We start from the raw sequence: 56,595 nt of genomic DNA, 5'->3' as shown, positions 1-56,595 counted from the left end.
TTTGGCCAACGCGGTGTCGACCTGGTCGGCCAGCCACAACAGCGCCAGTTCCCGTAACGCGGTCAGGTTTCCGCGCCGGAAGTAGTTGGACAGCGCCGCATCGATGCGATCCGGTGCATACACGTTGCCATGAGATAACCTGCGGCGTAACGCCTCTGGCGTGATGTCGATGAGCTCGACCTGAGCCGCCTGTCGGACAACCGAGTCCGGAACCGTCTCTTTTTGCTCTATGCCGGTGATTTGGGCGACGACGTCGTTCAGGCTTTCCAGGTGTTGAACGTTGACCGTTGAGATCACTGTGATCCCGGCGTCGAGCAGTTCTTCGACGTCTTGCCAGCGCTTGGCGTTCTTGCTGCCCGGTGTATTGGTATGTGCGAGCTCGTCGACGAGGACGACTTGCGGGCGGCGCGCCAAAACAGCCGGCACGTCTAGTTCGGCGAAGCTGCCGCCGCGATAGTCAATGTAAATCGGCGGGATGAGCTCGATGCCCTCAAGCAGCTCAGCGGTTTTCGACCGGCCGTGGGTTTCCACCACGCCGGCCACCACATCGGTGCCGCGCTCCAGCCGCCGATGTGCCTCGCCAAGCATCGAGTACGTCTTGCCCACGCCCGGAGCCGCACCGAGATAGATGCGTAGTTCCCCGCGTTTGGGATGGTGGTCGCCGACGCTGACGTCGCTCACGTCAACCATCATCCCCCTTCGGCGCTAACTCGTGACCGGATACCGGTGGTCGAGTTGCAGATTTAGTTGCAGCACATTGACGCACGGTTCACCGAAGAATCCGAGTCCGCGGCCGCTGCTGTTCTGTGCGACGACGTGGCGTATCTGATCTGGGCTGACGTGGCGCACCTTGGCCACCCGCGCCACCTGGATGTCGGCATAGGCGGGTGAGATGTTCGGGTCCAGCCCGCTGCCGCTGGCCGTTACCGCGTCGGCCGGCACCGCCGGGTCGCCGGGTGCGGCGCCGCGGATCGGCACGATCTGCCCGATCGTGTAGTCCTCGCCATACTTTGCGCATTCGACCCGCACGCCGTCGTAGCGGGTGAGGAACGGCGTGGTCGTCGATCCGCACGGCTCGTTGACGCTGACTACCCGGGTCGGGCGGATGACGTTGCCGCGCGCGTCGCGCGGGCCGATCACCGACAGCACCGCACCCACACCACCGCCGGTGCAGAACGGTCGCGACCCATCGATGCCCTCCAGCTTGCCGACGGCGGCGCTGCGCGAGCACACGGTAGTCAACAGGCTCGGTTTGAACCCGGCATCCGATGCCGACTTGCCGACCGCTAGTTGCGATGGATCGGCGGGCTTGTCGACGATGCTCTCCGGGCCGAGGTTGCTGCCACCCGACGAGGTGGGGTCATACCCGTTGCCGGCCGCCGAGGGGCGGCTCTGAAAGTACTGCGGGAGCGCGTTGCCGTCCTTGTCGGTGAACGCCTGGCCGATCAGTCGGCTGCCCACCGGCCTCCCGTCGGCCGCCAGAATCGACCCTTCGGCCTGGTCGCGCAATCCGGGAAAGTGTGCGACCACCCAGATGAACAGGGGATAGCCCAGGCCGGTGATCACGGTCAGCACCAGCAGCGTGCGCAGCGCGGCCCAATGCAGACGAACGAAATTCGAGAAAGACATATCACGATATCCCTGGGATGAATCCAACGATCAGATCGATCAACTTGATTCCGGCGAACGGGGTGGCGATACCGCCGAGACCGTAGATATAAAGATTGCGGCTCAGCAGTTTTGACGCGCTACTCGGCGTGTACCGCACGCCGCGCAGCGACAACGGGATCAGCAGGACGATGATGATCGCGTTGAAGATGACCGCGGACAGGATCGCCGACTGCGGGCTGTGCAGCCGCATCACGTTGAGCAGGTCCAGCCCTGGGAAGAGCGCGACGAACATCGCCGGGATGATCGCGAAGTACTTGGCGATGTCATTGGCGATCGAGAAGGTGGTCAGGGCGCCGCGGGTGATCAACAACTGCTTGCCTATCTCCACGATCTCGATGAGTTTGGTGGGATCGGAGTCCAGGTCCACCATGTTGCCGGCCTCTTTGGCCGCCGACGTACCGGTGTTCATCGCCACACCCACGTCGGCTTGTGCCAGGGCGGGAGCGTCGTTGGTGCCGTCGCCCGTCATCGCGACCAGCCTGCCGCCTTCCTGTTCGCGTTTGATCAGGTCGAGCTTGTCCTCGGGTGTGGCCTCGGCCAGAAAGTCATCGACGCCGGCTTCGTCGGCAATCGCTTTGGCGGTCAACGGATTATCTCCGGTGATCATCACCGTTCGGATGCCCATCCGCCGCATCTCGTCGAACCGGTCACGCATGCCCTGCTTGACGACGTCCTTGAGATGGATGACACCGAGCACTCGTGCTTGTCTGTCGGCCATGCCGGCACCGCTTTCCCCGACGACCAGCGGAGTACCGCCCCCGGCCGAGATGCCGTCGACGACCTCGCCGAGTTGTTTTGGCACCGTACCCCCCTGCGCGCGTACCCATTCCGCCACCGAATTCGCGGCACCCTTGCGTAACAGGTGACTGTCGAGGTCGACACCCGACATCCGGGTGGCGGCCGAGAATGTCACCCATCGGGCCTGGGCGAGTTCACCGGGCGTGCGTGCACGCAACCCGAAGTGTCGCTTGGCGAACACGACAACCGAACGGCCCTCCGGTGTTTCGTCGGCAAGGCTGGACAACTGCGCGGCGTCGGCGAGCTGTTCGGCGGAGACCCCATCGAGCGGGATGAAGGCCGCAGCCTGCCGGTTGCCCAGGGTGATGGTGCCGGTCTTGTCCAGCAGCAGGGTGTTCACATCGCCGGCGGCCTCCACCGCCCGCCCGGACATGGCAAGTACGTTTCGCTGCACCAGCCGGTCCATGCCGGCAATGCCGATGGCGGACAGCAGCGCACCGATCGTCGTCGGAATCAGGCAGACCAGGAGTGAGACCATCACGATCCCGGTGACACCATTTGCGTTGAGAGCCTGGCTATCCGGGGCTCCCGGATTGTTGACCTTGGAGTAGATCGCCAGTGGCTGCAAGGTCGCGACGGCGAACACGAAGATGATCGTCAACGCCGCCAACAGGATGTTCAGCGCGATCTCGTTGGGAGTTTTCTGCCTGTTAGCGCCCTCGACCAACGCAATCATCCGGTCGATGAAGCTTTCTCCTGGCTTCTGGGTGACTTTCACGACGATGCGGTCGCTCAGCACCGTGGTACCGCCGGTCACCGCCGAGCGGTCACCACCGGACTCGCGGATCACCGGCGCCGATTCACCCGTGATCGCCGATTCATCCACCGAGGCAATACCTTCCACGACATCGCCATCAGCCGGGATGACCTGACCGGCCTCGACCACAACGATGTCGCCCTGCTGCAGCTGTGGCGCGGCGACCGCTTCCTCGACCGCGGTGGCTCCTGGTGCCCAGTCTTTGAGTCGCCGGGCCATAGTTTGGGTCTTGGCCCGACGCAGCGTTTCGGCCTGGGCCTTGCCCCGGCCTTCGGCCACCGCCTCGGCCAGGTTGGCGAACAGCACGGTCAGCCACAGCCAGAGCACCGTCAGCCAGGCGAACCACGTCGGGTTGATGAACGCCAGCACGGTGCTCCAGGCGGCGCCGATTTCGACGATGAACATCACCGGGTTCCGCCACAGGGTGCGCGGGTCGAGTTTGCGCAGCGCATCCGGTGTCGATTTCCACAGCATTGTCGGGTCGAGCAGGCCGCCCCGCACCCGCTTTCTGCTTGCGGGAGTCGCCGTTCGGGTCAACTCGGCCGGGTCGATGGCGGTCGCGGTCATCAGTGGATTCCTTCGGCGAGAGGCCCGAGCGCGAGCATGGGCAGGAATGTGAGGGCGACGACAATCAACGTGACACCGGCGACCATCCCGACGAATTGCGGCCGGTGAGTAGGCAGGGTGCCCGTCGACTCCGGTGTGCTGCCCTGCCTGGCCAGCGCACCGGCCAGCGCCAGCACGAGCACGATGGGCAGGAATCTGCCGAAGGCCGTCGCCAACGCGAGGGCCGTGTTCCACCAATCGGTGTTGGCACTGAGTCCGGCGAACGCCGACCCGTTGTTGTTGGTCGCGGAGGTGAAGGCGTAGAGCACCTCGGAAAGTCCGTGCGGTCCGCCGTTGAGCATGCCGGCCCGCTCGCCTGGCAGCGCCATCGCGATCGCGGTACCGGTCAAAACGATCAACGGCGTCACCAGGAAATAACTTGCGGCAAGCTTGATTTCGCGTGGGGTGATCTTCTTTCCGAGGTACTCGGGGGTACGCCCGACCATCAGCCCGGCGACGAAGACGGTGATCACCGCCAGGATGAGGATGCCGTACAGGCCAGAACCTGTCCCGCCGGGCGCGACCTCGCCCAGCTGCATGTTGAACATCGCGATCATGCCACCCAGGCTGGTCAGCGAGTCATGGGTGGAGTCGACGGCGCCGGTGGAGGTGAGCGTCGTCGCGGCGGCGAACACCCCCGAATCGGTGACACCGAAGCGTTGCTCGACTCCCTCCATGGTCGCGCCGATCGACGTCGGGACCGTGCCGTGGTGCTGCACCTGGAACCACAGCATGAACGTCGTGCCGGTGGTGTAGAGCGTCGCCATGACGGCCGCAATCGCGAAGCCCTGCTTGGTGTTACCCACCATCTGCCCGAAGGTTCGCGGCAGCGAGAAGCCGATCACCAAGATCAGGAAGATTTCCAGCCAGTTGGTCCAGGCGGTCGGATTTTCAAACGGGTGCGCGGAGTTCGCGTTGTAGAAGCCGCCGCCGTTGGTGCCAAGTTCCTTGACGACCTCCTGGCTGGCCACCGGCCCGCCGGTGATGGTCTGCCGCGTGCCGTTGACCGCGGTGACGACCTGGTCGTGCAGGTGAAAGTTTTGGATCGCCCCGCCGGCCACCAGCAGGATCGCGCCGATGATGGCGATGGGCAACAGGATTCGCAGCGTTCCGCGCGTCAGGTCCACCCAAAAGTTTCCGAGCTCCCCGGTGCGTCTGCGGGCGAACCCGCGCACCAGCGCCACCGCCACCGCCATACCCACTGAGGCCGACGCGAAGTTCTGCACCGCCAGTCCTGCCATCTGTACGAGATGGCCCTGGGTCGTTTCACCGGAATACGCCTGCCAGTTGGTGTTGGTGACGAAGCTGACCGCGGTGTTCCAGGCCAACGACGGCGTCATCTTTGTGGCCGGGTCGTGCAGGTGCAACGGCAACTTGTCCTGAACGAGTTGGAAGACGAACAGGAACAGGATGCTGACCGACGAGAACGCCAACACGCTGCGGGCATATGCCCCCCAGGTCTGCTCCGAGCCGGCGTCGACCCCGATCAGTCGATAGATCACCCGCTCGGCATGGAGGTCCTTTTCGGACGTATACACGCGAAACATGTAGTCCCCGAAGGGAATGTGCACGACTACCACGGCCGCGACGAGAACGACAAAGAATCCGATCCCGGCTGTTGTCGTGCTCACTTAGAACCTCTCGGGGAACAGCAGGGCGCCTGCGAGGTAGAGCGCAATGAGGATGCAAAGCACCAGGCCGACCGCGTTCTGATAGTTCACAGCCGTTCGACCAACTTCTGAGCCAGGCCGAGTGTGGCGAACATCGCCACGGTCAGCACGAGATACACCACGACGCCCATCATTTCTCCGTCCCGTGCCGATCACGTGCATACAAAAGGGGAACTCGACGAGGCAGCCACAGCGCGGTCTCGCCAGCCAGATCAGCTCGAAATTAGCTCCGGTGTCATCCGCCGGCGCGTCCGGTTGACGATTTCCTAACGGGCGCGCGGTGCACATTTACGGGTTCTTAACGCGCGCCCCGAGAGCCGAGTCGGCCGCGTCTCACGGCCGGGTCAGGAGATTGCAGCGGCTCAATGACCCGCAGCGGCCCACACATGGGTGCCGGCGCGCTAGTGTGATGGTTCGTCGGCGACGGAACTACTGATCAATGGCAGCCGCACCCGGAAAACCGTGCTGCTCTCGTCGGATTCGGCAGTGACCGAACCATGGTGAGCCTTAACGATCGAACTGACGATGGCTAGTCCCAGGCCATTGCCGGTGCCGTTGGATCTGGACTTGTCGGCCCGGACGAACCGCTCGAACAACTTCGGGAGCAGCTCCGGGTCGATCCCCGGGCCGTCGTCGGTGACGGTCAATTCCGCGCACGGCGCCTCGGGACCGGTGTGGCGGCAGGTGATTTCGGTCGTCACCGTAACCCCCGGCGGGGTGTGCACGTGGGCATTGCTGAGCAGATTGCTGACCAGCTGATGTAGCCGGGCGTGATCGCCGCGCACCCATACGGGCTCACTGGGCAGCTCTTTGACCCAGCGGTGCGTCGAGGCCGCCACCGTCGCGTCGTTGACGGCATTGCTGACCACCTCGGCCAGGTCGACGTCCTCGGACTGCAGGTCTTGACCTTCACCCAGACGGGAAAGCAGCAGCAACTCGTCGACGAGCAACGCCATCCGCCGGGCTTCGGACTCGATTCTGGCGAGTGCATATTCGGTGGTCGGCGGCAGCGCCGAACTGTCCTGACGGGTGAGTTCGGCGTAGCCCTGAATGGCGGCCAGCGGTGTGCGCAACTCATGGCTGGCATCGGTGATGAATTGGCGCATCCGCATGTCCGAGTCAACCCGGTGCGCCAGCGCGCCATCGACGTTGTCCAGCAAGCGGTTCAACGTGTGGCCGACGATCCCCACCTCGTTTTGCGGATTGGTGTCCTGCGGTGGTACCCGGACGCTGATCCGGTGGTCGTCGCCGGTTAGCGGCATGGCCGCGACACCGGCGGCGATGGCCGCGAGCCGGCGCAGCGGACGAAGCGTGTAGCCGACCACCCACACCGTGAGCCCGGCGGTGAGCAGCAATGCCGCCGCGGTGAGCGCGATGGTGGTGAGCTGCTTACGGGCGATGATGCGGTCGGCGAGTTTCTGCGACACCCCGACCACGAGGACGTCGGAGCCGTCGACGGTGCTGTCGATACGGTAAGGCCCCAGCTTGCCGAGTGATTCGGTGCGTGGCGAACCGTCACGCCACGATTGCGATTGAAGGTCGCGGACGACGTCGGGTGGCGCGGGTTTCGGTTCGTCCTCGGAGAAGACCGCCGACCCGATCACGGTGCCGTTGTGCAGCACGGCGATCAGGTTTCCCGGCGTCTGCCCGGTGAACTCCAGCATCGCCTGTTCGATGGGCGGGGTGCCGGGATGCGGCGAAACATGTTCGCCCTTCCGGTATTTGGTGTACTGGTGGCTCAACGCGTCCAGGGACTGTGCGACGGCGGCATCGCTCATGATGTTGACGTAGCCGCGCAAGCTCAGCACCGAGACGATGCCGACGGTCACCAGCACAACGCTGACCACGGCCAGCACGCCTAAGAGCAGTTGGCGCCGTAGCGAATGGGGGAACCACCGGGGGAAATTCCCGGATGTGCTGTCCGGGTCTGGGGTCATTCCGCCGGCCGCAGCATGTACCCCACACCGCGGACGGTATGAATCATCGGTTCCCGCCCGGAGTCGATCTTCTTCCTCAAGTACGAGATGTAGAGATCGACGATGCTGGTGCGGCCGGCGAAGTCGTAATTCCAGACACGGTCCAGGATCTCGGTGCGGCTCAGGGCGCGGCGGGGATTGCGCATGAGGAAGCGCAACAATTCGAATTCGGTAGAGGACAGCGATATCGGATCGCCGTCACGGGTGACTTCCCGGCTGGCGCTGTCGACCTTGAGGTCGCCGACTTTGAGCGTCTCGGAGGTCGGCGCGGGTTGCTGGCCGGAGCGGCGCAGCAAGCCGCGCAGCCGGGCGACCAGTTCTTCGAGGCTGAACGGCTTGGTCATGTAATCGTCGGCGCCCGCGGTCAGACCGGTGACCCGGTCCATCACCGAGTCGCGCGCGGTGAGGAAGAGCGTGGGGGTGTAAGCGTCGGATTGCCGGACGCGTTCCAGGATTCGCAACCCGTCCACATCGGGAAGCATGATGTCGAGGACGAGGACGTCGGGACTGACCCGGTCGAACTTGGCCATGGCCTCGCGCCCGTTGTGGGCGATGTCGACGACCCAACCCTCGTAATGCAGCGCCATTTTTACCAGGTTGGTCAACGCCGGCTCGTCGTCGACCAGCAAAACCCGGATGGGTGACCCGTCGGGACGGTGGATCCTGGGCAGCTGGCCCAGGATGGCTTGGCGTGGACGCTGCGTGCTTGAGTACCCCGACATTGCGGTCATGTTCCTACATTCTGGCAAGCCACACACCCGACTGTCACGGAGTTCATAGAATTCTCAAATGTAGTTTATGCCGTGGGGTCCGCTCGAACTGAAAACGGCGTGCCAAAAATGCTGGGATGCAGAGTCGTTGCTGTGGCGGCCGGGCAGTGGTCGGCGTCGCCGAACACAGCGCGAAACTAAGTTTCAGGTGAAAACGGGGCCGCACATCGAATGGTGTGCGGCCCCGTCTCAAGACGTTTTAGGCCCAGGAGGACCCAACGGCGCTGTCGGTGCTGGCCATGTTGCTGCCCGCGGACTGGACCTTCTGTCCGTGCGCGTTGGCCTGCTCGTAGATGACCTGAAAGTTACGACCCAACTGGGTGATGAACTCCTGGCATGCCACCGAACCCGCACCGCCCCAGAAGTCGCCGGCAGCAAGCACATCACGAATGATGGCCTGGTGCTCAGCCTCCAAGGACGCGGCCTGGGCGCGGATCAAGGCACCGTGGGCGTCTACGTCGCCGAACTGGTAATTGATGCTCATTTGCGTATCTCCTTAAAACTGTTGGGCCACAGCCGGTTCGGCTGTTAGCTGCCGAGGATTTGCTGCGAGGCCTGCTCTTGCTGCTCGTAGTTGTTCGCGTCGCGAATCAGCCCATCGCGCACTCCGTGGAGCATGTTGACGATGTTGCGGAAGGCCTGGTTGACCTGACCCATGGTGTCGTACGAGGTGGCCTGCGCCTGACCGCTCCAGCCCGCGCCGGCGATGTTCATCGAGGACGCCCACATCTTGCGAGCCTCGTCCTCGACGGTCTGGGCGTGCACCTCGAAACGGCCCGCCATCGCCCGCATCTCGTGCGGGTCGGTCATAAAACGTGTTGCCATGTCGGCTGTCTCCTATCGTGAAGCTTCAGTTCGCGGAAGTCTTTACCAGTTGTACTTAATGCCGTGGTGGCCGCGTTGTAAATAGATTACGGCGCCCCGGTTAAATGCTTCGCCTCAAACCGGTGACATCTACCCCCTTCTTGCCATATCAGCGGTCTTCTCTTTAGACGACGACCTGTTTGGGCATGACGATCGGCTTGAAGCCGTATCGCGGTCCGGTGCCGTAGGCGCCAGCGCCCTTTGCCGCCGCCGCCATTCCGGGCATGCCGGGCATCGCGCTGACCGACTCCGCCTCGGCCGCCGCCGTCCACCCCGAGCCTGCGAGGGGAGCGGTGGAGGAAGCCGCCGACGCCGGCGCGGCCGCACTCCAGCTGGCCGGAACCGACAGTCCGCCGACCGCGGAGGCCTCGCCGACGGCCGCCGAGGCCCCCGCGCCCGACACCGAGCCCACCATCGTGCCCGGCGTAATCGCGGCCGCACCCGCGGCGGGTGCAACGGAGTCGGTGAGGGCGAAGGGGATCGCCGGCACGGTCCCCAGGGTGTGCCCGAGTGATACGGCCGTCGGGATGGCGGTGCAAACCCACCATGCACTCGTGTTGACCGCGCCGTTGATGGCGTTGAAGACGGACGGCGTGCCGAGCAAGCCGTCAAACGACTGCAAAAGGTTCGCCCCGGTGGCCGGAATATCCGGGGTCGTGTAGCCGGGGATGCTCAATGCGTCCGAGAGGGGACTGGCGGCCAACGCCTGCAGCGTGCCGCCCGTCGAGTCAGCGGCAAGGGCGGTGCTATCCGCCGCCGAAGCGGCCGCCGGATTGGTGGTCGAGGTCAGTGGCGTGACGGGTGTAAGGACCCCGGCCGCCGCGGAGGCGGCTTGGTACGCGCCCATCGCGGTGGCGTCTTGGACCCACATCGCTTCGTACTCGGCTTCCAACGCAGCCACTTGCGGAAGCGTGAAGGGCAGCCCGGCGAGGGCAGCATAAAACGCGGCTCTGTTGGCATAGACCAGCGCCGGGTTCACCACGCCCATGTACGCCGCCTCGAAGGCGGCGGCCGACGCCGTGGCCTGTGCGCTCGCCTGCTCGAGCGTCGCCGCCGTCTCGGTCAGGTAGGTGATGATCGGCTGGGCCGCGGCCGCCGCCGCCGCCGACCCCCCGCCTGTCCAGCTCTCTGTGGTCAGCAACGAGATGATCGACTCCCACTGCGTCGCCGTGGAACTCACCTCGGCGGCCAGGTTGGCGTACGCCGCCGCGGCGGCCATGAGCGGTGCCGCGCCCGGACCGGCGTACACGAGCGTCGAGGTTATCTCCGGTGGCATGGCGGCAAAATCAAAAACCATTGTCTTCTCGCTCCCTGTATCCGTTCGAATTTCGCTTCGCGTTAACCGAGCTCGCTGCTCAGACGGTCGCCGCTTTCGGCATGACGATCGGCTTGACGCCGTAGCGCGGCGCGCCGAAGCCGGCGCTGTTGCGCGCGGCCGCGCCCACTCCGGGCATCCCGGGGATGATCGTCCCCGCGCCGGCCTGCGGCGCCGCGGCAGTCCAGCCCACCGTCTCCAGCGGCGCCGCGCTCGTGCCGACGACCGGGGTCGCTGAGCCGGCCCAGGTCGGTGGCACCGACAGCTTGCCGACCATGGTTGCCTGTCCTGCTGCGGCCATCGGTGCGCCCAGGCCAGCCATGCCGCCACCGGCCATCGGCGCCATCGGCGCCGTCGCGTCGGCGAGACCCGCCGCGTCGGCGGCCGAACCGGCGGCGTCGGCGACGGAGGTGTCAAGCAGACCGCCGCCGCCCAAGCCGAGCAGGGCGGAGCCAGCGGACGCCCAGTTCCCTCCACCGATGTTGAAGATGTTGCCCAAGTTGCTGGACAGGCCGAACGGCCCACCGAGTCCGGCGCTGTAGTTGCCGGTACCGCCGAGCAGCCACTGGAGGATGTCTAGGGGGTTGGAGCCGGGGGTCGCAGCGGCATTCGAAACGCCGGCAAGGTTGGAGGCGTTGGACAGCGTGGCCTGGGCTGCGTTGATGGCTTCGGTGTCCCCGTAGCTGCCGGAGCTGATGCCGAGGGTTTGCGCGTAATTTTGCAGAAGGGTCTGCGCCTCCGCCGCGATCGTTTGGTACTGGGTGCCGTACGCCGAGAAGATTGCCGCTTGCTGGATCGACACCGGGTCAGCGGCGGCGGGAGCGATGACGGTGGTCGCCGCCGCGGCGCCCGCGTTCTGCGCGGCCAGGTTGGCGTTGATGCCCGAGAGCAGCCCCTCGGCAGCGAGCATCTCTTCGGTTTGTGTTGTCAGAAAAGCCACGGTTGCTCCTAAAGTTGGAACGAGCCGACCCCCATGTGTTGGTCGACCTGTGTGTTTGCGTAACGGCCCCTGTGCGTTGGCGTAACACTAACGACCCACGCGTTCACGTTCCCGGCGGAAAGGGCCAGGTTGACGGCCGTTTACGGCTTTTTAACGATGGAGTCGGCAGTTTTAACACGGTCCTGCCGGACGACATAACGGCGTCATCTGTCATCGCGCGGAAACCCGTGGTTAAGCCGCGCGGGCGCGGATCGTAGCCGACACTGATCGCGAATGCATCTTGCGATTTCGGGCTATTTCCAGCGGGATGCGATGTCTCGGTTTCGGCGGCGGCGCGCTAGCATTCGCCGCCGGGCCCCCATAGCCCAATTGGCAGAGGCAGCGGACTTAAAATCCGCCCAGTGTCGGTTCGAGTCCGACTGGGGGCACGGTATTAACGTGTGGGCGAGAGCGCATGTCGGCCACCATTCGAGCGGCCAACTCACGGCTTTCGGACTCGCCCTGACAGCAGCGTGATAGCGGGTCGGTGTGACGGCGGCGTCGCCAGCAACGCAGGAGGTCAGCCGTCCTAGTGAAATGGCTGAAGCGAAGCGCGACTAGTCACTCGCCCCGCCTTGTTGCAAGAAGTTCAGCGTATATCCCTGGTAGGTCAGTTCCTTGGGGTCAAGTCCGATGATCTCGAGAAATGGGTACCACTCCCGAGAGTCGACGAACCAGTCCCAGCGTTTGATGTGGCCATCCTGGTTGGTCCAGACGTAATCCCACTCATGCAATTCGAGCACCGTGCCGTTGGGTAGTGTGCCCGCATAGGTGTCACGCACGGCGAAGCCCCAGTCGGCAGCGGTGCAGTCGAAGGGAGTCACGATCCGGAAGTCGGGGACGTGCTTCCACCACATACGAAACTCGGGAGTAAGCATGTCGCCGTCGGGCGCGTACTTGGTCATAGCGGCCGCGAGTTCCTCAGTAAAGAGGTCCGCCATCGGTTGCGCAACGCCTCCGTTGAACAAGGGACACATCATCACTGCGTCCGGCGCGTAAATCCACTCATCTCCATAGGTGATGTGGTTGGTTTCGGGCGCTTTCGCGTAGGCCTCCCACTTGGCGTATGCCATCCTGCGGTGTAGAGCCTCTCGATCCTGCGCCATCGTGGTCACCTTCCGAGTCGTCGAATTGCTGTCGCAGCCTCAGCGTAAACGCTGCTTGTCTTTTCCGAGAACGTTAATTCTCAAATCAGGAGGCTGGCACCAGGTGCTTGCTGACTTCCAGCGCGCGAGTCCTGCCGCTGCTGGGTCACTGCTGGCCAGCAATATCTCTAATATCGCCGAGCCACCTGTGGGGCGAGGTTCCTAGATTCTCGGACGTCGTCAATCGCGAGCCGCTTCCGCCGTGCCCGTTAGGCATCCGCTTACTACCTCATAGCGGTCTATCACAGCGCACGCCGCTCTCGGTCGTGCGAAAAAAGAACACCAAGCGTTGGTCGGCAGTAGGCTTCGCGCATGCCGTTGAAAGACGGTGAGGTTTTCGCCGGTTTTGTTATTCAGCGATTCCTCGGCGCTGGTGGAATGGGCGAGGTTTACCTAGTTCAGCATCCCCGGCTGCCCCGCCTCGAAGCGTTGAAGGTCTTGGCGCCCGCGCTGACGGCCAGCGCGGAGTACCGTCACCGGTTCAACCGCGAGGCCGAGTTGGCCTCGACCTTGTGGCATTCGAACATCGTCGGTATTCACGATCGCGGTGAATTCAACGGCCAATTGTGGATTTCGATGGATTATGTCGACGGCACCGACGCCGACCGGCTCGTCGAGGAGCATTATCCGACGGGCATGCCGATGCTCGAGGCGCTCGAGATCGTCACCGCTGTCGCGGACGCACTAGACGTCGCCCATCAGCGCGGCCTTCTGCACCGCGACGTCAAACCGGCCAACATCATGCTGGCAAAAGCGCAGGGGGCCCACCGGCGGATACTGTTGGCCGACTTCGGTATTGCCCGTCAAGCTGATGAGGTCAGCGGCTTCACGGGCGCGAATATGACGGTCGGCTCCGTCGGCTACGCGGCGCCCGAACAGCTGCTGGGCGAACCGATCGATGGGCGAAGCGATCAATACGGCTTGGCGGCCACGGCTTTTCGCCTATTGACCGGCACGATGCCATTTCGGGATTCCAACCCCGCTGTCGTGATCAGCAAGCAACTGACCACACCGGCTCCGGTGCTCTCCGAGCGCCGTCCTGATCTTGCGAACCTGGATCGCGTGCTGTCGGTCGCGCTGGCTAAAGACCCCGATAAGCGATACCCGCACTGCCTCGATTTCGCCGAGGCGTTGAGCCGAGCCAGCCGCCGACCTCACCCGCGTGGGAGCGCCGGACCCGCTGACGCCCTCCGGCCCATGAGCGCGTCGCCGGCCCCGGCTCCATCCGGGGCCCCGGCCGACGTGACCGAGGCCCTTAATCTTCCGGCGACGGGTTCGCGTGCGCGATCGGCCGTGGCAGCACCTACGGCGGCTGCCACCCAGCCGATGATCGTGCCGTCCACATCGAGTTCTCTCAGAGCCCCAACCCATCCGATCATGAGCGTCGGGATCTCGCCGCCTACCGCGGTCGTGCCCGAGCCACCCGACGCCACCGACCTCCTCAGTGATGCGCCGCTTATCGACGAAGCCCCCGAAGCGCCACTAGGTGATGTGCAAGACAGCGGCGGTCCCGCGGTGGCCCAGTCGGTCTCGGCCGACCGGGACACAGAACCGGGCAGTGCGCACGGGGCGGCGATCGACGTTCATGAGCAGCATTCGACTCCGCCAGGGGCACCTGCCGGGCGGCGTGGAAACCTGTTGAAACATCCCCAATGGGCCGAACCTTCCGCCGCTCGGGACGACTGGGACATCGTGCTGACAGCGTTGGGAAATCTAACCACTCCCCAGCAACACAAAGCACTGGTGGAGGAGATGACGGCGCTGCATCAGGCGGGGCAGTGGGATGCCGTCGTTGCCGCGGCGCGGGAGCTCGCTCGAATCGACGCGGACGACTGCGACCCGGGCGGCATCGTCTCCGATGCGCGGGCCAAGATCCGCGAAGCCGAACTCGCCGACCGGTATGCCCAGGCACTCGACCACCTAGATCACGAACAGTGGCAACAAGCCGCCGGACTGTTAGCCGCGATCGAGCAGGAGCAGCAGGGCTACCGTGCCGCCGCCGCGCTCCTCGAGACGGCGGAGCAGAAATTGCGCGACACAGCAGAAGTCACTCGAGTTGCCCAACGAGCTACCCCACCAGCGCGGCCAATACCTCAGACGACTACCACCACGTCGGCGAGAACGGCCACACCGCCGGATTTCGTGGCCGTCCGAAGACGCTGGCGAACGCGCCGCCGCTTTCTCGCCGCCGTTTCCATCGCGGTCTTTGGCCTGGCCCTCGTTGGCGGCCTGATCATTTGGGCCGGAATTCAAAGCTCGAAGTCGTCGAATAGGTCGACAGCGACCTCGACATCAACTTCCCCGGCAAAGACTTCGGCTCCCCGGGTGTTCGCGCAGGCGTCGGGCCCCAACGAGACGATCGGGGACTACATCAAGAGAAACAACGTCCAGGAGACGACCGTCACCCACGGCACACCCGGCGCGCCGAAGATCGACCTCCCAGTACCCGCGGGGTGGACGCGGATTCCCGAAGACGTTGAGGCCCCGTACGGCGGGATCGTCTTCAACACGCCGACCGATCCCAAGGACCCGCCCAAGATCATCGCGATGGTCGCGAAGTTGACGGGCTATGTCGATGCGGACAAACTGCTGGCCATCGCGCCCGGTGAGGTCAAGAACTTGCCAGGCTATAACGGGGGCGACGGTCGAAAGAGCACTCTGGCTGGCCATCCCGCGTGCCAAATTGCCGGCTCTTACACCAAGAACGGAGTCACGCGAATGGTTGCCCAGAAAACGGTGGTCATCCAGAGCAACGGTGCGGCCTATGTACTGCAGCTCAAAGCCGAGGGTCCGCAGGCCGACGCCACCGCGTTGAATGACGCGACCGGCGTGATCGACGACCAGACCACGATCACGTGAAACGCGGAAGAATTCCCCGTGTCCCGTTGACCCGAGCCCCAGCCATGACACCGGATTACTGCGCCCCCGTTTGACCAATGCATCCTCGTGACTGCGGGCGGCTCGTATGCTTTTGGTCAACCCCGCCAGGGGCTTCGGGCCGAGGAAAGCGTGCGCGATGAGGGTGTTTACCAGCTACTCCCGCCACGATCAAACAACACCCCGGCCCCGATACCGACGCCCCGGCCTTCTCATTGCGGCTACTGCGTTAAGCGCTGCTGCTGGAATATTGGTGGCGGGCGAGCCGGCAACCGCACCTGGCGGCACAGGGGGGACGAGCGCACCGTGGCCGTCGAGACTCTCGCTCATTGCGACCGGGTGGTGGACGCCGGATCCGACGGCACCCCCAGCGGCGCCTCCCCCGCCGGCACCCCCAGCGGCGGCGCCCCAAGTGGTGGCACCCCACAGGACGGCACCCCCGGCAGCGGTGCCGCCGCCGCCTGCACCTCCGGTGCTGAAGCTACGGCAGGACCACGCGGCGGCGGCGGCCTTTGTGTCGATTACCAATAACGCAGCCGAGCGTGCGGTGGCTTGCGTGTACAGATCCGTTGCGGTGGCGGGTACCGCCAAAGCAATCCACTGGAACGACTCAGTTGATTTCACCGTAACCGGCTCGCAGGAGACAAAGATCAAGTATCGCGGACCCGCGACAGGCTCGACCTTCCACGACACCGTGACGTGTGACAACGGTTTGTCCACCAGTACGGACAACGTTTGGTGAGTGATGTCTTCGCTACTGGGCTGATGCGGATCGCGGACAGTGATCCGAACGGCAGGTGCACGGGGTGCGGAACGCCCACGCCGCACGGCTCAGGACGGTCGGTCTAGTCTCCCTTGCCGCCGCCATTTCCCTTACCGTGTCCTTTGCCGGGCCCGTGCAATGCGGGGACCGGGGGCTGTTGCGGGGGCGGGGACGGGGGTGGCGCGGCGCTATTAACAGGGACCGGCGCCGGCGTGCTGGTGGTGGTCGCGGGTTCCCCGGGTGCGTGCGAGGACGACGCATCGAGCGCGAGGGCCAGCGGCACGAGGATCAGGACCGCCAAGACCGCCAGGATGCCCAGCACCTTTCTCCTGCGGCTGGTCGTCGAAGAGACCCGCGCCGGGAACGAAATATCCGTGGGCGAGCCGGCGACCGGCGCTTCCAGCAACTTGGTGGCCGGATAGGGCGGCGGCGCGACGCCCGGCATGGCTGCGGCCGCCGTACGACGGTGGTGCAGCCCGGCGCGCATATCCTCTGCACTGCCGAACCGCTGGCGCGGGTCGTGCGCCATCGCGCGTTCGATGAGCATGACCAGGGCGGAATCGACGTCGGGCCGCAGCCCGGCCAGCTGCGGCGGCCGTCCGTGCAGAATGGCACCGGCGAGCGCCGCCATGTTTTCCTGTGGGAACGGGCGATGCCCGGCAAGTGCTTCATAGCCCACGACCCCGACCGCATAAAGATCATCAGCGACACAGGCAGGTGCGCCGGCGAGGCGCTCGGGGCTCAGATAAGCAATGGTTCCCAAAATGTGGCCGGTCAGCGTGTTGGTGGCGTCCGGAGTCTTGGCGATCCCGAAGTCCGCAACCTTCATGGTTTCGCCCCCCGGGGCAAGCAGGATGTTCCCGGGCTTGATATCGCGATGCAGGATGGCGGCGCGATGTGCCGCCATCAGCGCTGCCAAGACGTCATCGAGCATGGCGTGCACCCGCTCCTGCGACAGCGGACCCCGGCGCACCTCGTCGGCCAGGGTCTCGCCGGGCAGCCGCTCCATCACGATGAACGGCCTGCCGTCGTGCTCGCCACTGTCGTAGACCGCAACGATATTCGGGTGGTTGAGTGCCGCGGCCGCGTGTGCTTCCGCCTCAAATCGGTTGCGCATGCCGCTCTGGGCGCTCACCGCCGGATGCAGCAGCTTGATCGCGACCTGTCGGCGCAGTCGGGTGTCCCAACCATCACAAACCTCGGCCATGCCACCACGACCCAGCCTGCCGCGCACCTCGTAGCGCCCGGCGAGCAACACGCGGGTCTCCATTCGCCCTGCCAAACTTCGTGCCACTGCGGTCACAATCGTGCCGTGGTTACCCGAACAGCAACGGCTCAAAACGCTCACGTGGCCCACGCAGGTACGGCGAGTGCACCTACGCCCAGGTTTGCTCCGCGCGGCGGTTTGCGGTGCACGGGAATTGGGGTATGCGGAGCGCGCAAGCGCATGCCCGTGGCGGTCTGGTCGGGAAGAACCCTTGGGCGCTTACGGATCCAATACATACATCACATATGTGGGAAGTCGCCTGATGAATGTTGCGTCGCTAAGCCAAGATCTGTACGGATTCGCCATTGAGTTGCGTCAATTGGCCTACAGCATGCCCGGCGGGCACGAAGACCCGTTGGTCCGACTGAGCGAGCGAATGATTCACTACGCCCAAGAAGAAGCCGACAACCAGTAACTCATCGCCGGATCGCGTCTGGGCTGCCGGCGGGGCGGCACCCGCTGGCCCAACCGAGTACCGCTGCGTCATCGCGCGCAGGAAAAATCGTCGCCGCAGGGTCGGCGATGGCGGCCGGTGCGTGGCGAGGACGAAGAACGCGGCCAAGGCCGATAGGTCCGGCCGCTCAACCTTGTCTTTCGGGACTGGCAGATCGGAACGTACCGGGACGGCTTGCATGCCCCAAGTGTGGCAGGCGCAGTAAGTTCGTCGTACCGTTGCGCGATCTGCCACCGCGAAGGAGCAAGCGAGTGACTGAAGATCCGCGCGGCGACGGTGTCTCCCGTCAATACGATCGATGGGAATATCCGCCCCCGGTAACCGATCTCGCGGCGTGGACGACGAACCACTGGGATTGGTTCGACCCTTACTGGGCCCACCGGATCTTGTGGCCCAACCGGGAATACCGACCAGACCTGGACATCCTGGTCGCGGGATGCGGCACCTTCCAAGCCGCGGTTCTGGCCTACATGAACCGCGGCGCCAAAGTCATCGCGATCGACGTCAGCCGGTCCGCGCTCGATCACCATCAACAGCTCAAAGACAAGCACCGCCTGGCCAACCTGGAACTGCATCTGCTTCCGATCGAAGGGGTGTCGGCGCTCTCGCGCGACTTCGACCTCATCGTTTCCAGCGGGGTCCTGCACCACATGGCCGACCCGCTGGCCGGCTTGACGGCGCTCGGCCAATGCCTGCGCCCGGACGGGGCACTGGGTGTCATGCTCTATGCGAAGTACGGCCGGATCGGCGTCGACATGCTCGAATCGGCGTTTCGCGACCTCGGGCTATCGCAGGACCCGGCGTCGGTGCAACTGGTCGTCCAGGCGATCGCGGCGCTACCGGCCGACCACCCGGTCCGCTCCTACCTGCAGGCTGCGAATGACCTGATGTCCGAGGGCGCGCTCGTGGACACCTTCTTGCATGCGCGCCAACGCAGCTACACCGTCGACGAATGCTTGGACTTGGTCAATGCGGCCGGACTGGCTTTCCAGGGCTGGGTGCGCAACGCGCCGTATTACCCGCACGACTTCGTCGCGCCGGCGAGCGAGTTCCAGACCCTCGTCAACCAGCTGCCCGCCACCAAACTGTGGTCGGTGATGGAGCGGCTGCAGCCGGCGAACGCCACCCACTTCTTCGTCGCCTGCCGCCCCGAACGCCCGAAACAGGATTATGCGATCGACTTCTCGGGGGCGGCTTGCCTTGACTATGTCCCGCTACTGCGCGCCGCCTGCCTGTTGTCCGGCGACACAATCCACTTGCCCGGGGCGACGCTGAAGCTCAACCCGGCGCAGCTGCCCTTCGTCCAGCACATCGACGGTCGTCGCACGATCGCAGAGATCGTCGACTGCGTGGTGCGGCGCGACGATCTCAGCCCCGACGACGGGGAGCGCGTGCGGCAATTCGGGGTGACCCTGTTCCGCTCGCTGTGGCGTCTCGACTTCGTGGCGATGGCGCTGAACACGACGCCCCCGCGGCAAAGCCACGCCCGATAGCGCTGCGCCACAACATCTTTGACACTCATGCGCGCCGCCGCCTACCGCCGTGTTCGGCCGCGGACCAATACTTTGGGCCAGGCGCCGACGGCGCCGCAGACCGCCACTCATACACTGACCCAGCATGGGCATGCTGTTCGGCCTCGCGCCGTGGATCGTGTATTGGGTACTCGTCGGTAACGTCCCGTTCGCCGCGGCCGTGCTGGTCGCGCTGGCGATCGCCGCCGCCAGCCTAGGCGTGGGCGGCGTGCTGGGCAGGAAGTGGCAGTTCTTTGATTTCGCTTCCGTGGCAGTGCTTTTGATTCTCGCCGTCCTGGCCTTTACGCTCAGCGATTCGTTCCTGGAGCGGTGGATCCTGCCGCTGAGCAACGCCGGGATCTTCCTGGTGACGCTGACCGGGGTGCTGGTCGGCAAGCCCTTCGTGGCCGAGTTCGCCGCAACCGAACAAGCCCCCGACGTCGTCAAAACCGAGTTGTTCGGCCGGATCGTCAAGATGCTCAGTTGGCTGTGGGTCGCGACGTTCGCCGGGATGACGGTGTCGTCGGTGATCCCCTCGATCGTGGAAGGCCCCGCCGGCCCGTCCGGGACCACCGCCGCCTTGATGCTGGACACCAAGACCCCGCTGTTGTTTCTCTGCTACTGGATCATTCCCTTTGGGCTGCTGGGACTGGCGGCGGTGACTTCCCGATTGCTGCCCGACCGGATGTTGGTCGGGATCGACGACGTCGCGCGGGAAACCTCGTTCGTTGCCTACGACGAAGCCACCATCGATGAGCTCTACTTCCTGGCTCAGGAACACGCCAATCGTGAGGTAGGCCCGGGCAAGGAGGCCTATGCAGTCAAGGTCGGCGGGATGGGAACCCCATTGACCGGCGACGAGTCGCGAAAGTCGTGGCCCTCGACCTACAAGGTGCGCGAAAAGCGGCGCTGAACCGCACGGCGGTTGGGCTACGTTGGTTCTCGGCGGAGCGCCCACGGACCTGCGGCAGCGCGCCGCATCCGGGTGGGGCACGGGAGCGGAGACAAGGAGTCGTGATGAACGGACCCGGCGCGGACGCCATCCGCGCAGAAACCATCACCATCACCGGCCACGGCGGCGACGACATCGAGGCATACCAAGCCGTGCCGCTCGCGCAGGGCTCCCGGGGTGGCGTGGTGTGGATCCACCACATGCCCGGCTACGACCGGGAAACCAAGGAGTTCGTCCGCCGGCTCGCCGTCAGCGGCTACAACGCCGTGGCGCCGAACCTGTATTCACGGGAGGCCCCGGGTGCCGCGCCCGATGACGCGGCCGCCGCGGCGCGGGCCGCGGGCGGGGTGCCCGACGAACGATTAGTGGGCGATGTCGCGGGCGCGATCGAACACCTGCGCACGTCGTCCGGCGCCAACGGCAAGTTCGGTGTCATCGGACACTGCTCGGGCGGACGGCACGCCTTCCTGGCGGCCTGCTCGCTGGCGTTCGATGCGGCCGTCGACTGTTACGGCGCCTTCATCGTCGAGGATCCCCCCGAGGGCATGCCCAAGGCCATGAAGCCGATCCTCGACCTCGCCCCTCATCTCAGCTGTCCGCTGCTGGGCCTGTTCGGGCTCGACGACCGGTTTCCGGCCCCCGCCGCGGTGGCCACCCTGGACACCGAGCTCAACAAGCTGAACAAGCCGCACGAGTTCCACTCCTACGAAGGCGCGGGTCATTCCTTCTTCTCGGTCGACCGGCCGGCGTACCGACCGGAGGCCGCGGTCGACGGCTGGCAGCGCATCGACGAATTCTTCGCCACCTACCTGAAGGGTTAGGCACCGCCCATGTGCACCTATCTCACCGAACATGTCCAGATCGACGGCAGCGGCAAGGGCGCGACGGGATGGTTTGGCGCCAACCGCGCGACGGTGTATGTGGATCATCCCGTCCATGCGCCCTACGGCCACACCGTCAACATCGACGTGATCAATCCGCAGCTCGGACCGTCGGCGCGGGTGGCCCTGGAATTGACCGAGGAGAGCGCGCTCGCCCTGGCCGACGCCATCCGCAGGGCCATCGGCCACGCACCGGCCGGACTGGCCTCCAAGGATCAGTAGGGCAGCGATGACCGCCGAAGCCGACTACCCGCAGATGGCCGCCGCGCGGGGCAGGATCGAACCCGCCCCGCGCCGCGTGCGTGGCTATCTCGGCGATGCGCTGGTCTTTGACACCACCGCCGCCAGGTACGTGTGGGAAGTCCCGTATTACCCGCAGTACTACATTCCGCTCGATGACGTCCGAACCGAGTACCTGCACGACGAAAACCATTCCCAGAAGGTTCAATTCGGCCCCTCACGGCTGTACTCCCTGGTGGGTTCCGGTCAGACGCACGAAGCCGCCGCGCGGGTATTCGACGCGGACGGCGACGGCCCGCTGGCCGGTACCGTGCGGTTCGAGTGGAATCCGTTGCGCTGGTTCGAAGAAGACGAGCCGATCTATGGTCACCCGCGCAACCCCTATTCGCGCGTCGACGCCCTGCGTTCGCACCGGCACGTCCGAGTCGAAGTCGACGGAATCACCTTGGCCGACACCACTTCTCCCGTATTACTATTTGAAACAGGTTTGCCGACAAGGTATTACATCGATCCGACGGATGTCGCCTTTGAACACCTGGAACCCAGCGCGACACAGACGTTGTGTCCCTACAAGGGAGTGACGTCAGGCTATTGGTCGGTGCGGGTGGGTCCCCCTGGTGCGCAAGTCTTGCGCGAGGACCTGGCGTGGACCTATCACTATCCGCTCCCGGCGGTCGGACAGATCGCGGGTCTCATCGCGTTTTACAACGAGAAGCTCGACATCGCCGTCGACGGGGTGAGGCTGACCCGGCCGCAGACGCAGTTCAGCTAGCCTCGGGACCGTGTGATCTATCCCTCGTCGCCCCCTCAAGCTGAGAATTTCTTACTTCCGTGTCGACAGCGCCCTCACGTGGGCTGTTAGCGGCACAACCGAAATCCGCCGGAAGGGCGTTTGCGTTACTTTCGCTACGGGTAAGCGACTGCGATACAGCGTGATTGGAAGTCTGAGCAGAACCTGAGTGCGCAAAGTGACGTAGCTAACGTCGAGCACTGTGAACTGCGGTGGGGCGATTTTCGGCCAGTAGACTACCGAAAACCAGTCTCGTGAGCGCCTTTCGGTGCTGAAAGCCGGTTTATCCGGAGGCCAACCGTCCCACACGTATCGGCGGCTTCGCCACTTGACGACTACAGCCGACAACCACAGCAAAGGCGGTGCCAGCGTGAACGATGTGAACGGCCCTACGGCCGCGCACGACGATCGAGACGGCCGAGTGTTCGAGCTCGACACCACCTCGGTGGTGCGGGTGCCGCTGCACAACGGTCCGATCAGCGATATCGACATCAGCCCGGACGGCCGCCGGCTGGTCGTAGCGAATTACGGCCGCGACCTGGTCTCGGTCGTCGACGCGAACACGTGTCGTGTCTCGAGCACCGTCACCGGGCTGGCCGAACCGTGCGCGGTCGCCATGAGCGGTGCGGACTCCCACTATGCCTATGTCAGCACCGCGACCGCGGGCTACGACGCCATCGAAGTCATCGACGTCGTCACGAATTGGCGCATCGCCACCCACCAGCTCGCGAACAGCGTGAGCGACTTCGCGGTGAGTCCGGACGGCAAGTACCTGTACGCGAGCCGGAATGCGGTTCGCGGCGCCGACGTGACGGTGCTGGACACCACCACCGGTGAGCTCGAGGTCATCGATCTGGCGACGGCGCCGGGCGCCACCACCGCGTGCGTGCGCATCAGCGCCGACGGACGGCGACTGTACGTCGGCATGAATGCCGCGACCGGCGGCAGTCTTGTCATCGTTGACGCCCGGACGCGGTCCGATAATCGCCGGGTCGGCGGGCGGTCGCGCATCGTGGGCGTCGTTGATATCGGCCTGCCCATCCGCGATATGGCGCTGAGCACCGACGGCGGCACGGCGTACGTGGCGAGTTGCGATCCGGTCGCGGGCGCGGTGCTCGACGTGGTCGACACCCGCGTCAACAAGATCGTCGGGACTCACAAGGTCCCGGAGGTCACCGGCCCGCTCACGCGGATGACGCTCAGTCGCGACGCCACGCGGGCCTACCTGGTCAGCGACGATCGCATCACGGTGTTGAGCACCCACCAGCAGGAGGTGGTCGGCGAGGTCAAGGTATCCAAGCACCCGTCTTGCGTGGTGGAGAGCCCCGACGGCCGCCATCTCTACGTCGCCGACTACTCCGGTGATCTCACCGCGGCGCAAATCGCCTCGACGGCACCAACGCTGACCTACGGCGGCGCGAGTGACCGGGATCCGACGGTCGCCGGTTGGCTGCCCGAGCTCCCGGAGTGGGACTCGGTCCTGGCCTAGCCGCCGCAGGAGGGCGCCCAGTGAATCGTGGGCGTTCAGTGTGAGTCTTGGGCGGCAAATGTCGGCGCGTCGTCACCCGACGTTCACACGCGAAGCCCAGGATGCACACTCGATGAACGTGCCGATCCCCAAAGTGGCCCCCGGCGGCGCCAAAGCCGCCCCGGCCGAACGGGATCCACGCAAATAACCACCAGTCTGCCCAGGTGCTGACACTCTCGCCGATTTCAGGCTTAGGGTGGAGGCGGCCGACGGCACATGTGGTGCTGCGCCGAGACTAAGGCGGTGGATTAGTGGACGGCACGATGCAGGACTTTCCGTTGACCATCACCGCGATCATGCGTCACGGTTGCACGGTGCACGGTGCACGGACCGTCACGACGGCCACCGAAGACGGCTTCCGGCGCATGACCTACCGAGAACTGGGCCAGCAGGCCGCACAACTGGCGAATGGCTTGCGCCGGCTCGGCGTCACGGGTGATCAGCGGGTAGGCACGTTCATGTGGAACAACGCCGAGCATCTCACCGCCTACCTTGCGTTGCCGTCGATGGGTGCCGTCCTGCATACCCTCAACATCCGGTTGTTCCCCGAGCAGATCGCCTTCGTCGCCAACGAGGCCGAAGACCAGGTGGTGCTCGTCGACGCCTCACTGGTCAAATTGCTCGCACCCGTGCTGCCCGAGCTCAAGACCGTGCACACCGTGATCGTGGTCGGTGACGACGCCGAGCCGCTGCAGGCATCGGGTAAGACCGTGCTGCGCTACGCCGACCTCCTCGACGGCGAGCCCACCGACTTCGACTGGCCACACATCGACGAGAACTCCGCGGCCGCGATGTGCTACACCAGTGGCACCACCGGTAACCCGAAAGGCGTTGTCTACAGCCACCGTTCGAGCTATCTCCACACCATGGCCGCGTGTACCACCAACGGTATCGGCGTCGGATCCAGCGACAGCGTGCTGCCAATCGTGCCGATGTTCCACGCCAATGCCTGGGGGCTGCCATACGCGGCGCTGATGGCCGGCGCGGACTTGGTGTTGCCCGATTGCCACCTCGATCCTCCGTCACTGGTCCGAATGATCGAGGACTTGAAGCCCACCGTGACCGGCGCGGTGCCGACCATCTGGAACGGCGTCCTGCATCACCTCGAGGACGACCCCGACCACGACATGTCCTCGCTGCGGTTGGTGGTCTGCGGCGGCTCGGCCGTCCCGATATCGCTGATGCGCACCTTCGAGGAAAAACACGACGTACAGATCCGGCAGCTGTGGGGTATGACGGAGACGTCGCCGCTGGCGACCATGGCGTGGCCCCCGCCGGGTACTCCTGAGGACCAGCACTGGGCATTCCGCGGGACGCAGGGCCAGCCGGTCTGCGGGGTCGAGATGCGCATTGTCGACGACGAGGGGCAGGTGCTGCCCAACGACGGCAACGCGGTGGGTGAGGTCGAGGTTCGCGGACCGTGGATCGCCGGCTCGTACTTCCTGGGCCGCGACGAATCGAAGTTCGACTCCGGCTGGTTACGGACCGGCGATGTGGGCCGCATCGACGAGCGAGGATTCGTCACCCTGACCGACCGCGCCAAGGACGTCATCAAATCCGGTGGGGAATGGATCTCCTCGGTCGAGTTGGAGAACCTCTTAATCGGCCACCCGGAGGTGATCGAGGCAGCGGTCGTCGGCGTTCCCGACGAGCGCTGGGAGGAACGTCCGCTGGCGGTCATCGTGCCCAAGCATTCGTCGGTGAGCGCCGAGGACCTGCGAAAATTCCTCGCGGACAAGGTGGTTCGGTGGTGGCTACCCGAACGGTGGACCTTCATCGACGAGATTCCGCGCACCAGCGTGGGCAAGTACGACAAGAAGGCCATCCGGGCGCGGTATGGCCAGCACGGCTACTGGGTGGTCGAAGCCCGGGACTGACCGAGGCAACTGGCGTGCAGAGCTGAGAGGCGTTATAGCAGTGGCTGATTCACTCGTGGTCGATCAATCCGTCATCACCCCGGTCGAGGTCCAGGACGCATTTCACCGGACGATGCCGATCCCGCTCCCTACGCTCTTTCACCGCCGGTACGGACCGTTCCCGCCGATCAGCGAGGTGCGCGAGCAGACCGGCGCCTGGGACGCGGCGGGCCAAACCCGCGTCGTGCACCTGGCTGGCGGTGCCAGCATGCGCGAGGAACTGACCAGCGTCGACCCGCCACGGTCCTTCGGCTACCGGCTCTCCGAAATCACCGGCCCGATGGCCTTGTTGGTCGACCACATCATCGGCGAATGGATCTTCGTCCCGGCCGAGGGCGGTACCGAGATCACCTGGCGCTGGGACATCCGCCCGCGCTCGGCCCTTTCGGGTTGGACGCTGCCGCTGCTGGGCAGGATGTGGAAGGGCTACGCGCGCCGGGCGCTGCGTGACCTGTCGGCCCTGCTGACGGCCTGACCCTCGACCGCTAGCGTAAAACGCCATGTGCCGCCTGTTTGGCCTGCACGCCGGGACGCACGCGTGCACCGCGACCTTCTGGCTGCTGGATGCGCCGGACAGCCTGGCCGAACAAAGTAGAAGAAATCCGGACGGCACCGGCCTGGGTGTCTTCGACGAGCACGGCCAACCGCACCTGTACAAGGAGCCGATAGCGGCCTGGCAGGACGCTGAATTCGCGACCGAGGCGCACCGGATGACCGGCACGACCGTGATCGCACACGTCCGCTACGCGACCACCGGATCGCTCGACATCCGCAACACCCATCCGTTCATGCAGGACGGGCGGATCTTCGCGCACAACGGCGTGCTCGAGGGATTGGACGTCATCGACGAGCGGCTTTGTGAGGTCGGCACCGACCATCTGGTGTTGGGCGACACCGACTCCGAGCGGGTCTTCGCGTTGATCACCGCCTCGATCCGGGCGCGCGACGGCGACATCACGGCCGGCCTCGTCGACGCCATGCGGTGGCTCGCCGAGCACGCTCCGATCTATGCGGTGAACGTGCTGCTGAGCACCGCCACAGACATGTGGGCGCTGCGATACCCGGAAACCCATCAGCTCTATATTTTGGATCGATCCGACGATGCGGCTTCGCGCGACCCCGAATTCGACTTGTGCACCAAGCGGATTCACGTCCGGTCTGAGCATCTGTGTGAGCGGCCCTCCGTGGTGTTCGCCACTGAGGTGATGGACGACGAGCCACGCTGGCGGCTGCTGCCGGCGGGTGAACTCTTCCATGTCGATGCAGATCTGCGAATCCACCGCAGCATGATCCTGCCAGACCCGCCCAAATATCTCCTGCGTCGCGAGGACCTGAGCTCGCCGGTGGAGGAGTCGCAGCACGCCCTGCCGAACACCCGGCAACTGGCCTGACACCGTTTGGCAGAGTTAACGAGTGTGACAACCAAACGCGCCCTGGTGCTGGCCGGTGGTGGGATAGCGGGAATCGCCTGGGAGACAGGTGTTCTGCGTGGCATCGCCGACAGGTCGCCGGAGGTGGCCCGGCTGTTGGCCGAGTCCGACGTGCTGGTCGGGACCTCGGCGGGCTCGGCCGTCGCCGCGCAGCTGAGCAGCGGGCACACCCTGGACGAGCTGTTCGACCGGCAAGTCGCCGAGTCGTCGGCCGAGATCGATTCCGGGGTCGACGTCGAGACCATCACCGAACTGTTCCTGACTGCCCTGGCTGAGCCGTATGAAAAGACGCTGGACAAGACGCGCCAGCAGATACAGCGCATCGGTGCCGTGGCCCTTGCCACCAAGACCGTTCCCGCACCGGTGCGCCGCGACGTCATCGCGCGTCGCTTGCCGTCGCACCACTGGCCGGAACGGGACTTGCGGCTCACCGCGATCGACGTTCAAACCGGCGAACTGACCGTGTTCGACCGCGACTCCGGCGTCGACCTGGTAGATGCCGTCGCGGCCAGCTGCGCTGTGCCCGGGGCCTGGCCGCCGGTGACGATCGCGGGCCGCCACTACATGGACGGCGGGATCGCCAGCTCGGTCAACCTCGCGGTGGCCGCCGACTGCGCGACCGCGGTGGTGCTGGTGCCCTCAGGTGTCGATGCGCCGTCGCCGTTCGGTGCCGGGCCGGCCGCCGAGGTCTCCGCGTTTCCGGGCGCGGCGTTCGCCGTCTTCGCCGATGCCGATTCGCTGGCCGCCTTCGGTTCCAACCCGTTGAACCCCGGCTGTCGCATCCCGTCGGCCCTGGCGGGACGCGAGCAGGGCCGCCGCGAAGCCGCGGCCATCGCACGCTTCCTGGGACTGCGATAGTGCTTGGCGCCCAAGCGAATTCAGCGAGACTCAGCGCTCGATCGCCGGCGGGACATCGTGGTCATCCTCGACGTCCAGGGCGTCCAGCGCCTCGTCCGCCAACGCGCGCCCGGCCGCAATCACCTCCACCGCCCGGTGGAATTCCAGGGCCCGGCAGGTCGACCGCGGCACCTCGATATGCAGGTCGGGCGGGTACACGGCCAGCGTGTGGCGCGCCAGCGCTGCCTGGGCGATGTCGATGGTCCGGTTCATCACCTCGAAGCTGCCAACTTTCGGCACGTCGGCTCCCACAGCGGGTAGTTCGGCGGCGTCGTCAACGGCTTCGGGCTGCTCGTCTTCTGGGTTGTCCGACCAGCTGTCCGCGTCGCCGGGTGGCCCGCCCAGTCTGCTCAGCACCGCCCGCGCTGTCGGCCGATCGAGCAGCGAACGGGCCGCGGCTGTGTCGAGCAGCGCGGAGGTGCTGCGCACCATGCGGGTCAACCACTCGACGGTCGCCCCCGGCTCCGGTTCGCGGTTGGTGATCGCCTCGCTGCCGGACAGGCTCACCGCGATGGTCAGGTCGGCGTTGACCGCGGCCAGGGGCGCCATCGGCAACGGATCCAGGATGCCGCCGTCGGCGAGCAGCCGCCCGTCGACCGCGTGCGGGGCGATCACGCCGGGGATCGCGATCGACGCCCGGATCGCCTCGTCGAGGGGGCCGCGCTGAAACCACACCGACTTGCCCGCCAGCAGGTCGGTCGCGACCGCGGTGTAGGGGATGGGCAGGTCCTCGATCGCCACCGGGCCCAGGATGTCGCGCACCGCGTCCAAAATTTTGCCGGCCCGCATCACACCGGCCGCGCTGATGGACGGGTCCAGCAGCCGCAAAATGGTGCGCTGGGTCAGTGACTTCGCCCACTCAGCGAACTCGTCGAGCCGCCCCGCCGCTTGCAACCCGCCGACCAGCGCGCCCATCGATGAACCGGAGATGCCGACGATGTCGTAGCCGCGCGACGCCAAAGCTTCTATCACCCCGATATGGGCGTAGCCGCGGGCGCCGCCGCTGCCGAGTGCGATCGCCACCCGCGTCGATTCTGATCGACGCGGAATCTCGTCAGGCACCCCTCTATTTTGCGCGAAGGAGTCCCCTCAGCGGGCGGCTCGGGCACTTTTTTCAGCCGTGATCGCAATTGCGCGGCGGCGCAATTCCGGGGTGGCGGCGCTAGCCGCATTCGTCGTTGGCGGCCGCCCGCGCGGCGACGATCACGGCGGCCTGCCGGGCCGGTGTCAGCGTCGACCAGGGGGCATTCCAGCTGCCCGCGGTTCCCGACGGCGACGCCTGCAGCATCGACAGATACGGCTCGAACAGGGACGCACTGGCCTTGGGTTGCGCCTCCATCCACTCGTGCGCGGCGTGACAGGCCTGGTAGTACTCCTCTTCGGTCGAATCCGCGGGCACGTCGACCCTGGTCGTCACGCCGGCGGGGGACAGCCCGACCGACCCCGGCGGCGCCGGCCCCGGGGCGTTGCGAATGCCGGATTGCCGTGCCGACGGAGACGACAGGGAAGCGCTGTGACCGCCGTGCGAGCACCCAATGACCGTCAGCACGACGGCCGCGGCAACAACCGCGCGCCATCGCCGGCACCGGTCACCGTTGACGCGCACGGTTTCAATGTATGCAACACTGGCGGCCGTGATGGAGCGCTTCGGATTTTACGAGTGTTGTCGGCCGTAACACGCCGCCGCTCGTCCCATCCGTTTTCGCTTGAAAGTTCCCACCGTGACTTTGCCCCTTGCCGGGCTCGCGCCCGTCGCCACCGCGGCTGCCCCTCGCCCGCGAACCCCCTCCGCCCCGTCCTCCGGTCCCACCCGGTTGCGAGTGCCCGATTTGCTCTATGCCACCGACCAGGCGGCCGACGACGTGCTCAGCGGGCGCCGCGACCACCTGCTGCCCGACGGCGGCATACCCGAGTCGCGGCGCTGGTTCACCCGCATCCACGGCGACGAGGAACTCGACGTCTGGCTGATCAGCTGGGTGCCCGGCCAGCCCACCGAACTGCACGACCACGGCGGGTCGCTGGGCGCATTGACGGTCATTTCCGGATCGCTGAACGAGTACCGCTGGGATGGTAAGGCGTTGCGACGCCGCCGACTCGACGCGGGCGATCAGGCCGGATTCCCGTTGGGCTGGGTGCATGACGTCGTCTGGGCACCGCGGCCGGTCACGGTGCCCGTTTCCCGGCCCGTCTCGGGAGCGCCCAGCGTCGGCGCCGCGCCGGTGCAGCCGACCCTGAGCGTGCACGCCTACTCGCCGCCCCTTTCCGCGATGTCCTACTACGGGATAACCGAGCGCAAGACGTTGCGCCGCGAACGCACCGAACTGACCGACCAGCCCGAAGGATCGTGATGAGCCGCATCGACGTCGTCTTGAGATCCGCCCGGCGCCGGTATCGCCGCCTGCCCGCCGTCGAAGTGCCCGACGCGCTGCGGCGCGGTGCGGTGTTGGTCGATATCCGGCCGCAGGCCCAGCGCCTTCGGGAGGGTGAGGTGCCCGGGGCGCTGGTGATCGAACGCAATGTGCTGGAGTGGCGCTGCGATCCCACCAGCGAGGCCAGGCTGCCAGAGGCCGTCGGCGATGACGTCGAATGGGTGATCCTGTGTTCGGAGGGCTACACGTCCAGCCTGGCGGCGGCCGCGCTGTTGGACATCGGCCTGCACCGCGCCACCGACGTCATCGGCGGCTATCACGCCCTGGCCGGCGCCGGCGTGCTGAGCGAGCTGGCCGGGGGCCGGGTCGATCCGGCGTTCGCGGACACCGGCGGCGCCGCCACCCACTGATCTAGGCCATGTCGCCGGAGTGCAGCAGCGGACGCAACTTCGCCGTCTTGTCGGGCGTCCAGCCGGGCGGAGGCAGCACGGCCGCCCAGCCGTCGGCGACGTTGGCGACGTAGCGGTGGCCATGGCCGTCGGGCACGTCCACCGCCACGGCCATGTCGGCCGAAACCTGCAGGAAGGTGACGACCGGAATCCAACGCGTCTGGCGCAGCACGTCATAGCCGCGCGGTTCGCTCAGCCAGTCGGGCTTGCTGAACAACAGGTCCGGCGTCCACCACGCGATCGGATCCGAAGCGTGCTGTAGATAGACCACCCGCGGGTGATCCCACGGCGCGTTGGGGCGCGTCAAATCCTTTGCGCGCGCGACGAATCGGACATACCGACCGTCCTGGTAGATCGGTAACCACTCCGGCGACCCGCTGTCACGGGTCGACGTCAGGTCGGTCCAGATGGTGTTTTTGAAGGTCGGGCCGCTGAACAACGCCCCGTCGGTGCGCGCCAGCACATTGTTCAAACTCAAGAACGGCGCTTCGCCCCCGAACGATCCGAGGCTCTCCCCGAACACGACGAGCTTGGGCCGCTGCGCCTCGGGCATCTGGCGGATCAGCTTGTCGACGGCCTCGAAGAGCGCCTGTCCGGCGTGCCGGGCGTTCTCCTTGTCCACCAGGAACGACAGCCAGCTCGGCAGGAACGAATACTGCATGCTCACGATCGCGGTGTTGCCGTTGTACATGTACTCCAGCGCCGAGGCTTCCGCCTCGTTGATCCAGCCGGTGCCGGTGGTGGTGCCCACCGCGACGACGGCGCGCTGCAACCCGCCGGTGCGCTGCAGTTCCCGGGCCGCCAGCTCCGCGGCCGCCGTGATGCCCTTCGACGAGTCCAGCCCGGCGTAGGCCCGGATCGGCTCGATGGCCGGGGCACCGTTGAACGAGGCGAGTTGCTCCAGGGTCGGACCGCCCTCGACGAAGATGCGCCCTTGGTGGCCAAGGGATTCCCACGACACCAGCGACTCGGGGCCACCGGAGCGCAGCGGGGTCTTCGGCGCCGCGCTATCGGGGCTCATCTCGTTGTTGGCCGAGGCGAAGGTGTCGTTCATGGTGCGCATGGCGAACTTGAGCACGACACCGTTGAGGACGGCGACGGTCATGACCACAAGCGTGACCACCACGATGGTTGCCGAAAGCCGGAACGGGACGAACCGGTCCACCTGACCGACCAGGAAGCGGACCAGCCAGCGGATGAATTGGCCGGTTTCGACCACGGTGAACAGCACCACCAGCGACAAGACCCCCGACAGCGGATAGTCATACCAATTCAAATGTGCGACGCCCATCAGGTCGCGCACGTCGTCTTGCCACACGTGGAACCAGATCGCCATGAGCACCTGTCCGACCACGGCGATCGGGATCAGCACCTTCCATGCCCAGCGTGGCGGGGGCGGGCTGTGATCCTTTTCGCGCATGAACCGCACCAGCCAGACCGAAAAGACGCCCAGCCCATAGCCGATGGCGCCGGAGAGCCCGCTGACCAACCCCTGGAACGATGGGCCGCGCGGCAGCAGCGAGGGAGTCAGCGAAAGCCAGATGAAGATAAGGCCGACCGTGGTTCCGGTGAACGTGTAATGCCGTACCCACCAAGGCTTTTCGGTCCAGGGCAGGGTGGGACCCACGCGGCCGGTCCGTGGTGCGGTTGCCGGTTGCGGCGAACCGCCCGACTCGGCCTCCTCGACGCCCCCCGCCGGAGGTTGATCCGTCTCGGTGGGTGTCGCGGAAATCGGTTCGCTCATGCAAGCGTCCTAGCGGTGGATGAAGTTCGGCGGGCGCTTCTCGACGAAGGCCGCCATCCCTTCGGACTGATCCTCGGTCGCGAAGGTCGAGTGAAATAGCCTGCGCTCGTACAGAAGTCCCTCGGTCAGGGTGGACTCGAACGCGCGGTTGACGGCCTCTTTGGCCATCCTGGCCGCCGAGCGCGACATCTGCGAAATGGTGGTCGCTACGGCCTTGGCCTCGGTCAGCAGGTCGTCGGCCGGCACCACTCGAGAGACCAGACCGCTTCGTTCGGCTTCCTCGGCGCCGATGGTTCGCCCGGTCAGGATGAGGTCCATGGCCTTGGCCTTACCGATGGCGCGGGTCAGCCGCTGGGAGCCGCCCATGCCGGGCAGCACACCGAGTTTGATCTCGGGCTGGCCGAATTTCGCTGTGTCGGCGGCGATCAGCACATCACACATCATGGCGAGCTCGCAGCCGCCACCCAGTGCGTGCCCGGCCACTGCGGCGATCGTCGGGGTGCGAACCGCGGCGAGCTTGCTCCACGGGGCGAAGAAGTCGGCGCCGAAGGCGTCGGCGAAGGTCAGCTCCGCCATCTCCTTGATGTCGGCGCCGGCGGCGAACGCCTTGGCCGAGCCGGTGATGATGATCGCCCCTATGCCGGGATTGTCATCGAACTCCGCTGCCGCGCGGGTGACTTCGTTCATCACCTGAGTGTTCAGGGCGTTGAGGGCCTTCGGCCGGTTCAGCGTGATGATGCCGACACGCTCTTCACGCTCGACGAGGATGGTCTCGTAATCCGTGTCTGTCATCCGAACCGCCCTTCTAGAAACTCAAGTCGTCGTCAACCGGGGTGAAATACGCCTCGACGTCGGCCCTCGTGACCGCGGACAGCTGGGCCGGTGACCACTTCGGATTGCGATCTTTGTCGATCAGCTGCGCGCGGATGCCCTCCACCAGATCGTGCGAGCGCAACGACGCCGAAGACACCCGATAGTCCTGCACCAGAACGTCTTTCAGTGTGTCGAGTTTGGCCGCGCGCCGCACCGCCTCCAGGGCCACCGACAGCGCGATCGGGGAGCGGGTGGCGATCAGGTTCGCGGCATCGTCGGCCGGGCCGGCGTCGTGCCCGCGCAACGCGGCGACGATCTCCTCGACGGTGTCACCGGCGAAGCATTCGTCGATCCACTCGCGTTGCGCGGCAAGCTCGCTGGGCGGCGGTTCAACGGCGTACTTGGCGATCGCCCTGTCGACGCCGTCGGTGACCACCGCGCGGCGGAACGCCTCGACGTCCCCGTGCGGTACGTAGTGGTCGGCAAAACCCATGGCGATGGCGTCGGCTCCGGAGAACGGCGCCCCGGTCAACGCGGCATGCAGACCCAGTCCGCCGAGAGCCCGAGAAAGCAGATAGACGCCGCCGACGTCGGGGATGAATCCGATGCCGACCTCGGGCATGGCGATCTTGGAGGTATCGGTGACGACCCGGGTGTTCGCGTGCGCGCTGACTCCGACGCCACCACCCATCACGATGCCGTCCATCAGCGCCACGTACGGCTTGGGAAACTCGGCGATCTGCGCGTTGAGCAGATACTCGTCGCGCCAGAAGCGGCGGGCCTCGACCCCGTCCTTGCGCGCGCTGTGGTAGATCGAGACCACGTCGCCGCCGGCGCACAGCCCGCGTTCGCCGGCGCCGGAGAGCACGACCGAGCCCACCGCGTCGTCGTCCGCCCAGCCGGCGAGGATGGCGGTCAGCGCGTCAACCATCTGCTGATTCAGCGAATTGATGGCCTTGGGCCGGTTGAGCGTGATCAAGCCGACGTTTCCCTCGACTTCGGTCAGAACCTCATCGGATTCCTCGCTCACGCCCTCGCCTTTCATCGCCGGTCCGGCCCCGAGGAAGAAATCTAGATCGTCACGACCGGCGCGGCACCCGCGGGTAAGGGTTATCTTTGACGCGACGACAACGGCGAAGGCTGTATGCACCCGGAAAACGCCCAGGTCCGCTGGGAACCTCGGTGTAACGCCGATCGTTGAGATTGTGTTCGCACAGCTCGAAGCCGATTAGAGAGGATCCGACGGTGCGGGAAACAAGCAACCCGGTATTTCGTTCGCTGCCGAAGCAGAGGGGCGGATACGCGCAATTCGGCACTGGCGCGCCCCCGATGCAGGGCTATGGGGCCGACCCGTACGCGGCTCCCTACCAGGCCCCGTATCAGGAGGCCAAAGCTTCGCGCCCGCTGACCATCGACGACGTCGTCACCAAGACCGGCATCACGCTGGCCGTGCTGGCGATCTCCGCCGTGGTCTCCTACTTCCTGGTGGCCCGCGATGTGGCGCTGGCCATGCCGCTGGCCCTGGTCGGTGGCCTGGGCGGCCTGGCTCTTGTGCTGGTCGCCACCTTCGGCCGTAAGCAGGACAACCCGGGCATCGTGTTGAGCTACGCCGTGCTCGAGGGCATGGTACTGGGCGCCATCTCTTTCGTCTTCGCCAACTTCTCGGTGTCGAACGCCAACGCCGGGGCGCTGATCGGTGAGGCGGTGCTGGGCACCTTCGGGGTGTTCTTCGGCATGCTCGTCGTCTACAAGACTGGGGCCATCCGAGTGACGCCCAAGTTCACCCGCATGCTGGTCGCCGCGATGTTCGGCGTGCTGGCGTTGATGCTCGGCAACTTCGTGTTGGCGATGTTCCACGTCAACGGCGGCACCGGCCTGGGTCTGCGTAGCGGCGGCACGGTGGCGATCATCTTCTCGCTGGTGTGCATCGGGATCGCCGCGTTCAGCTTCCTGATCGACTTCGATGCGGCCGACCAGATGGTCCGCGCCGGCGCGCCGGAGAAGGCGGCTTGGGGCATCGCGCTGGGCCTGACCGTGACGCTGGTATGGCTGTACATCGAGATCCTGCGTCTGCTGAGTTATCTGCAGAACGACTAGCTCTGCCACAGAGAAAAACCGGCACGCTCATTGCGTGCCGGTTTTTCGTGTCTTCGGTAAGGCCGCATGAGTGTGAGCTGGCGGCGTCGGGTGTGAAACTGCTGCGTGCACGTGCGGCGTGTCGGCGCCAACGCTTCACACCCGGCGCCAACGCTTCACACCCGGCGCCAACGCTTCACACTCGACGCGCGGCTAGCTCAGCCGCTCGATCACCATCGCCATGCCCTGGCCGCCGCCGACGCACATGGTCTCCAGACCGAGCGTCTTGTCGTGCGTCTGCAGGTTATTGAGCAGCGTGGTGGCGATGCGTGCACCGGTCATACCGAACGGATGTCCCAGCGCGATCGCACCGCCGGACACGTTCAGCTTGTCCTCGTCGATGCCCAGCTCGCGTGCCGAACCCAGCACCTGGACGGCGAACGCCTCGTTGATCTCGAACAGGTCGATATCGCTGACCGACAGCTTGGCGCGCGCCAGCGCCTTCTTGGTCGCTTCGATCGGGCCGAGACCCATGATCTCCGGTGACAGGCCGCTGACCCCGGTGGACACGATGCGCGCCAGCGGGGTCAGGCCCAGTTCCTTGGCCTTCGTGTCGCTGGTGATCACCACCGCGGCGGCCCCATCGTTGAGCGGGCACGCGTTGCCCGCGGTCACCGTGCCGTTGGGCCGGAACACCGGCTTGAGCTGGCTGATCTTCTCGTAGGTGGTGCCGGGACGCGGACCGTCGTCGGTGCTCACGGTGGTGCCGTCGGGCAAGGTCACCGGCGTGATCTCGCGCTCGAAGAACCCGCTCTTGATCGCTTCCTCGGCGCGATTCTGGCTGCGCACCCCCCAGTGATCCTGGTCTTCGCGGCTGATGCCGGTCAGCAACGCCACGTTTTCGGCCGTCTGCCCCATGGCGATGTAGACGTCGGGGAGGTTGTCGTCCGCGCGGGGATCGTGCCACTCCTCGGCGCCTTCGGCCGCGGCCGCTGACCGCTCCTGGGCCTCGTCGAACAGCGGGTTCTTGGTGTCCGGCCAAGAGTCTGCGCTGCCCTTGGCGAACCGGGACACGGTTTCCACACCCGCCGAGATGAAGGCGTCGCCCTCGCCGGCCTTGATCGCGTGGAACGCCATCCGTGAGGTCTGCAGCGACGACGAGCAATACCGGTTGACGGTGGTGCCCGGGAGGAAGTCGAAGCCGAGTTCGACGGCGACGACCCGCGCCAGATTGAATCCGGACTCCCCGCCCGGCTGGCCACAGCCCAGCATTAGGTCGTCGATCTGATGCGGGTTCAGGGCGGGCACCTTGTCGAGGGCGGCCCGCACGATCTGCACGGTCAGGTCGTCGGGACGCATGTTGACCAGCGACCCCTTCATCGCGCGGCCGATCGGCGAGCGAGCAGTTGAGACGATGACGGCTTCAGGCATGGTGGTTCCCTTCAGATCCCTGCAAATCCCACAGACGGGGCTGGCTCGCTTCACGGTCGGGCGGTAGGTCCACCCCGACGGGCGAGAACAAATCTAGTCGCTGCCGACCTCGGGGCACGAAGACGGGGCAGGTCCGGGCACCGGGCGCCGCCACAGCAGCGACATCACGCTGGTGCGGGTGTGCTGCCGACCGAGCACCGGTGCCGCCGCGGGCACTGTCGAACTAAGCGGCGGCCGCTCCACCTTTTCGCCCAGCGCATCGCAGAGGGCGAGCAGCAGCGCGTCGGCCGCGAGCGCGTAGGCGGGCGCTGCGGGGTGGAAGCCGTCGGCGGAGAACATCGCTTCGGGGGTGGCGCGGAATTGCGGCGCCATCAGCTGTGCCAACGGCACCGGCACACCGCCGGCCGATCGAACCGTCGCGGTCTGGGCACGGGCAAGCTGCAGGCAGCGCTCGTGCGCCAGCGACCGCAACGGCTGCGGAATCGCGCTGATGAACCCGAGGTCCGGGCAAGTGCCGACGATCACCACGGCGCCGCGGGCGCGCAACTTGCGGACGGTCGACCCCAGCCGCTGCGCCGACTGGGTGATGCCGTTGAGGGCGGTCACGTCGTTGGCGCCGACCATGATCACCGCCAGGTCCGGCGGCGGGCCGGCGACGAACATCGCGTCGACCTGACCGCACACGCCCTTGGAGGTGGCGCCCACGATCGCCTTGGTGCTCAACCGGATTCGCTTTCCGGTCTGCTCGGCCAGGCCCCGGGCGATCCGTACCCCGGGCACTTCGTCGGCGCTCATGCAGCCGTATCCGGCGGCGGTCGAGTCACCGAAGATCATCAGGTGCTGGTCGACTGCCATGCCGCGGCGCCACCGTTCCACCGGGCCGCCGCCGGGCGCGTACACGCCGTCAGCGCGGGGCGGGATGTCCCATGACTTGGGAATGATCGTGCGCGCGTGGGTGGCCTGGCCGACCAACAGACTGCGTGCCCCCAGGTAGGCGGTTCCTGTCGAGGCCAGCGCGCCTGCTGTGGCCAGAGCGATCGCCGAACGACGTGGCACACGCATGGTCACGCCGTCAAGTTTAGTGCGACTTAAGAGTTTGCGCGGACGGCTGGAAAACGAACTGATCACGGTGCGAAGCAAAACTGGTATCAAATCAGCTATTTCATACGTTGTACTAAGCATCGCCTGTCAAGCTGATGGCAAGGGGTTGGCTGAGCGCTCTGGCAAACCGCTGAAGCAGACGCTTGGTCTCCTCGCCACATGCTGTATCGCACTACAAAGGCGTAGGAAGTGTTGAGCATGACCGCAGCTAGTAGGGAATCGGGGTTATCGGCAAATACCGTTCGGCCCCATGACGTCCTCAGAGCGCGTCGAGCCCAGACGCGCAAATTCGCGATCAGCGACGGAGCCCCGGTCGAGGTTCTGGAATCCGGGCCCAGCGTCGCCGCGCGCCTGGCGAACCTCACCTCGCGGCTGACCATCCGGCCGATCCTGTCCGTGGGCAGTCACGTACCCAACCTGCCATGGCCCTGGGGTCTCATCGATCTGACGGCCCGGCTGCTGATCCCGGCTTCGGCCACCGTCCGCGAGACGGTAAACCTGCCCAATGCGTCGGCGCAGCTGGTACGCGCGCCCGGGGTGCTGCCGGCCGACGGCACGCGCCGCGTGATCGTCTACCTCCACGGCGGCGCATTCCTGACTTGTGGGGCGAACTCCCACGGCCGGATCGTTGAAGCCCTCTCCAAGTTCGCCGACTCGCCCATCCTGGTGGTCAATTACCGTCTGCTGCCGAAGAATTCGGTCGGGATGGCGCTCGACGACTGCCACGACGCATACCGGTGGCTGCGGCGGCGCGGATACGAACCCGACCAGATCGTGCTGGCCGGTGACTCCGCGGGCGGCTACCTGGCGCTCACCTTGGCCCAACGCCTGCAGGAGGAGGGTGAGGATCCCGCCGCGCTGGTGGCGATCTCGCCCCTGCTGCAGCTGGCCAAAGAACCCAAGCAGGCTCACCCCAACATCGAGACGGATGCGATGTTCACGGCCGGGGCGTTCGACGCGCTCGCCGAACTGGTGGCCAGCGCGGCCAAGAAGAACATCGTCGCAGGGAAGCCCGAAGAGATCTACGAACCGCTGGATCACATCAAGCCGGGGCTGCCGCGCACGTTGATCCATGTGTCGGGCTCGGAGGTGCTGTTGCACGACGCGCGGCTGGCGGCGAGCAAGCTGGCCGCGGTGGGCGTGCCGGCCGAGGTGCGGGTATGGCCCGGACAGATCCATGACTTCCAGCTGGCCGCGCCGATGGTGCCCGAGGCCGTGCGCTCGCTGCGGCAGATCGGCGACTACATCCGCGAGGCGACGGAGTAGGCGCGCAAACTCCTGAGTAGTTGTGCGCCGCGCAAAACCGCCTGAGACGATGAACGCATGCGGATCGCGCAGCACATCAGTGACCTCATCGGCGGCACGCCGCTGGTGCGGCTGAACTCCGTCGTCCCCGACGGTGCCGGGACGGTGGTGGCCAAGGTCGAATACCTCAATCCCGGTGGCAGCTCGAAGGACCGCATCGCGGTGAAGATGATCGACGCCGCCGAAGCCAGCGGACAGCTGCGGCCCGGCGGCACCATCGTCGAACCCACCTCGGGCAACACCGGCGTCGGTCTGGCCCTCGTCGCCCAGCACCGCGGCTACAAGTGCGTGTTCGTCTGCCCCGACAAGGTCAGCGAGGATAAGCGCAACGTGCTGATCGCGTACGGCGCGGAGGTCGTCGTCTGCCCAACCGCCGTGCCGCCCGAGCATCCCGACAGCTACTACAGCGTCTCCGACCGGTTGGTCACCGAGATCGACGGCGCCTGGAAGCCCGACCAATACGCCAACCCCGAAGGCCCGGCCAGCCACTACGCGACCACCGGCCCGGAGGTCTGGGCCGACACCGACGGCAAGGTCACCCATTTCGTCGCCGGCATCGGCACCGGCGGAACGATCACCGGCGCGGGCCGCTACCTCAAGGAGGTGTCCGACGGAGCGGTGCGCATCATCGGCGCAGACCCCGAGGGGTCGGTGTATTCCGGCGGCACCGGCCGGCCCTACCTGGTGGAGGGCGTCGGTGAGGACTTCTGGCCGCAGGCATACGACCGCACGGTGCCCGACGAGATCATCGCCGTCTCCGACTCCGACTCCTTCGACATGACCCGGCGGCTGGCCCGCGAGGAGGCGATGCTGGTCGGCGGGTCGTGCGGGATGGCGGTGGTCGCCGCGCTCAAGGTCGCCGAGCAGGCCGGGCCCGACTCCATTGTGGTGGTATTGCTGCCCGATGGCGGGCGGGGCTACATGTCGAAGATCTTCAACGACGCCTGGATGTCGTCGTACGGGTTCCTGCGCAGCCGCCTCGACGGCTCGACCGACCAATCCAGGGTCGGCGATGTGCTGCGCCGCAAGTCCGGTGAACTGCCCGACCTGGTGCACACCCATCCGTCCGAGACCGTGCGCGACGCGATCGGCATCCTGCGCGAGTACGGGGTGTCCCAGATGCCGGTGGTCGGTGCCGAGCCGCCGGTAATGGCGGGAGAGGTGGCCGGCAGCGTCTCCGAACGCGAACTGCTGTCGGCCGTCTTCGAGGGCCGGGCGAAACTGGCCGACGCGGTCGCGCAACACATGAGCCCGCCGTTGCCGATGATCGGCGCAGGTGAGTCCGTCAGCGCGGCCGGCAAGGCCCTGCGCGATTGGGACGCATTGATGGTGGTCGAGGAAGGCAAACCGGTGGGCGTGATCACCCGCTATGACTTGCTGGGTTTCCTCTCTGAGGGTCCTCGGGGGCTTTCCGGGCGCCGGTAGTTCGCGGTGCCGCGCTTCTCGCCCGGCCGCGACACGCTCCGGTACTGTTTCGGCCTAGTTCAGCTGGACGCGAGTGGAAAGGTTGCCCATGACCGATCAACCGCCGCCCGGCGGCGCTTACCCGTCACCGCCCTCGCCACCCGGACCATCGGGTGGGCAGCAGCCGCTTTCGGCTGAACAGGAAATCCCACCGCCTCCGCAGCCGCCCGCGGGCGGGTCCTATCCGCCGCCCCCGCCCCCGCCGCCCGGTGGGTCCTACCCACCACCCCCGCCGTCGGCCGGGGGATACGCGCCGCCACCACCCGGACCGGCGATCCGCACCCTGCCGACGGAGCACTACACGCCGTGGCTCACCCGCGCGCTGGCATTCATCATCGACATCCTCCCGTACGTCGTGGTGCATGGCATCGGCACCGCGATCCTGGTCGCCACCCAACAGACCGCCTGCATCACCGATGTCACGCAATACTCCGTCAACCAGTACTGCGCCACCCAGAACTCGACCGCCGGCATGGTGGCGCAGTGGCTGGCGTCGATGATCGGACTGTTCTATCTGATCTGGAATTACGGCTACCGTCAGGGCACCACGGGCTCGAGCGTCGGCAAATCGGTGCTCAAAATCAAGGTGGTCAGCGAAATCACGGGCCAGCCCATCGGCTTCGGCATGTCGGTGGTGCGGTCGCTGGCGCACTTCGTCGACGCGATCATCTGCTTCATCGGTTTTCTTTTCCCGCTGTGGGATTCGAAGCGTCAAACGCTGGCGGACAAGATCATGACGACGGTGTGCTTGCCGATCGACGGCGCCGAGGGGCCGTCCGTCACCTAGGCTGATCGTCGATGAGCGACGATCCCAACGGACATCCGGAATTCACCGGACTGGCCACCAAAGCGATTCACGCCGGCTACCGGCCGGACCCGGCGACCGGCGCGGTGAACCCCCCGATCTACGCCAGCAGCACCTTCGCCCAGGATGGCGTCGGCTCCCTGCGCGGCGGGTTCGAATACGCACGCACCGGCAATCCGACCCGGGCCGCACTCGAATCGGCGCTGGCCGCCGTCGAAGACGGCGCCTACGGTCGTGCCTTCGGTTCGGGCATGGCCGCTACTGACTGTGCGCTGCGTGCGGTGCTGCGACCGGGTGACCACGTGGTGATCCCGAATGATGCGTACGGCGGCACGTTCCGGTTGATCGATAAGGTCTTCACCCAGTGGAACGTCGAGTACACACCGGTGGCGCTGCACGATTTGGACGCCGTCGCCGCCGCCATCACGCCGCGAACCCAGCTGATCTGGGCCGAAACCCCGACCAATCCGCTGCTGTCCATCGCCGACATCGCAGCCCTGGCCGAACTGGGCAAGCGGAGTTCGGCGAAGGTGTTGGTGGACAATACTTTTGCCTCGCCCGCGCTGCAGCAGCCCCTGACGTTGGGCGCCGACATCGTGCTGCACTCCACCACTAAATACATCGGCGGTCACTCCGACGTCGTGGGCGGTGCGCTGGTCACCAACGACCAGAAGCTAGACGAGGCGTTCGCCTTCCTGCAGAACGGGGCCGGCGCGGTGCCGGGCCCCTTCGATGCGTACCTGACGATGCGCGGACTCAAGACGCTGGTGCTGCGCATGCAGCGGCACAGCGAAAACGGTTCGGCCGTAGCGGAATTCCTCGCGGAACACCCCGCGGTGAGCACGGTGCTCTACCCCGGTCTGCCCGCACACCCCGGACATGAGATCGCCGCACGGCAGATGCGTGGCTTCGGCGGCATGCTGTCGGTGCGCATGCGCGGCGGCCGTGACGCCGCCCGCGATCTGTGCGCTAAAACCAGGGTGTTCATCCTGGCGGAATCGCTGGGTGGGGTCGAGTCGCTGATCGAGCATCCCAGCGCCATGACACATGCCTCGACGGCCGGGTCGCAATTGGAAGTTCCCGACGATCTGGTGCGCCTGTCGGTCGGCATCGAGGACATCGCCGACCTGCTGGCCGATCTCGATCAGGCCCTCGCTTAGTGGCGATCGCGAACGCGGTGGTGCCGGGCGAAGCGGGTCGCCGCCGTTGGGTTAGTGGCGATCGCGAGCGCGGTGGTGCCGGGCGAAGCGGGTCGCCGCCGTTGGGTTAGTGGCGATCGCGAGCGCGGTGGTGCCGGGCGAAGCGGGTCGCCGCCGTCTGGTCAGGAGTGGTAGGGCTCGGCGCTGAGCAGCTTCACCTCGACCGTGTTGCCGTTGGGCACCGTGTAGCTGCGGGTCTCGCCCACCTTGGCATCGATCAGGGCGCCGCCCAGGGGTGAGTTCGGCGAGTAGACCTCGAGCTTGCCGTCGTTGACGCCCTCCTGGCGGGTGGCGATCAGGAAGGTCTCGGTGTCGGACTCGTCGCCGTTGTAGCAGACCTTCACCACCGAGCCCGGCAGCGCGACGCCGGACTGCTTGGGCGCCTCGCCGACCTTCGCGTTGTTCAGCAGGTCCTGCAGCTGGCGGATGCGCGCCTCCTGCTGACCCTGCTCTTCGCGTGCGGCGTGGTAGCCACCGTTTTCGCGCAGGTCGCCTTCTTCGCGGCGGTCGTTGATCTCCGCGGCGATGACCGGACGGTTCGCAATCAACTGATCGAGCTCGGCCTTGAGTCGGTCGTGTGACTCCTGGGTAAGCCAGGTCACGGAAGTGTCCGTCATCTCGTCGTGCTCCTCGTATGTTGTTCCGCGAGTTCGCGTTGAGTCCTGTTAGCTCCGCCGCTCCCGACGTGTGCGGGTCCCGTCCCGTGTGCTGCCGCTCCGTTTGCTCACGGCCGCTAATGCAGCAACACGGTCCCAACCGGAACCGTGTATTCATTCATGTTACCACCGCGCAAACAGTTGATGACCCCATATACGCAGTTCGATCGCGGATTAGGGGGTCACGCCGGGCGCAGGTAGGCGGGCACATCGGTGCCGCAGCCATAGATGTCGGCCACCAGCGGCGGTTCGAAGGATTTCACCGTCGTGGTTACCTGCACGGTGGCGGCGTCGGACGGTGGGACCAGTAGCTCTCGCCGGCCCGTCTCGCCGCCGTCCCGCGAGCGGACCCGCACGATGCAGTCCACCGGCCTCGACGGATCCGATCGCGTCACGCTGATCGTTATCGACGCCGTCTGGTCGTCGATCACGCGATAGCCGACCATCGTCCCCCTGACGTCACTGGTACCGAACCGGTGATAACCGATGAAAGCAACGACGAGGCCGGCTACGACTACCAGCGCGCCGAGCGCGACAATCACCCACCGCCGCGGGATACGCGACAGCCGGGAACGCCCGTAGCGGGCCTCCGGACGCGGAATAGGGGTTTCGGTCATACCTGGTTATGCCTGTTCTCGGTTGCCCGGCACCGGCCGACAGCATGCAGCGAACTCGAAACTGGAATTATAGGGTCAGACCGGGCGACCACCAGGCTGACGAAAGGGCATGTGAGCGAGTTGCGGTTAATGGCGGTGCACGCCCACCCCGACGACGAGTCCAGTAAGGGCGCGGCCACGCTGGCCCGCTACGCCGACGAAGGCCACCGAGTGCTGGTGGTGACGTTGACCGGTGGTGAGCGCGGCGACATCCTCAACCCGGCGATGGACCTGCCCGAGGTGCGCGGACACATCGCCGAAATACGCCGTGACGAGATGGCCAAGGCCGCCGAGATACTGGGCGTGGAACACACCTGGCTGGGTTTCGTCGACTCCGGGCTACCCCAGGGGGACCCGCTGCCGCCGTTGCCGGAGGGCTGTTTCGCGCTGGTGCCGCTCGAGGAGTCAGTCGAGGCGCTGGTTCGCGTGGTCCGCGAGTTCCGCCCGCACGTCATGACCACGTACGACGAACACGGTGGCTATCCCCACCCCGATCACATTCGCTGCCATCAGGTTTCGGTCGGCGCGTTCGAGGCGGCGGGCGATTATCTGCGCTTCGCCGATGCCGGCGAACCGTGGACGGTGTCCAAGCTGTATTACAACCACGGTTTCCTGCGCGCCCGGATGCAGTTGCTGCACGATGAAGCCATCAAGCACGGTCACGAACCCCCGTTCAAGAAGTGGCTCGAACACTGGGACGCCAAACACGATCCGTTCGAGTCCCGGGTCACCACGCGCGTCGAGTGCTCGGCGTATTTCAGCCAACGCGACGACGCGCTGCGGGCGCACACCACGCAGATCGATCCCGAGCACGACTTTTTTGCCGCTCCCATCGAATGGCAACAACGGCTTTGGCCCACTGAGGAATTCGAACTGGCGCGTTCGCGGGTTCCGGTCCGGCTGCCCGAGGACGACCTGTTCGCCGGAATCGAGAGCGACGAGTGAGTCACCTGTATCTCGTAATCGCCGCCGGCTGGCTTGCCGACGGCCCGCCCCGGCACACCGGCCCCGATTTCGGCAAGGCCAGCCCGATCGGGCTGTTGATCGTCGTATTGCTGTTGATCAGCACACTGTTTCTGCTGCGTTCGATGAACCGGCAGCTGAAGAAGGTGCCGGACACGTTCGATCCCAAGCATCCCGAACCGGACCAGGCCGCCGACGAAGGCACCGACGCGGTCGACCCGGGCAGCGCCCGGGATGAGGGGAACGGCTCGCCGCGAACCCCGGGACCCGGCGATGAGCCCGGCTGACCCCGCTTCGACGAATACTCTTGGGCTGGCGACCAGCCCGTATCTGCGGCAGCACGCCGACAATCCGGTGCATTGGCAGCAGTGGACCCCCGAGGCGCTGGCAGGCGCCGCCGCCCGCGACGTGCCCATCCTGCTGTCCGTCGGTTACGCTGCCTGCCACTGGTGCCACGTCATGGCCCACGAATCATTCGAAGACGATGAAGTGGCCGCCGCCATGAACGCGGGATTCGTCTGCATCAAGGTCGACCGCGAGGAACGCCCGGACATCGACGCGGTGTACATGAACGCCACTGTCGCCCTCAACGGGCATGGCGGCTGGCCGATGACGTGTTTCCTCACACCGGACGGCCGGCCCTTCTTCTGTGGCACCTACTATCCGAAAGAAGGCTTCCTGCAACTACTTTCGGCCGTATCCGCGACCTGGCGCGAGCGCCGTGGTGAGGTGGAGGAAGCCTCCGACCATATCGCCGGCGAGCTACGCAAGCACGCGTCCGGTCTGCCCGGTGGCGGCCACTCGGTGGCGCCGGAGTTGTGCGACCACGCCGTCGCCACGCTGCTGCAGGAGCGCGACGCGGTGCACGGCGGGTTCGGCGGTGCGCCCAAATTCCCGCCGTCGGCGTTGCTCGAGGCGCTGCTGCGCCACTTCGAGCGCACCGGCTCGCCGACGGCTCTTGCGGCCGTATCGCACACCGCCGAAGCGATGGCGCGGGGTGGCATCTACGACCAACTCGGCGGTGGCTTCGCCCGATACAGCGTCGACAATGCTTGGGTAGTACCGCATTTCGAGAAGATGCTGTACGACAACGCGCTGCTGCTGCGTGCCTACGCGCATTGGGCGCGGCGTACCGGTGACCCGCTGGCGCGCCGGGTCAGCGCCCAGACCGCCCGGTTCCTGCTGGACGATCTGGCCGATCGTGAAATGTTCACCTCGTCGCTGGACGCCGACGCCGACGGGCGCGAGGGCTCGACCTATGTCTGGACGCCGGCACAGCTGAACGAGGTGCTCGGCCCCGACGACGGCCGTTGGGCGGCAAGCATTTTCGCGGTCACCCAGAGCGGCACGTTCGAGCACGGCACCTCGGTGCTGCAGCTGCCTGCCGATGCCGGGGATCCGCAGCGGCTGGACCGGGTGCGGAGCGCGCTACTAGCTGCCCGGCTCACTCGAATGCAGCCCGGACGCGACGACAAGGTCGTCTCGTCATGGAACGGGCTGGCGATCACCGCGTTGGCCGAGGCCAGCGTGGCGTTGGACGAGCCCGAACTGGCCGAAGCCGCACGGCGCTGCGCGCACGCGTTGCTAAATCTGCATGTCGTCGATGGCCGGTTGCGGCGCGCCAGCCTGGGCGGTGTGGTCGGCGACAGCGCCGCCATCCTCGAGGACTACGCGATGCTGGCCACCGGGCTTCTCGCGCTGTATCAGCTGACCGCCGAGGCGATCTGGCTGACTGCGGCAACTGGTCTGCTGGACACCGCGCTGGCGCATTTCGCCGATCGGGCGCAACCCGGCCGCTGGTTCGACACCGCCGACGATGCCGAGCGGTTGGTGCTGCGGCCGGCAGACCCGCTGGACGGCGCCACTCCGTCGGGGGCGTCCTCGATCACCGAGGCGCTGCTGACGGCCGCGCACCTGGTCGACGGTGACCGTGCCGGGCGCTATCTGCGCGCGGTCACCGAATCGCTCGCCGCGCACTCGGTGCTGCTGGAACGCGCGCCGCGGTCGGCCGGGCATTGGCTGGCCGTCGCCGAAGCTGCGGTGCGCGGACCGCTGCAGATCGCGGTTGCCTGCGACCCGGCGGCTTCCACCCTGCTGGCCGACGCGCGACGCCTGGCACCGGGCGGGGCGATCGTCGTGGGCGGCGAGGTCGATTCGTCGATGCTGCTCGCCGGCCGGCCCCGAGTGGACGGCGCCGACGCTGCCTACGTGTGCCGCGGCCGGATCTGCGACCTGCCGGTGACCGGCGCAACCGAACTGGCCGCCGCCCTGGGCGTTGCGGATCACTGAAGCCGATGGGAGAGACCCGCTGCGCCCGGCTACGCCGCGCTGGCGATCACCACTAAGCGCGGGCTACCCTGCGTCCCATGTCGAATGCCGCAAAGACCGAAGCGATCAGAAACACGGTCAACCGCTACATCGAACTGGTCGCCAAGGGCAGCGCCGACGACTTGGTCGAGTTGTACGCCGACGACGCCACCGTCGAAGATCCGGTCGGGGGCGAGGTGCACATCGGTCGGCAGGCGATTCACGGCTTCTACGCCGCGGTCAATGAAGTGCAGCGAGAATGCGAACTGGTGACGCTGCGCATCGCCGGCAACGAGGCGGCCTTCCAGTTCCGGCTGACCGTGACCGCGGGCGAGCACCGCTTGGTAATCGAGCCCATCGACGTCATGGTCTTCGACAGCAGAGGCAAGATCGCCTCGATGAAGGCCTACTGGTCGCCGGAGGACGACGTCACCCCTGCCTGACCGGTGACGAGGCGGCTTAGCCGCCCGCCAGCCAGGCCTGGTCGCCCGTGTAGAAGACGGCGAACCACATGGCGATGTAGTGCAGAATCGCGGCGATGGCAGTGAATGCGTGGAAGAACTCGTGATAGCCGAACGTCTTCGGCCACGGGTCGGGCCAGCGCAGCCCGTAGAAGATGCCGCCGACGCTGTAAAACACCCCGCCCACCGCCAGCAGCACCATCGCGGCGACGCCGGCCTGGTGCAGGATCGTGGGGGCGAACCACACGGCTACCCACCCCAACAGCAGGTAGAGCGGCACGCCGACCCAGCGCGGCGCCGTTGGCCAGCACATCTTCAATGCGATGCCGGCGGCCGCGCCGCCCCACACGATGCACTCCACCAGCAACCCGGTGTTCTGCGGCATGGCCAGCCGTGCGAACGGGGTGTAGCTACCCGCGATGAAGACAAAAATCATCGAGTGGTCGAGCCGCTTCATCCGGCTGCGCGCCACGTCTGACTTCCATTGCACCCGGTGGTAGGTGGCGCTGACTGCGAACATCGCCACCGTCGCCGCAGCGTAGACCAGCGTCGAGTGGCCGGCGCGGGGCGACGCGAGCGCCCACGACACCGACACCAGCGTCGCGCCGGTGATGATGGCCAGCCACGCCGAGACGAAGTGGATCCAGCCGCGCATCCGGGGCTTGCCAAAGAACTGGGTGGCGCCCTCGGCGAACTCCTCGAGGGTGTTGCCCGGAACGATCGAGTCGGGTTCGGGCTCCGGGTTGGGGACGGTACGGGTCTGGCTGCTCATGTCTCCTGTGTCTTGTTCTCGCGACTAGTGGATACCAGCGGGAAAGTCGCCGAAGGCTCAAGATCCACAGTAGCCAGGGATGGTTACGACACAGTGTCGACTTTCTATGCCGACCCGGCCGAAACGAGATCGGTGAATAAATCACCGCTGGCAGTAGGGTAAATGTTCGTGGAAATTATCCCGCCGCGCCTCAAAGAGCCGCTGTATCGCGTCTACGAGTTGAGGCTGCGGCAGGGCCTGGCCGCCTCGAAGTCCCAGCTGCCGCGGCATATCGCCGTGCTATGTGACGGGAACAGGCGGTGGGCCCGCGACGCGGGATACGAGGACGTCAGCTATGGCTACCGGATGGGCGCATCCAAGATCGCCGAGATGCTGCGCTGGTGTCAGGAAGCCGGCGTCGAGATGACGACGGTGTACCTGCTGTCCACGGAAAATCTCCAACGCGATCCCGAGGAGCTGGCCGGGCTGATCGAAATCATCACCGACGTCGTCGAGGAGATCTGTGCGCCGGCCAACCGTTGGAGCGTGCGCACGGTTGGGGACTTGGAACTGCTCGGCGAGGAGCCGGCTCGCCGGTTGCGCGGTGCCGTCGAGTCCACCCCCAGCATCGCGTCCTTTCATGTCAACGTGGCAGTCGGCTACGGCGGTCGGCAGGAGATCGTCGGCGCCGTGCGTGCGCTGCTGAACAAAGAACTCGCCAACGGCGCCACCGCCGAGGAACTCATCGATGCCGTGACCGTCGACGCCATCTCCGAGAACCTCTACACGTCCGGGCAACCCGACCCCGACCTGGTGATCCGCACCTCGGGTGAGCAACGGTTGTCCGGATTTCTCCTGTGGCAGAGCGCATATTCGGAGATGTGGTTCTGCGAAACGCATTGGCCCGCGTTCCGCCGCGTCGACTTCTTGCGCGCGCTGCGCGACTACAGCCGGCGGGATCGCAGGCACGGCAAGTAACTGCCGAAGGTCTTAAAGGGCCCCTTGCGTGCGTGCCACACTGAGTGCATGGCTGCGCTCTCGGCGATGGTGTTCACGCTGAGCGCCTGGCTGGGTCTTTATCTGGTGGCCCGCGATCCGCGCAAACCCGTTCTCACACTGGCGGCGATCGGACTCTGCGGGTTCGCCGTCGTGGTGGGGCTGGACGCGGTTCGGACCGCCGGTCCCGCATACGCCCAGGCGTTGAGCAGAGTCGAGATCTACCTGGCAACCATTCCGGGCCTGGCCTGGTTCGCGGTGCTCGTCGAGCTGTCCCGGCCCAGTGACGGTTGGCGGGCGCGTACCCGGGAGTTGCTGCTCGTGGCCGGGGTGGCCGCGCTGACTCTGTTCGGGGCCGCGATGGCCGGCAGCGTCGACGGGCCGCTGCGGCCGGGCCACTGGCTGATGTTCGCCGTGATCTCGGTGTCGACGCTCGGCGCGATGGCCGTCGTGTTGCGCCGCCCGCGGCGACCGAGGCCTGCGGTGGGGCTCGCCATTACCGCCACCCTGTTCTTTGCGCTGAGCAACGCGATCCTGATCATCCCGCTGGGTCTGGTACCCAGCTGGGTTGCGCTGGCGTCGACGAGTTGCGACGTCCTCGGGCTCGGGGTTGCCGTCGCCCTGTGGGACGCCTTCGATGAGGGCCACGCGCTGCGGGCCGACATGCTGCGCTCGTTCGCCGGCTCGATGGTGGTGGCGGTGTTATTCGGCGGCCAGGCGCTGATCGGATTAGCGGTGACCCGCCACGATTCCGGCGCGCAGACCGCCCTGACGGTGCTGCTGTTCACCAGCCTGGCGGTCGCGATCACCGTTCAGGTGCTCGCCGATCCGCTGGCTGGGTTGCTCGACCGGGTGGCGTTCTCCAAATCGCCTGCGCTGCGAGCGGATCGGGCCGAGCTGCGGCATACCGGCGCCGCACTGCCGCTGCGCCAGGAGCACCCGCTCGCCGACGTCGACGACGTCACCTTCGTCAGACTCACCCGCCGGGCGCTGGGCCACTACGGCGACCTGACCAAGCTGGTTGCCAGCCCGCTGACCGCGCTGCCAATGATCGACGAGCGGTTGGCCGCGCGGGGCGCCCCCGACCATCCGATCGAGCGGGCCAACGAACTCAAGGCCGTCCTGGCCGACGGCATAGCGCGGCTCAAACCGCGCGACGGTGGCGACTTCGGGACCACCGAAGAATGGCGGTATTACAACTCTCTGTACTTCCCCTACGTGGTCGGGGTGCGCGCCTACGCGCAGAACGCCACCGCCTCGGGCCTGGACCCGACCGCGCGCCAGGCCTGGCAGTGGTTTGTCACCGAAGTGCCGCAGCGTTCGCTGCACAATTGGCAAAACGCCGCGGCCCGCCTGATCGCCGCCGACCTTCGCGGTCGCGTCCCGGTTCCCAGCGACTAGGACGGGCACCCGGGTCACCGCGGGCGCCGGACGGCACAGTGCCCTGTGACCTGTGGGACCGCTGAGACGCTCGGCCTGGCGCGTGTCAAATATTTACCCGGCGATGGGAATAGCCGGGTGAACCGCCCTGTCGTTGTATCCGTGGCACTAGTTGGCAGCGCCACGAGTCGATATGGCAGTGCACTGGCGGCACGCTCGAAGCTGTTCGACCCAATCCGCCATCGCAAGGAGTAAACAATGAGCTCGATCACCGGCGTATCTACAATCCCGACCCGGCCTCTCTACGACTCGACGGACTCGCTGTTGCGTTTTGCCGTGCGTGCCGACGCGACCCTGACGGGGATGTTCGGATTGGCCATCGCGCTGTTCGCCGACCCGATTTCGGCGCTGACCGGCCTGACGTCCTTCCAGGAATACGGCGTGGGTGTCGTTTTCGTGCTCGCCGGCCTGCTGGTGTTCAGCCTCGGTGCGCTGCCGGAACTGCGCCGTGTCGGTATCAGCGTCCTGGTGGTCAACGTCGCGTTCACGCTGGCCTCGATCGTGGCCGCGGAAGCGCTGCCGCTGACCGTCACCGGTGTCGCATTGACACTGGCCAGCGGTGCGTACACCGCGGTGTTCGCGGGGCTGCAATTCCTGGGACTGCGTCGCCTCGAGGCGTGATCCTCCGTGTTGCCGGCGCGGGGCGTTAAAGCTTGCGCAGCCGCAGCCGGTTGATGGAATGGTCGGCGTCTTTGCGCAGCACCAAGGTCGCGCGCGGCCGGGTCGGGAGGATGTTCTCGACCAGGTTGGGGCGGTTGATCGACCGCCAGATCTCGCGAGCGGCGGCGATCGCCTTGGTGTCGTTCAACGCCGAGTAGTGGTGGAAGTGCGATTCGGGATCCGCGAAGGCGGTGCTGCGCATGGCCAAGAATCGCGATACATACCACTGCTCGATGTCTTCGATTCGGGCGTCGACGTAGACGCCGAAGTCGAACAGGTCCGACACCATCAGGGTCGGACCGGTCTGCAGAACGTTGAGGCCCTCCAGGATCAGGATGTCGGGGTGGCGGACGACGTGTTTGGCCCCGGGGATGATGTCGTATTTGAGGTGCGAATAAACCGGCGCACATGCGTAGTCCGAACCGGATTTGACCGAGGTCACGAACCGCATCAGCGCCCGACGGTTGTAGCTTTCGGGAAAACCCTTGCGGTGCATCAGGTTCCGCCGGTCCAACTCGGCATTTGGGTACAGGAAGCCGTCGGTGGTGACCAGGTCCACCCGCGGATGATGATCCCAGCGCGCCAAGAGCGCCTGCAGCACACGGGCGGTCGTCGATTTGCCGACCGCCACGCTGCCGGCCACCCCGATGATGAACGGCACCGGCCGGTCCGGGTTTTGCAGAGGTTCGCCAAGGAATTCCGCGGTGGCGGCGAACAGTCGCTGCCGCGCGGCGACCTGCAGGTGAATGAGCCGGGCCAGCGGCAGGTAGACCTCTTCGACTTCGAGCAAGTCGATCTGTTCACCCAGGCCGCGCAGCCCGACGAGTTCTTCCTCGGTGAGGGCCAACGGCGTCGACATACGAAGCGCACGCCATTGCTTCCGGTCGAACTCCACATAGGGGCTCGGCTCGCTAAGCCGCGGCATAGTGCAAGTGTTACAGGAGCGCCGAAATGCCCGACGGCTGGGCTGGCGATAAGTCAGCGCTGGATAGACTGGCGGCCGTGACTGCCGCACCTGATGCCCGCCCCTCGACGTCTGTGATGTCCGCCCCGCTGTCCGACGTCGACCCGGATATTGCCGAGCTGCTCGGCAAAGAGCTCGGCCGGCAGCGCGACACCCTCGAGATGATCGCGTCGGAGAACTTCGTTCCGCGCGCGGTCCTGCAGGCGCAGGGCAGCGTGCTGACCAACAAATACGCCGAGGGATTGCCCGGGCGCCGCTACTACGGCGGCTGCGAGTACGTCGACGTCGTGGAGAACATCGCCCGCAACCGGGCCAAGGCGCTCTTCGGCGCCGACTTCGCCAACGTGCAGCCGCATTCGGGTGCCCAAGCCAACGCCGCGGTGCTGCACGCCCTGATGTCGCCGGGGGAGCGGCTGCTGGGTCTGGACCTGGCCAACGGTGGGCACCTGACGCACGGCATGAAGCTGAACTTCTCGGGCAAGCTCTACGAGAACGGTTTCTATGGCGTCGACCCGACGAGCCATCTGGTCGATATGGACGCGGTACGCGCCCAGGCGCTGGAATTCCGTCCGAAGGTGATCATCGCCGGGTGGTCGGCCTATCCGCGGATCCTCGACTTCGCGGCGTTCCGGTCGATCGCCGACGAGGTCGACGCCAAGCTCTGGGTGGATATGGCGCACTTCGCCGGCCTCGTCGCGGCCGGCCTGCACCCGTCTCCGGTGCCGCACGCCGACGTCGTCTCGACCACCGTTCACAAGACGCTCGGCGGCGGCCGCTCCGGCATGATCCTGGGCAAGCAGGAGTACGCCAAGGCCGTCAACTCGGCGGTGTTCCCGGGCCAGCAGGGCGGCCCGCTCATGCACGTCATCGCCGGCAAGGCCGTCGCGCTGAAGATCGCGGGCACCCCCGAGTTCGTCGAGCGGCAGCAGCGCACGCTCTCCGGAGCGCGCATCCTCGCCGAGCGGCTGTCGGCCGCCGATGTGGCCAAGGCCGGCGTGTCGGTGGTCAGCGGCGGCACCGACGTGCACCTGGTGCTGGTGGACCTGCGCGACTCCCCGCTCGATGGTCAGGCCGCCGAGGACCTGCTGCACGAGGTCGGCATCACGGTCAACCGCAACGCCGTGCCCAACGACCCGCGCCCGCCGATGGTCACATCCGGGCTGCGGATCGGGACGCCCGCGTTGGCCACCCGCGGCTTCGGTGACGCCGAGTTCAGTGAGGTTGCCGACGTCATCGCCACCGCGTTGGCGGCCGGCAGCTCGGCCGACGTGGCGGGGCTGCGGCAGCGTGTGACGCGGCTGGCGCAGGAGTTTCCCCTGTACGAAGGCCTCGAAGACTGGGCGCTGGTCGGACGCTGATCCGGCGTCGATGTCGCCGGACGGCGCGGCTGAGCGCGGTTGAGGACGAAAGTCACTAGTTGCCGCGACACAGCCCGGGCGATTTTATGAACGTGTGTATGCGGGTTACAGTTACCTCATGGCAGAAAGACCTGTGGCTAACGCGCTGACCCTGGAACTCGAGCCGGTCGTCGAAGCGAACATCGACCGCCACTTGTCCACCGAAGAACTCTGGTTCGCGCACGACTACGTGCCGTTCGACCGGGGCGAGAACTTCGCCTTCCTGGGTGGACGCGACTGGGACCCCTCGTCGATGACGCTGCCGAGGCCGTTGACCGACGCCTGCGAGATTTTGCTGCTGCTCAAGGACAACCTCGCCGCCCACCACCGCGAGCTGGTCGAGCACTTCATCCTGGAGGACTACTGGGGCCGCTGGCTGGGCCGGTGGACGGCCGAGGAGCACCTGCACGCGATCGCGTTGCGCGAATACCTGGTGGTTACCCGCGAGGTCGATCCGACCGCCAACGAAGAGGCCCGCGTCCAGTACGTCATGAAGGGCTACCGCGCCGACACCTACTCGCAGGTGGAAACGCTCGTGCACATGGCGTTCGTCGAACGCACCCACGCGGTGTTCTGCGAGAACCTGGCCGCGCAGCTCGAGGAGCCCATCCTGGCCGGCCTCATCGATCGGATCGGCCGCGACGAGCGGCGCCACGAAGTGTTCTTCTCGAACCTCGTCGCGCACTGCCTCGAGTACACCCGCGACGAGACCATCGAGGCCATCGCCGCCCGGGCGGCCGACCTGCAGGTGCCCGGCGCCGACATCGACGCGTACCGGGGCAAGGTCCAGAACGTCGAGAAGGCAGGCGTTTTCGGCCCGGAGCAGTTGCGTCAGGCGATCTCCGACCGCATCACCGCCTGGGGGCTCGCGGACGAACCCCAGCTGCGCCGATTCGTCGTCGGCTAAGCAACCCGCACGACCCTCTGACATCGGCCAGCCGCTGAGGCGGTCGCGGCTCGCCACGTCGGCGCGCCTGCACAGCGGGCGCGCGGCCACGGGAGTAGCGTCGTTCTCGATGGTCAGCGTCATGCTCTGCTGCCAGGGCGGCACCTCCCGTCATCACAACGGAAGGACCGGCCCCGGTCCTGGTGCTGCGGTTCCCGTCGACATGCCTGTGCGGGTCCGCGCGGGCTCATCCCGCTCGAGGAGCGCTACGTGACCGATATCCGGACCTACGTGATCGACACTTCCGTGCTGCTGTCCGACCCCTGGGCGTGCAGCCGGTTCGCCGAACACGAGGTGGTTGTTCCGTTGGTGGTGATAAGCGAGCTGGAGGCCAAACGCCACCACCACGAGCTGGGATGGTTCGCCCGCCAGTCGTTGCGGCTTTTCGACGACCTTCGGCTGGTGCACGGACGGCTGGATCAGCCCATTCCGGTTGGGACACAGGGGGGTTCGCTGCATGTCGAGCTCAACCACACGGATCCCTCAGTGCTGCCGGCCGGTTTTCGCAGCGACAGCAACGACTCCCGGATCCTGAGCTGCGCCGCCAACCTCGCGGCCGAAGGTAAACGAGTTACGTTGGTCAGCAAGGACATCCCGCTTAGGGTCAAGGCCGCAGCGGTGGGGCTGGCCGCCGATGAATACCACGCGCAGGACGTGGTCGCCTCCGGATGGTCGGGGATGCGCGAGATCGAGACCGCCACCGAGGACATCGACGCCCTGTTCACCGACGGCGAGATCGATCTGGTGGAAGCGCGAGACCTTCCCTGCCACACCGGTGTTCGGCTGCTCGGCGGTAACTCTCATGCACTCGGCCGGGTCAACGCGGACAAACGTGTCCAGCTGGTGCGTGGTGATCGCGAGGCATTCGGCCTGCGCGGGCGATCCGCCGAACAGCGGGTGGCGCTCGACCTGCTGCTCGACGAGTCGGTGGGCATCGTGTCGCTGGGCGGCAAGGCCGGCACCGGCAAGTCGGCGCTCGCGTTGTGCGCCGGTCTGGAGGCGGTGCTGGAGCGGCGCACCCAGCGCAAGGTGGTCGTCTTCCGCCCGCTCTATGCCGTCGGCGGCCAAGAGCTGGGGTATCTGCCCGGCAGCGAGAGCGAGAAGATGGGCCCGTGGGCGCAGGCCGTCTTCGACACGCTCGAGGGTCTGGCCAGCCCGGCTGTGCTGGAGGAGGTGCTGTCCCGCGGCATGCTCGAAGTGCTGCCGCTGACCCACATCCGGGGCCGGTCGCTGCACGACTCGTTCGTCATCGTCGATGAGGCCCAGTCGCTGGAGCGCAACGTCCTGCTGACCGTGCTGTCCAGGTTGGGCGCCGGATCGCGGGTGGTGCTGACGCACGACATCGCCCAGCGCGACAACTTGCGGGTGGGCCGCCACGACGGAGTCGCGGCGGTGATCGAGAAACTCAAGGGCCACCCGCTGTTCGCCCACATCACCCTGTTGCGCAGCGAGCGATCGCCGATTGCCGCCCTGGTCACCGAGATGCTCGAGGAGATCGCCGGCCCGCAGTGAGGGCGCCTGACCAGCGCGCTCGACCCCGGATAGGGCCCTCTTCGATAAACTTTTACGGTGGCGAAACGACCCG

The 56,595-nt window shown here is 66.3% G+C and carries 56 protein-coding genes and 1 tRNA gene (2 of these 57 running past the window's edge); 32 read left to right on the top strand and 25 right to left on the bottom strand.

Features of this window, described 5'->3' with window-relative positions:
- The 12 genes from AC5Y4F_RS02665 to AC5Y4F_RS02610 all read right to left on the bottom strand — a co-directional run.
- Positions 1–693: the beginning of a DUF4118 domain-containing protein gene (locus tag AC5Y4F_RS02665; protein WP_499995004.1), read on the bottom strand. The gene continues 1,884 nt to the left of window position 1, outside the view; the window shows 693 of its 2,577 coding nt (coding positions 1–693); the start codon lies at positions 691–693; its stop codon lies beyond the left edge, outside the window.
- 12 nt (positions 694–705) lie between these two features.
- Positions 706–1,629, bottom strand: a complete 924-nt coding sequence (locus tag AC5Y4F_RS02660; RefSeq protein ID WP_499995002.1) for a potassium-transporting ATPase subunit C — start codon at positions 1,627–1,629, stop codon at positions 706–708.
- A gap of 1 nt (position 1,630) precedes the next feature.
- Positions 1,631–3,793: a potassium-transporting ATPase subunit KdpB gene (kdpB, locus tag AC5Y4F_RS02655; RefSeq protein ID WP_499995000.1), complete on the bottom strand. Its 2,163-nt coding sequence runs from the start codon at positions 3,791–3,793 to the stop codon at positions 1,631–1,633.
- Complete coding sequence (kdpA, locus tag AC5Y4F_RS02650) at positions 3,793–5,463, bottom strand: potassium-transporting ATPase subunit KdpA (RefSeq protein ID WP_499994998.1); 1,671 nt, start codon at positions 5,461–5,463, stop codon at positions 3,793–3,795. Before kdpA ends, kdpB begins: the two co-directional genes overlap by 1 nt.
- The gene (locus AC5Y4F_RS02645; RefSeq protein WP_067940127.1) at positions 5,464–5,553 is read right to left on the bottom strand and encodes a K+-transporting ATPase subunit F; all 90 of its coding nucleotides are present in this window, start codon (positions 5,551–5,553) and stop codon (positions 5,464–5,466) included.
- Positions 5,550–5,633, bottom strand: a complete 84-nt coding sequence (locus AC5Y4F_RS02640; RefSeq protein WP_156750236.1) for a potassium ABC transporter ATPase — start codon at positions 5,631–5,633, stop codon at positions 5,550–5,552. The genes AC5Y4F_RS02645 and AC5Y4F_RS02640 overlap by 4 nt, the downstream gene beginning before the upstream one ends.
- Before the next feature lie 270 nt (positions 5,634–5,903).
- Complete coding sequence (locus tag AC5Y4F_RS02635) at positions 5,904–7,439, bottom strand: sensor histidine kinase (protein WP_067940131.1); 1,536 nt, start codon at positions 7,437–7,439, stop codon at positions 5,904–5,906.
- Positions 7,436–8,209, bottom strand: coding sequence for a response regulator transcription factor (locus AC5Y4F_RS02630; protein WP_067940136.1), 774 nt, complete (start codon positions 8,207–8,209; stop codon positions 7,436–7,438). The genes AC5Y4F_RS02635 and AC5Y4F_RS02630 overlap by 4 nt, the downstream gene beginning before the upstream one ends.
- Positions 8,210–8,447: 238 nt before the next feature.
- Positions 8,448–8,732, bottom strand: a complete 285-nt coding sequence (locus AC5Y4F_RS02625) for a WXG100 family type VII secretion target (RefSeq protein ID WP_062899478.1) — start codon at positions 8,730–8,732, stop codon at positions 8,448–8,450.
- 44 nt (positions 8,733–8,776) lie between these two features.
- The gene (locus tag AC5Y4F_RS02620; RefSeq protein ID WP_067929734.1) at positions 8,777–9,073 is read right to left on the bottom strand and encodes a WXG100 family type VII secretion target; all 297 of its coding nucleotides are present in this window, start codon (positions 9,071–9,073) and stop codon (positions 8,777–8,779) included.
- A gap of 163 nt (positions 9,074–9,236) precedes the next feature.
- Positions 9,237–10,409, bottom strand: a complete 1,173-nt coding sequence (locus AC5Y4F_RS02615; protein WP_067940138.1) for a PPE family protein, SVP subgroup — start codon at positions 10,407–10,409, stop codon at positions 9,237–9,239.
- A 58-nt stretch (positions 10,410–10,467) separates the two neighbouring features.
- Positions 10,468–11,367, bottom strand: coding sequence for a PPE family protein, SVP subgroup (locus AC5Y4F_RS02610; RefSeq protein WP_067940140.1), 900 nt, complete (start codon positions 11,365–11,367; stop codon positions 10,468–10,470).
- Between the two features lie 354 nt (positions 11,368–11,721).
- Here AC5Y4F_RS02610 and AC5Y4F_RS02605 point away from each other — a divergent pair.
- Positions 11,722–11,795: transfer RNA gene (locus tag AC5Y4F_RS02605), tRNA-Leu, on the top strand.
- 168 nt (positions 11,796–11,963) lie between these two features.
- On the opposite strand, the gene AC5Y4F_RS02600 is transcribed toward AC5Y4F_RS02605, so the two are convergent.
- Positions 11,964–12,512, bottom strand: a complete 549-nt coding sequence (locus tag AC5Y4F_RS02600) for a hypothetical protein (protein ID WP_067940142.1) — start codon at positions 12,510–12,512, stop codon at positions 11,964–11,966.
- Positions 12,513–12,863: 351 nt separating this feature from the next.
- Here AC5Y4F_RS02600 and lpqN point away from each other — a divergent pair, with 351 nt between their 5' ends.
- Together lpqN and AC5Y4F_RS02590 are read left to right on the top strand one after the other, a co-directional pair.
- Complete coding sequence (gene lpqN / locus AC5Y4F_RS02595; RefSeq protein WP_067934989.1) at positions 12,864–15,410, top strand: envelope biogenesis lipoprotein LpqN; 2,547 nt, start codon at positions 12,864–12,866, stop codon at positions 15,408–15,410.
- Between the two features lie 324 nt (positions 15,411–15,734).
- On the top strand, positions 15,735–15,959 hold the full coding sequence (locus AC5Y4F_RS02590) for a hypothetical protein (RefSeq protein ID WP_156750067.1): 225 nt from the start codon (positions 15,735–15,737) through the stop codon (positions 15,957–15,959).
- A gap of 314 nt (positions 15,960–16,273) precedes the next feature.
- On the opposite strand, the gene AC5Y4F_RS02585 is transcribed toward AC5Y4F_RS02590, so the two are convergent.
- Positions 16,274–17,461: a serine/threonine-protein kinase gene (locus AC5Y4F_RS02585; RefSeq protein WP_499994991.1), complete on the bottom strand. Its 1,188-nt coding sequence runs from the start codon at positions 17,459–17,461 to the stop codon at positions 16,274–16,276.
- A 259-nt stretch (positions 17,462–17,720) separates the two neighbouring features.
- On the opposite strand from AC5Y4F_RS02585, the gene AC5Y4F_RS02580 reads away from it, so the two are divergent.
- From AC5Y4F_RS02580 to AC5Y4F_RS02530, 11 genes are all read left to right on the top strand, one after another.
- A complete protein-coding gene (locus AC5Y4F_RS02580; RefSeq protein ID WP_197520574.1) occupies positions 17,721–17,873 on the top strand; it encodes a hypothetical protein in 153 nt (50 codons plus the stop codon).
- A 290-nt stretch (positions 17,874–18,163) separates the two neighbouring features.
- A complete protein-coding gene (locus tag AC5Y4F_RS02575) occupies positions 18,164–19,405 on the top strand; it encodes a methyltransferase (protein ID WP_067934992.1) in 1,242 nt (413 codons plus the stop codon).
- A 124-nt stretch (positions 19,406–19,529) separates the two neighbouring features.
- Positions 19,530–20,336: a hypothetical protein gene (locus AC5Y4F_RS02570; RefSeq protein WP_067934994.1), complete on the top strand. Its 807-nt coding sequence runs from the start codon at positions 19,530–19,532 to the stop codon at positions 20,334–20,336.
- Between the two features lie 104 nt (positions 20,337–20,440).
- Complete coding sequence (locus AC5Y4F_RS02565; RefSeq protein ID WP_067934996.1) at positions 20,441–21,196, top strand: dienelactone hydrolase family protein; 756 nt, start codon at positions 20,441–20,443, stop codon at positions 21,194–21,196.
- Positions 21,197–21,205: 9 nt separating this feature from the next.
- Positions 21,206–21,478, top strand: coding sequence for a DUF6295 family protein (locus AC5Y4F_RS02560; RefSeq protein ID WP_067934997.1), 273 nt, complete (start codon positions 21,206–21,208; stop codon positions 21,476–21,478).
- A gap of 7 nt (positions 21,479–21,485) precedes the next feature.
- Complete coding sequence (locus AC5Y4F_RS02555; RefSeq protein WP_499994983.1) at positions 21,486–22,268, top strand: DUF427 domain-containing protein; 783 nt, start codon at positions 21,486–21,488, stop codon at positions 22,266–22,268.
- Between the two features lie 388 nt (positions 22,269–22,656).
- On the top strand, positions 22,657–23,775 hold the full coding sequence (locus AC5Y4F_RS02550; RefSeq protein WP_499994981.1) for a WD40 repeat domain-containing protein: 1,119 nt from the start codon (positions 22,657–22,659) through the stop codon (positions 23,773–23,775).
- Between the two features lie 290 nt (positions 23,776–24,065).
- On the top strand, positions 24,066–25,691 hold the full coding sequence (locus AC5Y4F_RS02545) for a long-chain fatty acid--CoA ligase (RefSeq protein WP_499994979.1): 1,626 nt from the start codon (positions 24,066–24,068) through the stop codon (positions 25,689–25,691).
- A 40-nt stretch (positions 25,692–25,731) separates the two neighbouring features.
- Entirely contained in the window at positions 25,732–26,205 is a 474-nt protein-coding gene (locus AC5Y4F_RS02540) for an SRPBCC family protein (RefSeq protein WP_067935004.1), read from the top strand.
- A gap of 25 nt (positions 26,206–26,230) precedes the next feature.
- Complete coding sequence (locus tag AC5Y4F_RS02535; RefSeq protein WP_499994978.1) at positions 26,231–27,121, top strand: class II glutamine amidotransferase; 891 nt, start codon at positions 26,231–26,233, stop codon at positions 27,119–27,121.
- A gap of 24 nt (positions 27,122–27,145) precedes the next feature.
- Positions 27,146–28,018: a patatin-like phospholipase family protein gene (locus AC5Y4F_RS02530; RefSeq protein ID WP_499994976.1), complete on the top strand. Its 873-nt coding sequence runs from the start codon at positions 27,146–27,148 to the stop codon at positions 28,016–28,018.
- A gap of 30 nt (positions 28,019–28,048) precedes the next feature.
- On the opposite strand, the gene AC5Y4F_RS02525 is transcribed toward AC5Y4F_RS02530, so the two are convergent.
- A complete protein-coding gene (locus AC5Y4F_RS02525) occupies positions 28,049–29,119 on the bottom strand; it encodes a patatin-like phospholipase family protein (RefSeq protein ID WP_197520576.1) in 1,071 nt (356 codons plus the stop codon).
- Between the two features lie 100 nt (positions 29,120–29,219).
- The gene (locus tag AC5Y4F_RS02520; protein ID WP_499994975.1) at positions 29,220–29,663 is read right to left on the bottom strand and encodes a lipoprotein LpqV; all 444 of its coding nucleotides are present in this window, start codon (positions 29,661–29,663) and stop codon (positions 29,220–29,222) included.
- A 121-nt stretch (positions 29,664–29,784) separates the two neighbouring features.
- Between AC5Y4F_RS02520 and AC5Y4F_RS02515 the strand changes: the two genes are divergently transcribed.
- Together AC5Y4F_RS02515 and AC5Y4F_RS02510 are read left to right on the top strand one after the other, a co-directional pair.
- Positions 29,785–30,405: a cysteine dioxygenase gene (locus tag AC5Y4F_RS02515; RefSeq protein WP_499995755.1), complete on the top strand. Its 621-nt coding sequence runs from the start codon at positions 29,785–29,787 to the stop codon at positions 30,403–30,405.
- Positions 30,405–30,836 (top strand): rhodanese-like domain-containing protein, encoded by a 432-nt coding sequence (locus AC5Y4F_RS02510; RefSeq protein WP_067935013.1) that lies wholly within the window; start codon positions 30,405–30,407, stop codon positions 30,834–30,836. Before AC5Y4F_RS02515 ends, AC5Y4F_RS02510 begins: the two co-directional genes overlap by 1 nt.
- 1 nt (position 30,837) lies before the next feature.
- Here the strand turns inward: AC5Y4F_RS02510 and AC5Y4F_RS02505 are convergent, their stop codons facing one another.
- Genes AC5Y4F_RS02505 through AC5Y4F_RS02495 form a run of 3 tightly spaced genes read right to left on the bottom strand, consistent with a single transcriptional unit; the run spans position 30,838 to position 34,462 of the window.
- A complete protein-coding gene (locus tag AC5Y4F_RS02505; RefSeq protein WP_067935014.1) occupies positions 30,838–32,619 on the bottom strand; it encodes an alpha/beta hydrolase in 1,782 nt (593 codons plus the stop codon).
- 9 nt (positions 32,620–32,628) lie between these two features.
- Complete coding sequence (locus AC5Y4F_RS02500) at positions 32,629–33,411, bottom strand: enoyl-CoA hydratase (protein ID WP_067935016.1); 783 nt, start codon at positions 33,409–33,411, stop codon at positions 32,629–32,631.
- Positions 33,412–33,424: 13 nt separating this feature from the next.
- Positions 33,425–34,462: an enoyl-CoA hydratase/isomerase family protein gene (locus AC5Y4F_RS02495; protein ID WP_499994970.1), complete on the bottom strand. Its 1,038-nt coding sequence runs from the start codon at positions 34,460–34,462 to the stop codon at positions 33,425–33,427.
- A 215-nt stretch (positions 34,463–34,677) separates the two neighbouring features.
- Here AC5Y4F_RS02495 and AC5Y4F_RS02490 point away from each other — a divergent pair, with 215 nt between their 5' ends.
- Positions 34,678–35,529 carry a Bax inhibitor-1/YccA family protein gene (locus AC5Y4F_RS02490; RefSeq protein WP_067935018.1) on the top strand — a complete coding sequence of 284 codons (852 nt, stop codon included), beginning with the start codon at positions 34,678–34,680 and terminating at the stop codon, positions 35,527–35,529.
- Positions 35,530–35,721: 192 nt separating this feature from the next.
- Here the strand turns inward: AC5Y4F_RS02490 and AC5Y4F_RS02485 are convergent, their stop codons facing one another.
- Together AC5Y4F_RS02485 and AC5Y4F_RS02480 are read right to left on the bottom strand one after the other, a co-directional pair.
- Positions 35,722–36,939 carry an acetyl-CoA C-acetyltransferase gene (locus tag AC5Y4F_RS02485; RefSeq protein WP_067935020.1) on the bottom strand — a complete coding sequence of 406 codons (1,218 nt, stop codon included), beginning with the start codon at positions 36,937–36,939 and terminating at the stop codon, positions 35,722–35,724.
- Between the two features lie 93 nt (positions 36,940–37,032).
- Positions 37,033–37,995, bottom strand: a complete 963-nt coding sequence (locus AC5Y4F_RS02480; protein ID WP_156750072.1) for an SGNH/GDSL hydrolase family protein — start codon at positions 37,993–37,995, stop codon at positions 37,033–37,035.
- 243 nt (positions 37,996–38,238) lie between these two features.
- Between AC5Y4F_RS02480 and AC5Y4F_RS02475 the strand changes: the two genes are divergently transcribed.
- The 4 genes from AC5Y4F_RS02475 to AC5Y4F_RS02460 all read left to right on the top strand — a co-directional run bounded on the left by AC5Y4F_RS02475 (position 38,239) and on the right by AC5Y4F_RS02460 (position 42,774).
- On the top strand, positions 38,239–39,306 hold the full coding sequence (locus AC5Y4F_RS02475; RefSeq protein ID WP_067935023.1) for an alpha/beta hydrolase: 1,068 nt from the start codon (positions 38,239–38,241) through the stop codon (positions 39,304–39,306).
- A 57-nt stretch (positions 39,307–39,363) separates the two neighbouring features.
- Positions 39,364–40,770 carry a cystathionine beta-synthase gene (locus AC5Y4F_RS02470; protein WP_499994968.1) on the top strand — a complete coding sequence of 469 codons (1,407 nt, stop codon included), beginning with the start codon at positions 39,364–39,366 and terminating at the stop codon, positions 40,768–40,770.
- Positions 40,771–40,858: 88 nt separating this feature from the next.
- Positions 40,859–41,596 carry an RDD family protein gene (locus AC5Y4F_RS02465; protein WP_499994966.1) on the top strand — a complete coding sequence of 246 codons (738 nt, stop codon included), beginning with the start codon at positions 40,859–40,861 and terminating at the stop codon, positions 41,594–41,596.
- 11 nt (positions 41,597–41,607) lie between these two features.
- Positions 41,608–42,774 carry a cystathionine gamma-synthase gene (locus tag AC5Y4F_RS02460; RefSeq protein ID WP_499994964.1) on the top strand — a complete coding sequence of 389 codons (1,167 nt, stop codon included), beginning with the start codon at positions 41,608–41,610 and terminating at the stop codon, positions 42,772–42,774.
- Positions 42,775–42,935: 161 nt separating this feature from the next.
- On the opposite strand, the gene greA is transcribed toward AC5Y4F_RS02460, so the two are convergent.
- Together greA and AC5Y4F_RS02450 are read right to left on the bottom strand one after the other, a co-directional pair.
- Complete coding sequence (gene greA, locus AC5Y4F_RS02455) at positions 42,936–43,430, bottom strand: transcription elongation factor GreA (RefSeq protein ID WP_067935029.1); 495 nt, start codon at positions 43,428–43,430, stop codon at positions 42,936–42,938.
- Positions 43,431–43,651: 221 nt separating this feature from the next.
- Positions 43,652–44,086, bottom strand: coding sequence for a DUF4307 domain-containing protein (locus tag AC5Y4F_RS02450; RefSeq protein WP_067935030.1), 435 nt, complete (start codon positions 44,084–44,086; stop codon positions 43,652–43,654).
- Between the two features lie 111 nt (positions 44,087–44,197).
- On the opposite strand from AC5Y4F_RS02450, the gene mca reads away from it, so the two are divergent.
- The 4 genes from mca to AC5Y4F_RS02430 all read left to right on the top strand — a co-directional run bounded on the left by mca (position 44,198) and on the right by AC5Y4F_RS02430 (position 47,838).
- Complete coding sequence (mca, locus tag AC5Y4F_RS02445) at positions 44,198–45,070, top strand: mycothiol conjugate amidase Mca (RefSeq protein ID WP_067935032.1); 873 nt, start codon at positions 44,198–44,200, stop codon at positions 45,068–45,070.
- Positions 45,067–45,375 carry a hypothetical protein gene (locus AC5Y4F_RS02440; protein ID WP_067935034.1) on the top strand — a complete coding sequence of 103 codons (309 nt, stop codon included), beginning with the start codon at positions 45,067–45,069 and terminating at the stop codon, positions 45,373–45,375. The genes mca and AC5Y4F_RS02440 overlap by 4 nt, the downstream gene beginning before the upstream one ends.
- Positions 45,362–47,377 (top strand): thioredoxin domain-containing protein, encoded by a 2,016-nt coding sequence (locus AC5Y4F_RS02435; protein ID WP_499994961.1) that lies wholly within the window; start codon positions 45,362–45,364, stop codon positions 47,375–47,377. Before AC5Y4F_RS02440 ends, AC5Y4F_RS02435 begins: the two co-directional genes overlap by 14 nt.
- A 77-nt stretch (positions 47,378–47,454) precedes the next feature.
- Positions 47,455–47,838, top strand: a complete 384-nt coding sequence (locus AC5Y4F_RS02430) for a nuclear transport factor 2 family protein (RefSeq protein ID WP_067935038.1) — start codon at positions 47,455–47,457, stop codon at positions 47,836–47,838.
- A 16-nt stretch (positions 47,839–47,854) separates the two neighbouring features.
- Here AC5Y4F_RS02430 and trhA read toward each other — a convergent pair whose 3' ends face one another.
- Positions 47,855–48,628, bottom strand: coding sequence for a PAQR family membrane homeostasis protein TrhA (gene trhA, locus AC5Y4F_RS02425; protein WP_067935039.1), 774 nt, complete (start codon positions 48,626–48,628; stop codon positions 47,855–47,857).
- Between the two features lie 168 nt (positions 48,629–48,796).
- On the opposite strand from trhA, the gene AC5Y4F_RS02420 reads away from it, so the two are divergent.
- The 3 genes from AC5Y4F_RS02420 (at position 48,797) to AC5Y4F_RS02410 (ending at position 51,664) form a co-directional block, all read left to right on the top strand.
- Complete coding sequence (locus AC5Y4F_RS02420; RefSeq protein ID WP_067935367.1) at positions 48,797–49,585, top strand: (2Z,6E)-farnesyl diphosphate synthase; 789 nt, start codon at positions 48,797–48,799, stop codon at positions 49,583–49,585.
- Between the two features lie 48 nt (positions 49,586–49,633).
- Positions 49,634–51,004 carry a hypothetical protein gene (locus AC5Y4F_RS02415; protein ID WP_499994959.1) on the top strand — a complete coding sequence of 457 codons (1,371 nt, stop codon included), beginning with the start codon at positions 49,634–49,636 and terminating at the stop codon, positions 51,002–51,004.
- 237 nt (positions 51,005–51,241) lie between these two features.
- Positions 51,242–51,664, top strand: coding sequence for a hypothetical protein (locus AC5Y4F_RS02410; RefSeq protein ID WP_499994957.1), 423 nt, complete (start codon positions 51,242–51,244; stop codon positions 51,662–51,664).
- 25 nt (positions 51,665–51,689) lie between these two features.
- On the opposite strand, the gene coaA is transcribed toward AC5Y4F_RS02410, so the two are convergent.
- Entirely contained in the window at positions 51,690–52,628 is a 939-nt protein-coding gene (coaA, locus tag AC5Y4F_RS02405) for a type I pantothenate kinase (RefSeq protein ID WP_067935046.1), read from the bottom strand.
- 116 nt (positions 52,629–52,744) lie between these two features.
- Between coaA and glyA the strand changes: the two genes are divergently transcribed.
- The 4 genes from glyA to AC5Y4F_RS02385 all read left to right on the top strand — a co-directional run.
- The gene (glyA, locus tag AC5Y4F_RS02400) at positions 52,745–54,025 is read left to right on the top strand and encodes a serine hydroxymethyltransferase (protein ID WP_499995754.1); all 1,281 of its coding nucleotides are present in this window, start codon (positions 52,745–52,747) and stop codon (positions 54,023–54,025) included.
- 118 nt (positions 54,026–54,143) lie between these two features.
- Positions 54,144–54,971, top strand: a complete 828-nt coding sequence (locus tag AC5Y4F_RS02395) for an acyl-ACP desaturase (protein ID WP_067935369.1) — start codon at positions 54,144–54,146, stop codon at positions 54,969–54,971.
- A gap of 249 nt (positions 54,972–55,220) precedes the next feature.
- Positions 55,221–56,522, top strand: a complete 1,302-nt coding sequence (gene phoH2 / locus AC5Y4F_RS02390; protein WP_067935058.1) for an RNA 5'-3' helicase PhoH2 — start codon at positions 55,221–55,223, stop codon at positions 56,520–56,522.
- A gap of 57 nt (positions 56,523–56,579) precedes the next feature.
- Positions 56,580–56,595: the 5' portion of a polysaccharide deacetylase family protein gene (locus AC5Y4F_RS02385; RefSeq protein ID WP_499994952.1), read on the top strand. Its footprint extends 860 nt past the window's final position; 16 of the gene's 876 nt are visible here — the first part of the coding sequence; it begins with the start codon at positions 56,580–56,582; the stop codon falls past the right edge of the window.

Source organism: Mycobacterium sp. NGS56, assembly GCF_059812425.1.
Note: the sequence above shows the minus strand (reverse complement) of the source record. Positions and strands in the feature narration are given on the sequence as shown.

Bases quoted from the DNA above. Each gene is read 5' to 3' on its own strand.
- AC5Y4F_RS02565 (WP_067934996.1), top strand. From the start codon at position 20,441: ATGAACGGACCCGGCGCGGACGCCATCCGCGCAGAAACCATCACCATC.
- AC5Y4F_RS02535 (WP_499994978.1), top strand. From the start codon at position 26,231: ATGTGCCGCCTGTTTGGCCTGCACGCCGGGACGCACGCGTGCACCGCG.
- AC5Y4F_RS02640 (WP_156750236.1), bottom strand. From the start codon at position 5,633: ATGGGCGTCGTGGTGTATCTCGTGCTGACCGTGGCGATGTTCGCCACA.
- AC5Y4F_RS02505 (WP_067935014.1), bottom strand. From the start codon at position 32,619: ATGAGCGAACCGATTTCCGCGACACCCACCGAGACGGATCAACCTCCG.
- AC5Y4F_RS02475 (WP_067935023.1), top strand. From the start codon at position 38,239: ATGACCGCAGCTAGTAGGGAATCGGGGTTATCGGCAAATACCGTTCGG.
- trhA (WP_067935039.1), bottom strand. From the start codon at position 48,628: ATGAGCAGCCAGACCCGTACCGTCCCCAACCCGGAGCCCGAACCCGAC.
- AC5Y4F_RS02660 (WP_499995002.1), bottom strand. From the start codon at position 1,629: ATGTCTTTCTCGAATTTCGTTCGTCTGCATTGGGCCGCGCTGCGCACG.
- AC5Y4F_RS02600 (WP_067940142.1), bottom strand. From the start codon at position 12,512: ATGGCGCAGGATCGAGAGGCTCTACACCGCAGGATGGCATACGCCAAG.
- AC5Y4F_RS02620 (WP_067929734.1), bottom strand. From the start codon at position 9,073: ATGGCAACACGTTTTATGACCGACCCGCACGAGATGCGGGCGATGGCG.
- AC5Y4F_RS02635 (WP_067940131.1), bottom strand. From the start codon at position 7,439: ATGACCCCAGACCCGGACAGCACATCCGGGAATTTCCCCCGGTGGTTC.
- AC5Y4F_RS02435 (WP_499994961.1), top strand. From the start codon at position 45,362: ATGAGCCCGGCTGACCCCGCTTCGACGAATACTCTTGGGCTGGCGACC.
- AC5Y4F_RS02625 (WP_062899478.1), bottom strand. From the start codon at position 8,732: ATGAGCATCAATTACCAGTTCGGCGACGTAGACGCCCACGGTGCCTTG.
- AC5Y4F_RS02560 (WP_067934997.1), top strand. From the start codon at position 21,206: ATGTGCACCTATCTCACCGAACATGTCCAGATCGACGGCAGCGGCAAG.
- AC5Y4F_RS02395 (WP_067935369.1), top strand. From the start codon at position 54,144: ATGGCAGAAAGACCTGTGGCTAACGCGCTGACCCTGGAACTCGAGCCG.
- AC5Y4F_RS02410 (WP_499994957.1), top strand. From the start codon at position 51,242: ATGAGCTCGATCACCGGCGTATCTACAATCCCGACCCGGCCTCTCTAC.
- AC5Y4F_RS02630 (WP_067940136.1), bottom strand. From the start codon at position 8,209: ATGACCGCAATGTCGGGGTACTCAAGCACGCAGCGTCCACGCCAAGCC.
- coaA (WP_067935046.1), bottom strand. From the start codon at position 52,628: ATGCCGCGGCTTAGCGAGCCGAGCCCCTATGTGGAGTTCGACCGGAAG.
- AC5Y4F_RS02460 (WP_499994964.1), top strand. From the start codon at position 41,608: ATGAGCGACGATCCCAACGGACATCCGGAATTCACCGGACTGGCCACC.
- AC5Y4F_RS02510 (WP_067935013.1), top strand. From the start codon at position 30,405: ATGAGCCGCATCGACGTCGTCTTGAGATCCGCCCGGCGCCGGTATCGC.
- AC5Y4F_RS02470 (WP_499994968.1), top strand. From the start codon at position 39,364: ATGCGGATCGCGCAGCACATCAGTGACCTCATCGGCGGCACGCCGCTG.
- AC5Y4F_RS02585 (WP_499994991.1), bottom strand. From the start codon at position 17,461: ATGGAGACCCGCGTGTTGCTCGCCGGGCGCTACGAGGTGCGCGGCAGG.
- AC5Y4F_RS02465 (WP_499994966.1), top strand. From the start codon at position 40,859: ATGACCGATCAACCGCCGCCCGGCGGCGCTTACCCGTCACCGCCCTCG.
- AC5Y4F_RS02500 (WP_067935016.1), bottom strand. From the start codon at position 33,411: ATGACAGACACGGATTACGAGACCATCCTCGTCGAGCGTGAAGAGCGT.
- AC5Y4F_RS02485 (WP_067935020.1), bottom strand. From the start codon at position 36,939: ATGCCTGAAGCCGTCATCGTCTCAACTGCTCGCTCGCCGATCGGCCGC.
- AC5Y4F_RS02415 (WP_499994959.1), top strand. From the start codon at position 49,634: ATGGCTGCGCTCTCGGCGATGGTGTTCACGCTGAGCGCCTGGCTGGGT.
- greA (WP_067935029.1), bottom strand. From the start codon at position 43,430: ATGACGGACACTTCCGTGACCTGGCTTACCCAGGAGTCACACGACCGA.
- AC5Y4F_RS02430 (WP_067935038.1), top strand. From the start codon at position 47,455: ATGTCGAATGCCGCAAAGACCGAAGCGATCAGAAACACGGTCAACCGC.
- AC5Y4F_RS02570 (WP_067934994.1), top strand. From the start codon at position 19,530: ATGGGCATGCTGTTCGGCCTCGCGCCGTGGATCGTGTATTGGGTACTC.
- AC5Y4F_RS02580 (WP_197520574.1), top strand. From the start codon at position 17,721: ATGAATGTTGCGTCGCTAAGCCAAGATCTGTACGGATTCGCCATTGAG.
- AC5Y4F_RS02615 (WP_067940138.1), bottom strand. From the start codon at position 10,409: ATGGTTTTTGATTTTGCCGCCATGCCACCGGAGATAACCTCGACGCTC.
- kdpB (WP_499995000.1), bottom strand. From the start codon at position 3,793: ATGACCGCGACCGCCATCGACCCGGCCGAGTTGACCCGAACGGCGACT.
- AC5Y4F_RS02555 (WP_499994983.1), top strand. From the start codon at position 21,486: ATGACCGCCGAAGCCGACTACCCGCAGATGGCCGCCGCGCGGGGCAGG.
- lpqN (WP_067934989.1), top strand. From the start codon at position 12,864: ATGCCGTTGAAAGACGGTGAGGTTTTCGCCGGTTTTGTTATTCAGCGA.
- glyA (WP_499995754.1), top strand. From the start codon at position 52,745: ATGTCCGCCCCGCTGTCCGACGTCGACCCGGATATTGCCGAGCTGCTC.
- AC5Y4F_RS02450 (WP_067935030.1), bottom strand. From the start codon at position 44,086: ATGACCGAAACCCCTATTCCGCGTCCGGAGGCCCGCTACGGGCGTTCC.